This window comes from Halalkalibaculum sp. DA384 (genome assembly GCF_043951955.1).
Lineage (GTDB): Bacteria > Bacteroidota > Rhodothermia > Balneolales > Balneolaceae > JAMQKA01.
This window is the reverse complement of sequence record NZ_JBINJE010000027.1, coordinates 1-56,716: the sequence shown is the minus strand read 5'-3', so window position 1 is coordinate 56,716 and position 56,716 is coordinate 1. Positions and strand designations below refer to the sequence as shown.

At 48.5% G+C, this 56,716-nt stretch carries 47 protein-coding genes, 3 tRNA genes and 1 pseudogene; 29 read left to right on the top strand and 22 right to left on the bottom strand.

Annotation, left to right across the window (positions count from 1 at the left end):
• The 10 genes and pseudogenes from ACG2E4_RS14225 to rpoC form a co-directional block, all read left to right on the top strand.
• Positions 1 to 96: pseudogene (locus ACG2E4_RS14225) on the top strand (elongation factor Tu); the annotation flags it as partial.
• 98 nt (positions 97 to 194) lie between these two features.
• Positions 195 to 267, top strand: a tRNA-Trp gene (locus ACG2E4_RS14220).
• A gap of 28 nt (positions 268 to 295) precedes the next feature.
• Positions 296 to 478 (top strand): preprotein translocase subunit SecE, encoded by a 183-nt coding sequence (gene secE / locus ACG2E4_RS14215; RefSeq protein ID WP_395276946.1) that lies wholly within the window; start codon positions 296 to 298, stop codon positions 476 to 478.
• Positions 475 to 1,041: a transcription termination/antitermination protein NusG gene (nusG, locus tag ACG2E4_RS14210; protein WP_395276945.1), complete on the top strand. Its 567-nt coding sequence runs from the start codon at positions 475 to 477 to the stop codon at positions 1,039 to 1,041. Before secE ends, nusG begins: the two co-directional genes overlap by 4 nt.
• A gap of 81 nt (positions 1,042 to 1,122) precedes the next feature.
• Positions 1,123 to 1,554 (top strand): 50S ribosomal protein L11, encoded by a 432-nt coding sequence (gene rplK / locus ACG2E4_RS14205; protein WP_395261552.1) that lies wholly within the window; start codon positions 1,123 to 1,125, stop codon positions 1,552 to 1,554.
• A 15-nt stretch (positions 1,555 to 1,569) separates the two neighbouring features.
• On the top strand, positions 1,570 to 2,271 hold the full coding sequence (gene rplA, locus ACG2E4_RS14200; protein ID WP_395261553.1) for a 50S ribosomal protein L1: 702 nt from the start codon (positions 1,570 to 1,572) through the stop codon (positions 2,269 to 2,271).
• A gap of 19 nt (positions 2,272 to 2,290) precedes the next feature.
• Positions 2,291 to 2,815 carry a 50S ribosomal protein L10 gene (gene rplJ, locus ACG2E4_RS14195; RefSeq protein WP_395261554.1) on the top strand — a complete coding sequence of 175 codons (525 nt, stop codon included), beginning with the start codon at positions 2,291 to 2,293 and terminating at the stop codon, positions 2,813 to 2,815.
• Between the two features lie 50 nt (positions 2,816 to 2,865).
• Positions 2,866 to 3,240 carry a 50S ribosomal protein L7/L12 gene (rplL, locus tag ACG2E4_RS14190; protein ID WP_395261555.1) on the top strand — a complete coding sequence of 125 codons (375 nt, stop codon included), beginning with the start codon at positions 2,866 to 2,868 and terminating at the stop codon, positions 3,238 to 3,240.
• Between the two features lie 168 nt (positions 3,241 to 3,408).
• Complete coding sequence (gene rpoB / locus ACG2E4_RS14185) at positions 3,409 to 7,242, top strand: DNA-directed RNA polymerase subunit beta (protein WP_395261556.1); 3,834 nt, start codon at positions 3,409 to 3,411, stop codon at positions 7,240 to 7,242.
• A 52-nt stretch (positions 7,243 to 7,294) separates the two neighbouring features.
• A complete protein-coding gene (gene rpoC, locus ACG2E4_RS14180; RefSeq protein WP_395261557.1) occupies positions 7,295 to 11,632 on the top strand; it encodes a DNA-directed RNA polymerase subunit beta' in 4,338 nt (1,445 codons plus the stop codon).
• Between the two features lie 89 nt (positions 11,633 to 11,721).
• On the opposite strand, the gene ACG2E4_RS14175 is transcribed toward rpoC, so the two are convergent.
• A complete protein-coding gene (locus tag ACG2E4_RS14175) occupies positions 11,722 to 12,147 on the bottom strand; it encodes an NUDIX hydrolase (RefSeq protein ID WP_395276944.1) in 426 nt (141 codons plus the stop codon).
• An 11-nt stretch (positions 12,148 to 12,158) separates the two neighbouring features.
• A complete protein-coding gene (locus tag ACG2E4_RS14170) occupies positions 12,159 to 12,494 on the bottom strand; it encodes a DUF1844 domain-containing protein (RefSeq protein WP_395261559.1) in 336 nt (111 codons plus the stop codon).
• A gap of 149 nt (positions 12,495 to 12,643) precedes the next feature.
• Between ACG2E4_RS14170 and ACG2E4_RS14165 the strand changes: the two genes are divergently transcribed.
• Both ACG2E4_RS14165 and serC read left to right on the top strand, forming a co-directional pair.
• Positions 12,644 to 13,855 carry a DUF1015 domain-containing protein gene (locus ACG2E4_RS14165; RefSeq protein WP_395261560.1) on the top strand — a complete coding sequence of 404 codons (1,212 nt, stop codon included), beginning with the start codon at positions 12,644 to 12,646 and terminating at the stop codon, positions 13,853 to 13,855.
• Between the two features lie 23 nt (positions 13,856 to 13,878).
• Complete coding sequence (gene serC, locus ACG2E4_RS14160) at positions 13,879 to 14,958, top strand: 3-phosphoserine/phosphohydroxythreonine transaminase (RefSeq protein ID WP_395276943.1); 1,080 nt, start codon at positions 13,879 to 13,881, stop codon at positions 14,956 to 14,958.
• A gap of 277 nt (positions 14,959 to 15,235) precedes the next feature.
• Here the strand turns inward: serC and ACG2E4_RS14155 are convergent, their stop codons facing one another.
• Positions 15,236 to 15,853, bottom strand: a complete 618-nt coding sequence (locus tag ACG2E4_RS14155) for a rhomboid family intramembrane serine protease (protein ID WP_395261562.1) — start codon at positions 15,851 to 15,853, stop codon at positions 15,236 to 15,238.
• A 130-nt stretch (positions 15,854 to 15,983) separates the two neighbouring features.
• On the opposite strand from ACG2E4_RS14155, the gene ACG2E4_RS14150 reads away from it, so the two are divergent.
• From ACG2E4_RS14150 to ACG2E4_RS14130, 5 genes are all read left to right on the top strand, one after another.
• Positions 15,984 to 16,056 (top strand) — tRNA-Thr (locus ACG2E4_RS14150).
• A 164-nt stretch (positions 16,057 to 16,220) separates the two neighbouring features.
• A complete protein-coding gene (locus ACG2E4_RS14145; RefSeq protein WP_395261577.1) occupies positions 16,221 to 16,529 on the top strand; it encodes a hypothetical protein in 309 nt (102 codons plus the stop codon).
• 360 nt (positions 16,530 to 16,889) lie between these two features.
• Positions 16,890 to 17,330, top strand: coding sequence for a gamma-glutamylcyclotransferase (locus tag ACG2E4_RS14140; protein ID WP_395261578.1), 441 nt, complete (start codon positions 16,890 to 16,892; stop codon positions 17,328 to 17,330).
• 91 nt (positions 17,331 to 17,421) lie between these two features.
• On the top strand, positions 17,422 to 18,096 hold the full coding sequence (locus ACG2E4_RS14135; protein WP_395261579.1) for a septal ring lytic transglycosylase RlpA family protein: 675 nt from the start codon (positions 17,422 to 17,424) through the stop codon (positions 18,094 to 18,096).
• A gap of 280 nt (positions 18,097 to 18,376) precedes the next feature.
• Positions 18,377 to 19,855: a phytoene desaturase gene (locus ACG2E4_RS14130; RefSeq protein ID WP_395261580.1), complete on the top strand. Its 1,479-nt coding sequence runs from the start codon at positions 18,377 to 18,379 to the stop codon at positions 19,853 to 19,855.
• 207 nt (positions 19,856 to 20,062) lie between these two features.
• Here ACG2E4_RS14130 and fsa read toward each other — a convergent pair whose 3' ends face one another.
• The gene (gene fsa / locus ACG2E4_RS14125) at positions 20,063 to 20,725 is read right to left on the bottom strand and encodes a fructose-6-phosphate aldolase (RefSeq protein WP_395261581.1); all 663 of its coding nucleotides are present in this window, start codon (positions 20,723 to 20,725) and stop codon (positions 20,063 to 20,065) included.
• A gap of 190 nt (positions 20,726 to 20,915) precedes the next feature.
• Here fsa and ACG2E4_RS14120 point away from each other — a divergent pair, with 190 nt between their 5' ends.
• Positions 20,916 to 21,233 (top strand): YtxH domain-containing protein, encoded by a 318-nt coding sequence (locus ACG2E4_RS14120; RefSeq protein WP_395261582.1) that lies wholly within the window; start codon positions 20,916 to 20,918, stop codon positions 21,231 to 21,233.
• Between the two features lie 539 nt (positions 21,234 to 21,772).
• Here ACG2E4_RS14120 and ACG2E4_RS14115 read toward each other — a convergent pair.
• The 7 genes from ACG2E4_RS14115 to proS all read right to left on the bottom strand — a co-directional run bounded on the left by ACG2E4_RS14115 (position 21,773) and on the right by proS (position 28,643).
• Positions 21,773 to 22,333 carry an energy transducer TonB gene (locus tag ACG2E4_RS14115; RefSeq protein WP_395276942.1) on the bottom strand — a complete coding sequence of 187 codons (561 nt, stop codon included), beginning with the start codon at positions 22,331 to 22,333 and terminating at the stop codon, positions 21,773 to 21,775.
• Between the two features lie 335 nt (positions 22,334 to 22,668).
• On the bottom strand, positions 22,669 to 23,331 hold the full coding sequence (locus tag ACG2E4_RS14110; RefSeq protein WP_395261584.1) for an energy transducer TonB: 663 nt from the start codon (positions 23,329 to 23,331) through the stop codon (positions 22,669 to 22,671).
• 449 nt (positions 23,332 to 23,780) lie between these two features.
• Entirely contained in the window at positions 23,781 to 24,437 is a 657-nt protein-coding gene (locus ACG2E4_RS14105; RefSeq protein WP_395261585.1) for an energy transducer TonB, read from the bottom strand.
• Positions 24,438 to 24,567: 130 nt separating this feature from the next.
• Positions 24,568 to 24,963 (bottom strand): VanZ family protein, encoded by a 396-nt coding sequence (locus ACG2E4_RS14100; protein ID WP_395261586.1) that lies wholly within the window; start codon positions 24,961 to 24,963, stop codon positions 24,568 to 24,570.
• Complete coding sequence (locus ACG2E4_RS14095) at positions 24,960 to 26,486, bottom strand: NAD(P)H-hydrate dehydratase (protein WP_395276941.1); 1,527 nt, start codon at positions 26,484 to 26,486, stop codon at positions 24,960 to 24,962. The genes ACG2E4_RS14100 and ACG2E4_RS14095 overlap by 4 nt, the downstream gene beginning before the upstream one ends.
• The gene (locus ACG2E4_RS14090) at positions 26,483 to 27,148 is read right to left on the bottom strand and encodes a hypothetical protein (RefSeq protein ID WP_395276940.1); all 666 of its coding nucleotides are present in this window, start codon (positions 27,146 to 27,148) and stop codon (positions 26,483 to 26,485) included. The genes ACG2E4_RS14095 and ACG2E4_RS14090 overlap by 4 nt, the downstream gene beginning before the upstream one ends.
• 28 nt (positions 27,149 to 27,176) lie before the next feature.
• The gene (gene proS / locus ACG2E4_RS14085; protein ID WP_395276939.1) at positions 27,177 to 28,643 is read right to left on the bottom strand and encodes a proline--tRNA ligase; all 1,467 of its coding nucleotides are present in this window, start codon (positions 28,641 to 28,643) and stop codon (positions 27,177 to 27,179) included.
• Between the two features lie 383 nt (positions 28,644 to 29,026).
• Between proS and ACG2E4_RS14080 the strand changes: the two genes are divergently transcribed.
• Positions 29,027 to 29,100, top strand: a tRNA-Met gene (locus ACG2E4_RS14080).
• Between the two features lie 1,035 nt (positions 29,101 to 30,135).
• Here the strand turns inward: ACG2E4_RS14080 and ACG2E4_RS14075 are convergent.
• Positions 30,136 to 30,789 (bottom strand): response regulator, encoded by a 654-nt coding sequence (locus ACG2E4_RS14075; RefSeq protein WP_395261590.1) that lies wholly within the window; start codon positions 30,787 to 30,789, stop codon positions 30,136 to 30,138.
• A gap of 333 nt (positions 30,790 to 31,122) precedes the next feature.
• Between ACG2E4_RS14075 and aspS the strand changes: the two genes are divergently transcribed.
• Complete coding sequence (gene aspS / locus ACG2E4_RS14070; protein WP_395276938.1) at positions 31,123 to 32,907, top strand: aspartate--tRNA ligase; 1,785 nt, start codon at positions 31,123 to 31,125, stop codon at positions 32,905 to 32,907.
• Between the two features lie 9 nt (positions 32,908 to 32,916).
• The gene (locus ACG2E4_RS14065) at positions 32,917 to 33,627 is read left to right on the top strand and encodes a DUF429 domain-containing protein (protein ID WP_395261592.1); all 711 of its coding nucleotides are present in this window, start codon (positions 32,917 to 32,919) and stop codon (positions 33,625 to 33,627) included.
• 143 nt (positions 33,628 to 33,770) lie between these two features.
• Here ACG2E4_RS14065 and ACG2E4_RS14060 read toward each other — a convergent pair whose 3' ends face one another.
• The 3 genes from ACG2E4_RS14060 to sthA form a co-directional block, all read right to left on the bottom strand.
• Positions 33,771 to 34,688 (bottom strand): hypothetical protein, encoded by a 918-nt coding sequence (locus tag ACG2E4_RS14060; protein WP_395261593.1) that lies wholly within the window; start codon positions 34,686 to 34,688, stop codon positions 33,771 to 33,773.
• 10 nt (positions 34,689 to 34,698) lie between these two features.
• Entirely contained in the window at positions 34,699 to 35,154 is a 456-nt protein-coding gene (locus tag ACG2E4_RS14055; protein ID WP_395261594.1) for a hypothetical protein, read from the bottom strand.
• A 724-nt stretch (positions 35,155 to 35,878) separates the two neighbouring features.
• Complete coding sequence (sthA, locus tag ACG2E4_RS14050) at positions 35,879 to 37,333, bottom strand: Si-specific NAD(P)(+) transhydrogenase (RefSeq protein ID WP_395261595.1); 1,455 nt, start codon at positions 37,331 to 37,333, stop codon at positions 35,879 to 35,881.
• 240 nt (positions 37,334 to 37,573) lie between these two features.
• Here sthA and ACG2E4_RS14045 point away from each other — a divergent pair, with 240 nt between their 5' ends.
• The 5 genes from ACG2E4_RS14045 (at position 37,574) to hflC (ending at position 43,737) form a co-directional block, all read left to right on the top strand.
• Positions 37,574 to 38,182, top strand: a complete 609-nt coding sequence (locus ACG2E4_RS14045; RefSeq protein WP_395261596.1) for a superoxide dismutase — start codon at positions 37,574 to 37,576, stop codon at positions 38,180 to 38,182.
• A gap of 122 nt (positions 38,183 to 38,304) precedes the next feature.
• A complete protein-coding gene (locus tag ACG2E4_RS14040; protein ID WP_395261597.1) occupies positions 38,305 to 38,754 on the top strand; it encodes a BrxA/BrxB family bacilliredoxin in 450 nt (149 codons plus the stop codon).
• Between the two features lie 383 nt (positions 38,755 to 39,137).
• Positions 39,138 to 41,666 carry a PP2C family protein-serine/threonine phosphatase gene (locus ACG2E4_RS14035; protein ID WP_395276937.1) on the top strand — a complete coding sequence of 843 codons (2,529 nt, stop codon included), beginning with the start codon at positions 39,138 to 39,140 and terminating at the stop codon, positions 41,664 to 41,666.
• Between the two features lie 64 nt (positions 41,667 to 41,730).
• Complete coding sequence (gene hflK / locus ACG2E4_RS14030; RefSeq protein WP_395276936.1) at positions 41,731 to 42,777, top strand: FtsH protease activity modulator HflK; 1,047 nt, start codon at positions 41,731 to 41,733, stop codon at positions 42,775 to 42,777.
• A 12-nt stretch (positions 42,778 to 42,789) separates the two neighbouring features.
• Positions 42,790 to 43,737 carry a protease modulator HflC gene (hflC, locus tag ACG2E4_RS14025; RefSeq protein ID WP_395276935.1) on the top strand — a complete coding sequence of 316 codons (948 nt, stop codon included), beginning with the start codon at positions 42,790 to 42,792 and terminating at the stop codon, positions 43,735 to 43,737.
• A gap of 462 nt (positions 43,738 to 44,199) precedes the next feature.
• On the opposite strand, the gene ACG2E4_RS14020 is transcribed toward hflC, so the two are convergent.
• Both ACG2E4_RS14020 and ACG2E4_RS14015 read right to left on the bottom strand, forming a co-directional pair.
• On the bottom strand, positions 44,200 to 45,519 hold the full coding sequence (locus ACG2E4_RS14020; RefSeq protein ID WP_395276934.1) for an ABC1 kinase family protein: 1,320 nt from the start codon (positions 45,517 to 45,519) through the stop codon (positions 44,200 to 44,202).
• Positions 45,519 to 46,217 carry a hypothetical protein gene (locus tag ACG2E4_RS14015; RefSeq protein WP_395276933.1) on the bottom strand — a complete coding sequence of 233 codons (699 nt, stop codon included), beginning with the start codon at positions 46,215 to 46,217 and terminating at the stop codon, positions 45,519 to 45,521. The genes ACG2E4_RS14020 and ACG2E4_RS14015 overlap by 1 nt, the downstream gene beginning before the upstream one ends.
• 363 nt (positions 46,218 to 46,580) lie before the next feature.
• Between ACG2E4_RS14015 and ACG2E4_RS14010 the strand changes: the two genes are divergently transcribed.
• Positions 46,581 to 47,039 carry a sterol desaturase family protein gene (locus ACG2E4_RS14010; protein WP_395276932.1) on the top strand — a complete coding sequence of 153 codons (459 nt, stop codon included), beginning with the start codon at positions 46,581 to 46,583 and terminating at the stop codon, positions 47,037 to 47,039.
• Between the two features lie 16 nt (positions 47,040 to 47,055).
• Complete coding sequence (locus tag ACG2E4_RS14005) at positions 47,056 to 48,018, top strand: N(4)-(beta-N-acetylglucosaminyl)-L-asparaginase (RefSeq protein ID WP_395276931.1); 963 nt, start codon at positions 47,056 to 47,058, stop codon at positions 48,016 to 48,018.
• A 63-nt stretch (positions 48,019 to 48,081) separates the two neighbouring features.
• On the opposite strand, the gene ACG2E4_RS14000 is transcribed toward ACG2E4_RS14005, so the two are convergent.
• From ACG2E4_RS14000 to ACG2E4_RS13990, 3 genes are all read right to left on the bottom strand, one after another.
• On the bottom strand, positions 48,082 to 48,666 hold the full coding sequence (locus ACG2E4_RS14000) for a DinB family protein (protein WP_395276930.1): 585 nt from the start codon (positions 48,664 to 48,666) through the stop codon (positions 48,082 to 48,084).
• A 267-nt stretch (positions 48,667 to 48,933) separates the two neighbouring features.
• Entirely contained in the window at positions 48,934 to 50,037 is a 1,104-nt protein-coding gene (locus ACG2E4_RS13995; RefSeq protein ID WP_395276929.1) for a glycoside hydrolase family 3 protein, read from the bottom strand.
• A 54-nt stretch (positions 50,038 to 50,091) separates the two neighbouring features.
• Positions 50,092 to 51,540: a TlpA family protein disulfide reductase gene (locus tag ACG2E4_RS13990; RefSeq protein ID WP_395261607.1), complete on the bottom strand. Its 1,449-nt coding sequence runs from the start codon at positions 51,538 to 51,540 to the stop codon at positions 50,092 to 50,094.
• Between the two features lie 615 nt (positions 51,541 to 52,155).
• Between ACG2E4_RS13990 and ACG2E4_RS13985 the strand changes: the two genes are divergently transcribed.
• Entirely contained in the window at positions 52,156 to 52,893 is a 738-nt protein-coding gene (locus ACG2E4_RS13985) for a tetratricopeptide repeat protein (protein ID WP_395276928.1), read from the top strand.
• Between the two features lie 86 nt (positions 52,894 to 52,979).
• Here ACG2E4_RS13985 and ACG2E4_RS13980 read toward each other — a convergent pair whose 3' ends face one another.
• Both ACG2E4_RS13980 and ACG2E4_RS13975 read right to left on the bottom strand, forming a co-directional pair.
• Positions 52,980 to 55,361: a CHAT domain-containing protein gene (locus ACG2E4_RS13980; protein ID WP_395276927.1), complete on the bottom strand. Its 2,382-nt coding sequence runs from the start codon at positions 55,359 to 55,361 to the stop codon at positions 52,980 to 52,982.
• A gap of 1,169 nt (positions 55,362 to 56,530) precedes the next feature.
• On the bottom strand, positions 56,531 to 56,716 hold a 186-nt coding region (locus ACG2E4_RS13975), incomplete at its 5' end, for a hypothetical protein (protein ID WP_395276926.1).

Here is a 56,716-nt window from a genome sequence, read left to right as displayed (position 1 = left end):
ATCCAGCCGGTGGCGATGGAAGAGGGGCTTCGATTTGCGATCCGCGAGGGCGGGCGCACCGTCGGGGCCGGCGTGGTTAGCAAAATTATTGAATAGGTTGGCAGGGGGTTTCATCTCGTCTGGTGAAACCCCGCTGTAAAGCCTAGACACGTTTGGAGAATAGGTTCAAGTGAATCTATTCTCTTGGTGTATCTACGGGTGTAGCTCAATTGGCAGAGCAGCGGTCTCCAAAACCGCAGGTTGTGGGTTCAAGTCCTTCCACCCGTGCAAGTTTAGAATGAGTAAAGATAGAATCATGGACAATATTAAGGAGTTTTTGGAAGGTGTTCGCAAAGAGATCAAAAAGGTCTCTTGGCCGGACCAGAGGGAGCTGGTGGATAATACCATGGTTGTTATGGTATTCACCGTTCTCATTTCCGTATTTATCTTCGTTGTAGATCAATTATATAGCACCATATTAGGGGCAATTTATCAATGACCGCTGAAAAACAATACGATTGGTATGTAGTTCGATGTTTCTCAGGCCATGAAAAAAAGGTCAAAGAGTATCTGGAGCGGGAAATGGAGCTTCAGGGCCTTGAAGATAAGATTAATGAAGTTCTGATCCCGACTGAAACTGTTGTGGAAATACGATCTGGAAAGAAGCGCACGAGGGAAAAGAACTTTTTCCCGGGCTATCTTCTCCTTCATACGATATATGATGAAGAGGTGAATAACCTGGTTCAGGGGGCCCCTTCTACGCTCGGCTTTTTGAAGAGCGGCAAAAATGATAAAAAGCCCAATCCCCTGCGCAAGCACGAGGTCAAGAGAATACTTGGCCGGGTCAAAGATAGTGAAGAGATGATGGAACAGGGGGGTAAAATTGAAATCCCCTACAATGAAGGCGACCTTGTAAAAGTAATTGATGGCCCGTTCAAGGATTTTGACGGGACCGTACAAGAAGTGAACACCGACAAGCTGAAACTCAGAGTATTGGTAAGTATTTTTGGTCGAAAGACCCCGGTTGAAGTTGATGTGAACCAGGTAGAACCTGCAACTTGACCGAAACCATATCACTGGATGCAAAGTGAGCTATTACGCGGCAAATCGAAAAGCTAATCTATTACGATTTAATTAACAGAAATGGCAAAACAAGTTGATACTGTCTTAAAGCTTCAGATCCGCGGCGGTCAGGCAAACCCTGCACCTCCGGTCGGTCCTGCATTAGGTCAGGCAGGGATCAACATCATGGAGTTTTGTAAAGCGTTTAACGCAGCCACACAAGACAAGGCCGGAACGATTATACCGGTCGAAATTACGGTCTTTGTGGATAAGTCGTTCACGTTCAAGACAAAAACTCCACCTGCAGCTGTACTCCTTAAACAGGCTACCGGCGTCAAAACCGGCTCTGGTGAACCAAACCGAACCAAAGTAGGAGAGGTGACCTGGACGCAATGCAAGGAGATTGCAGAGCAGAAGATGGAAGATCTCAACGCCCACGACATTGAGGCCGGTGCCGAGATGGTAGCGGGTACCGCCCGAAGTATGGGACTGCGAGTTTTAAGAGATAAATAAAGGAACGGTAGTATAATGGCAAAACGAGGAAAAAAGTATCGCGAGGCCGCCGAGCTCATCGATCCGGATTTGGAATACACTCTGGAAGAAGCGTGTGATCTTGTGAAGAAGACCTCGAAAGTGAACTTCGACGCATCTGTCGACATGGATATCAAGCTCGGGGTTGATCCCCGTCATGCCGATCAGATGGTGCGCGGTTCTGTTTCCCTGCCGCATGGTACGGGAAAAGAGGTTCGTGTGCTGGCTCTGGTAAGTGAGGCAAAACAAGCAGAAGCCGAAGATGCCGGGGCAGATCATGTAGGTCTCGACGAATATATAACGAAAATTGAAGAAGAAGGTTGGACCGACGTTGACGTAATTGTTGCAACTCCTGATGTGATGGGGAAGATCGGCCGGCTCGGAAAGGTACTAGGTCCGAGAGGTTTGATGCCCAATCCCAAGAGTGGTACTGTTACTGAAAATGTCGCAGAGGCTATTAAAGAAGTGAAGGCCGGCAAGATTGAATTTCGTGTAGACAAGTATGGTATACTGCACGCTTCAATCGGGAAGGTCAGCTTTGAGCCCAACGAGCTTAGGGAAAATGCGATAGAATTCCTGCGAACGGTGAACAGGCTGCGGCCTGCATCCGCCAAGGGGTTGTATTTCCGTGGTGTGTACATGAGTTCTACCATGGGTCCGAGCATTCAACTAAGTCGTTCATCCGTAATTTCAGTGTAAGAAATTAAAGGAAGATAGAATGCCAACACTAGCACAAAAGAAGGCAGTTGTTGAAGAAATAGCCGAAGACCTGAATAATTCAGATGCAGTGTATGTAACGAATTATGCGGGCATGTCGGTTGCTGAAATCAATGAACTGCGTAGCGAATTCTACAAAGGTGATATCAAGTATAAGGTGTACAAAAATACACTGGTTAAGCGTGCGATGGATGAGGTGGGAGGTTATGATGATCTTTATCCTCATTTGGTCGAACAAAATGCTTTTGCCTTTGTTGAAGAAGAGCTTGCTGCACCTGCAAAAGTTATCAAGAAGTTTCGGGAGGACTACAAAAAGCCCCAGTTTAAAGCAGCCATAATCGATGGCGACTATTACGGGGAGGATAAACTCGAAACTTTGGCGGCAATGAAATCCAGGGAGGAAGTTATCGGAGACATTATCGGTCTTCTGCTGGCTCCTGTTTCCAATGTTGTCAGTGCACTTCAGGCTCCCGGCAAGAAGGTCGCCGGCGCTGTTGAAACGATCGCCGAAGAAGGCGAAAATTAATCACAAATACCAAGAATTTTAATTCACAAAGATCAATTCGGAGAAAGAAAATGGCTGACGTTAAAGAATTAGCTGAACAATTAGTTAACCTAACTGTTAAAGAAGCAAACGAACTTTCACAGGTTCTGGAAGAAGAGTACGACATTAAACCTGCACAAGCTGCTGTAGCCGTAGCCGGTGGTGCCGGTGGAGAAGGCGGCGGTGAAGAAGAACAAACAGAATTCGATGTTATTCTCAAATCTGCCGGGCAGAAGAAGATTGCTGTCATCAAGGAAGTTCGCGGAATTACCGGGCTTGGCCTGAAAGAAGCGAAAGAGCTTGTCGACAATGCGCCCAACGCTGTTAAAGAGGGTATCGACAAGGCAGAAGCTGAAGATATCAAGTCCAAACTTGAGGATGCAGGCGCTGAAGTCGAGCTTAAGTAAGGGTTAAATACTTGTACAATTTAGCCGTAGCCAATATCGTTATTAACGGTATTGGCTATTGGCGTCTCAATCATGTGTACACTTCAATTCCTTATTTCCAATTCCCGCTGGCAATTGCTGCGTTATAAAAGCTCGTCACTATCACATTAATTTAAAGGAGAGGTTCCTTTGAGTACGAAGAACAATTTGAAGAAGGTCCCATTTACCGATCGTCTTTCTTTTGCGGAAACTGAACACGTACTGGATTATCCTGATTTTCTGGACATTCAGCTCAAATCTTTTAACAGTTTTACTCAGCTTGATGTTGCCCCGGAAGATCGGAAAAATCAGGGACTCCAGAAGATATTTAACGAGAATTTTCCGATTCAGGATTCACGAGAAACCCATATTCTTGAATTCCTCCATTATTCGGTAGATACGCCCAAGTACAATATCAAGGAGTGCCAGGAGCGTGGTCTTTCCTATGCAGTTCCGTTGAAGGCGAAAATGCGCCTTTCAGCTGTTGATGATGACGATGAAGCCACAGAAACAATCGAACAGGAAGTCTTCCTGGGTGACCTCCCGTGGATGACTGAACGGGGTACGTTTATCATTAATGGTGCGGAGCGGGTTATTGTAAGCCAGCTGCACCGTTCTCCGGGGGTGTTTTTTGGACAGAATGTACATCCAAACGGAACTCAGTTATATAATGCAAGAGTCATCCCGTTCAAGGGATCCTGGATCGAGTTTTCCACCGATATCCGGGATGTCCTGTGGGCCTATATCGATCGGAAGAAAAAAGTACCGGCCACCACGTTGTTACGTGCCCTCGGTTACTCTGACGATGATGAGATATTTAGCCTTTTTGAACTTTCGGAACGGGTGGATTGCAGTTCCGAGAAAAAGTTCATGGAAAACTGCGTCGGTAAGCGCCTGGCTTCGGAAATCTCCATTGAAGTAATGGAAGAGGTCGTAGATGAGGAGACCGGAGAGGTAACCGAGGCGACAAATCGAAAAGTGCTGCTGGAGCGGGATCATGAACTGACTGAAGAGGATTATGCAACGCTCGAAGAAGCGGATGTCGAGAGCGTGCGGGTGCAGAACCTCGCGCCCGAAGATTCTGAGCGTAATGTGATCATGAATACGCTGCGTAAAGACCCTGCTCATGACGATGTGACGGCGCTCGGTGAAATTTACAAGCAGATCCGTACCGGTGAAATGCCGGATGCCGAGACCGCAAGACAAATTCTCGAGCGACTGTTCTTCAGCGACAAGAAGTATGACCTGGGAGAAGTGGGACGTTACAGGCTCAATAAGCGCCTGAAACTGGATGTGGATATGGATATCCGCTATCTGGTTAAAGAGGATATTGTGGCGATTGTAAAAGAGGTAATTCGCCTCAAAAATATGAAGTCTCAGGTCGATGATATTGACCATCTCAGCAACCGCCGGGTGCGTACCGTGGGAGAACAGCTTGGACAGCAGTTCTCTATCGGGCTCGCCAGAATGTCTCGAACTATCAAGGAGCGGATGAACTCGCGCGATGCTGAGCAGCTTACTCCCCAGGATCTTGTGAATGCGCGTACGATCTCCAGCGTTATAAATACCTTTTTCGGTACGAACCAGCTTTCGCAGTTTATGGATCAAACCAACCCGATCGCCGAACTGACGCACAAGCGTCGTATGTCGGCACTGGGTCCGGGCGGGCTTACACGAGAGCGAGCCGGCTTCGAGGTTCGTGATGTCCACTACACGCACTACGGTCGGCTCTGCCCGATTGAAACTCCGGAGGGGCCGAACATCGGTCTGATCTCCTCCCTGTGTGTGCATGCCAAAGTCAATGATTTCGGATTTATCGAAACGCCTTACCGCAAGGTGGAAGAGAAACAGGTTACCGACGAAATCGAATACCTCTCTGCTGAGCAGGAAGATGAAACGATTATTGCACAGGCAAACGCTCCTCTTGACGAGGAGGGAATCTTTGCCAACGAAAATGTCTTTTCCCGTTTCCGGGACGGCAACTACCAGCTTGCCAAACCGGATCAGATCGGGTATATGGACGTATCCACGAACCAGATTACTTCGGTGGCAGCGGCCTTGATTCCGTTTATAGAACACAACGACGCCAACCGCGCGCTCATGGGCTCCAACATGCAGCGGCAGGCTGTGCCTCTGTTGCGTCCCGAATCGCCCATTGTGGGAACCGGGCTGGAGCATCGTGCCGCAAAAGACTCACGCGCAATTATAGCTGCCGAAGCGGATGGAGAGGTCGTATATGTCAGTGCGGAAGAGATCCGCGTTAAGTATGACCGCACCGAGATGGAGCAAACCTGCCATTTCGATGAAGGTATAAAAAAATATGAGCTCAAAAAATTTGAGCGTACAAACCAGGACACCACCATTAACCAGCGTCCCATCGTAAGTGTGGGCGACAAGGTTAAAAAAGGGGAAACACTGGCTGACGGCTGCGCCACCGATGGTGGTGAACTTGCACTCGGTCGCAACCTGTTGGTAGCTTTTATGCCATGGAGAGGTTACAACTTTGAGGATGCTATCGTCGTTAGTGAGCGTATTGTTCAAGACGATATCTATACCTCTCTGCACATACAGGAGTTTGAGCAGCAGGTCCGTGACACCAAGCGGGGTGAAGAGGAGCTGACCCGTGAGATTCCGAATGTGAGTGAAGATGCAACGAAAGATCTTGACGAGCAGGGAATAATCCGGGTCGGGGCAAAAGTGAATCCGGGCGATATCCTGGTCGGTAAAATTACGCCGAAGGGAGAAACCGATCCGACGCCGGAAGAAAAGCTGTTGCGCGCTATTTTCGGTGACAAGGCCGGCGATGTAAAAGACGCTTCATTGAAGACGCCTCCCGGAGTTTCCGGCACGGTTATCGACACAAAACTGTTCAGCCGTAAGCGCGACGAGCAGATCTCCCGCAAGGAGGAAAAGAAAATGGTGGAGCAGGAAAATGAGCGTCATGCTGAAAAAGTGGAAGAGCTGAACAGCAAGATGTACGACAAGCTCTACACCTTGCTCCGGGATAAAACCTCTCCCGGGGTATATGACCTTAACGGGCAGCTGCTCATACCAAAGGGGGAAAAGTACAGAAAATCTGACTTTGAAGAGATAGATCCCGTCGTTATCAATGAAAATATTGACTGGGCGACCGACGATGAGCTGGTGGAGCACGTCCGACTGCTTTTCAAAAACTATCGAGCCCTGCGCAAGGAGATTGATACGGAAGCCAAGCGGCGCAAGTACCAGATTCAGGTCGGGGATGATCTGCCTCCCGGAATTATTCAGAATGCCAAGGTCTATGTCGCCAAAAAGCGAAAAATGCAGGTTGGTGACAAGATGGCCGGCCGGCACGGTAACAAAGGCGTGGTTGCGAAAGTAGTACCCGTCGAAGATATGCCGTACATGAAAGATGGTACTCCTGTTGACATTTTGTTGAACCCGCTGGGTGTACCTTCCCGAATGAACCTCGGTCAAATTTATGAGACGATCCTGGGATGGGCCGGCAAAAAGCTGGGGGTCAAGTTCGCTTCCCCCATCTTTGACGGCGCGTCTTACGACCAGGTCCAGGAGAAGCTGGAGGAGGCCGGACTGCCGAAAGATGGCCGCGTACGGCTTTATGACGGTCGTACAGGGGAAGCCTTCGACCAGGATACAACGGTAGGTTATATTTACATGCTGAAGCTCAATCACCTGATTGAAGACAAGATGCACGCCCGTTCGATCGGACCCTATTCCCTTATTACGCAGCAGCCGCTGGGTGGAAAGGCCCAGTTCGGCGGTCAACGACTTGGTGAGATGGAGGTATGGGCCCTGTACGCCTATGGTGCTTCCAACATCCTGAAGGAGATGCTCACGGTGAAAAGCGATGACGTGAAAGGCCGATCCAGAGTGTATGAGGCGATCGTGAAAGGTGAAAACCTCCCCGATGGCGACGTACCGGAATCCTTCAAGGTACTGTTGCGAGAACTGATGGGGCTCGGCCTGGAAATACATATAGACTAAATTGAATCAAAGAATTTGTACTGTTAATCAAAGTTAATCCGGAGGTACATCCTTGCCGACTACAAACACATTAACGGTCACGAAAGACTTCAACAATATTGGAATCTCGCTGGCTTCGCCCGAGACTATCCTGTCCCGTTCGCACGGGGAAGTCTTGACTCCCGAAACAATCAACTACCGTACCTTTAAACCGGAGATGGATGGTCTTTTCTGTGAAAAGATCTTTGGTCCGGTCAAAGACTACGAATGCCACTGCGGCAAGTACAAGCGTATCCGATACAAGGGTATTATTTGTGACCGCTGTGGCGTGGAAGTAACCCGAAAAGCGGTTCGCCGCGAGCGTATGGGACACATATCCCTTACCGTTCCGGTGGTCCATATCTGGTACTTCAAATCACTGCCGAACAAACTGGCGTATCTTCTGGGTTATTCCTCCAAGAATCTGGAGAAGATCGTTTACTACGAAACGCACGTAATCATGAATCCCGGCGTAGCACGTGACCTGGGGTACAAGCGTGGCGATCTGATCACCGAGGAGGAGTACTATGACATACTGGATCAGCTTCCGGATGATCAATATGAACTGGACGACGAGGACGAAGACAAGTTCAGGGTAAAAGAGGGTGCAGATGCTATTGAGGATCTGCTTGCCGGACTGGACCTGGACAGCCTCGCCTATCGCCTTCGGGATGAGGTTCGCAATGAAACCTCGCAGATGCGGAAGAAGAAAAAGCTGAAGCGCCTGCAGGTTATCGAATCGTTCCGTTCTGCCAACCAGCACACTGAAAACCGTCCGGAATGGATGGTACAGCGGGTGATTCCGGTTATTCCCCCGGAACTCCGACCACTGGTACCGCTGGAAGGTGGACGCTTTGCGACTTCCGACCTTAATGACCTGTATCGTCGTGTTATAATCCGCAACAACCGGCTGAAACGCCTGATCGATATCAAGGCACCGGATGTAATACTGCGCAACGAGAAGCGGATGCTGCAGGAGGCGGTGGACTCGCTTTATGACAATTCGAGAAAATCCAACGCTGTCCGCAATAACAACCGGCCGCTGAAATCACTCAGTGATATGCTGAAAGGCAAGAGCGGTCGATTCCGGCAAAACCTGCTGGGTAAGCGGGTTGACTATTCCGGCCGCTCGGTAATTGTGGTTGGGCCCGAGTTGAAGATGCATGAATGCGGGCTGCCCAAGGAGATGGCTGTTGAGCTTTATAAACCGTTTATCATCCGCCGCCTGATTGAGCGCGGGTATGTGAAAACGGTGAAAAGTGCGAAGAAGGTTGTAGATCGCCGTGACCAGGTGGTTTGGGAAGTGCTGGAAAATGTGATCGACGGTCACCCGGTAATGCTGAACCGTGCTCCGACGTTGCACCGCCTCGGTATACAGGCATACCAGCCGGTACTTATCGAGGAGAAGGCGATCAGACTGCATCCGCTCTCCTGTACCGCTTTCAACGCTGATTTTGACGGTGACCAGATGGCCGTGCACGTACCGCTGAGTCACGATTCTATTCTCGAGGCTTCGGTGCTGATGCTTGGCTCTCATAATATTTTGAGCCCGGCCAACGGCGGGCCTATTGCCGTGCCTTCGCAGGATATGGTACTTGGGATTTACTATCTCACAAAGATGGCCAACGATCAGCGCGGGGAAGGCAAAACATTCGCCAATCCCGGGGAAGTGCTGGTAGCCTGGGACCAGGACAAGATCGACATGCACGCAAAAATTAATGTGCGCGTTCCTGTTTCAGGGGATGAGGAAGAGACCGAGTACGAGATCATCAAGACCACGACCGGCCGGGTGTTGTTTAATGTGATTCTTCCTTCGGAAATCAAATTCATTAACAAGACTCTTGGCAAGAAGGAGCTTAGAAAACTGATCGGCGACATCCACAGCGAGGTGGGAACGGCCCGTACAGCTGCTTTTCTTGACAAGATGAAACAGATGGGTTTTGAGAAGGCAACTACCGGTGGACTCTCATTCAATCTCGAGGATATAGTCATTCCCGATGAAAAAATGAAGCTCATCGAAAAAGCTCAGAGCGAGGTTTCTGATATTACCGATCGCTACGAGATGGGCTTTATTACCGATAACGAACGGTATAACCAGGTTATTGACAAGTGGACGAGTACCACCAACCGGGTGTCTGAAACACTCTTTACCGAGCTGACCAACGACCGGGAAGGGTTTAACCCGGTATTTATGATGGCTGATTCCGGGGCCCGTGGTTCGAAAGAGCAGATCCGTCAGCTTGGCGGTATGCGCGGACTGATGGCAAAACCCCAAAAGAGTTCACAGCAATCCGGTAACGAGGTGATCGAGAATCCAATTCTCTCCAGTTTTAAAGAGGGACTCACCGTTCTCGAATACTTTATCTCTACACACGGTGCGCGTAAAGGACTTGCTGATACGGCGCTTAAAACGGCGGATGCCGGCTACCTTACACGGCGTCTCGTTGATGTATCGCAGGATATTATCATCAACGAGGTAGATTGTGGAACACTCCGTGGTCTCAAGATGAAGGCGCTCAAGGACAACGAGGATGTGATCGAAAGTCTCGAAGATCGTATTCTCGGCCGTGTTTCGCTGCACGACATCTATGATCCTATATCGGATGAATTGATCTGCGAGGCCAATCAGCTGATCGATGAAAAAGTGGCAAAGAGTATTGCCGAAACCTCGATCGAAGAGGTGGAAATTCGTTCGGTTCTGACCTGTGAGAGCGAACGCGGCGTGTGTGCAAAGTGCTACGGACGCGATCTCTCAAGAGGAACGATGGTCCAGGTTGGTGAAGCTGTGGGCGTTATCGCCGCACAGTCGATCGGTGAGCCGGGTACCCAGCTTACGTTGCGTACATTCCACGTTGGAGGTACGGCCTCCCGCATGGAATCTGAGTCGCAGCACAAGACCAAGTTCGAAGGCAAGGTTGAATTCGAAAATGTACGCATTGTAGAATACGATGACGGAGAAGAGGTTCAGAACATCGTATTAAGCCGGGCCGGGGAGATAAAAATCGTTGATGAAGAGGGCAAAGTCCTGACCACCTACAATGTGCCTTACGGTTCGGAACTCCTTGTTGAGGAGGGAGATACCGTGCCGAAAGGGGTGCCACTCTGTAAGTGGGATCCGTACAACGCCAACATCTACTCGGAAATTGATGGTGTCGTTGAGTACAAGGACATCATGGAGGATATCACGTACTCCGAGGAGACAGACTCTCAAACGGGTCACCGCGAAAAGGTTATTATCGACTCGAAGGACCGCTCGCTTGTACCAACCATTATGGTGAAAGGCGACGGAGACCGGGTGATCGAAAAAACGCTGCCTGTTGATACCCACATTACGGTAGATGACGGGGAGGAAGTACAGGCTGGTAAAGTTCTCGCCAAGATTCCACGGGCCACTGCAAAGTCGAAAGATATTACAGCGGGTCTGCCAAGGGTAACGGAGCTGTTCGAGGCGCGTTCCCCGAGCGAGCCGGCGGCCGTTTCTGAGATCGACGGTATCGTCCGCATGGGAGGCCGCAAGCGCGGCAAGCAGGAGGTTATCGTGGAAAGTAAAGATGGCACCGACGAAAAAACATACCTTATTTCCCTGTCCAAGCATATTTTGGTCCAGGAGAACGATTATGTTGAGGCGGGCCAGCAGCTTTCCGATGGAACCGTTCCGGCCGAGGAGATTCTCAATATTCTCGGACCCTACGCGGTGCAGTCTTACCTGGTAAATGAAATCCAGGAGGTCTACCGCCTGCAGGGGGTACGCATCAATGACAAGCACATCGAGGTTATTGTGCGGACCATGATGCAGAAGGTGGAAGTTACCGATCCCGGTGACACTATGTACCTGGAGGGCGACAAAGTGGATCGTTTTGAGTTGAACAACCGAAACGACGAACTGATCGGCAAATATGTTGTTACCAATCCGGGAGGAAGCGATCTCAAACAGGGAAAAATCCTGGATCGACGGGAAGTCCGTGATATTAACAACGAGCTGATTAAGGAAGGACTGGAAGAACTTGAAACCCGTGAAGCCGAGCCGGCTATTTCCAAGCCGATACTCCTTGGCATTACGCGGGCAGCACTCTCCACCGAAAGCTGGCTCTCGGCTGCTTCATTCCAGGAGACCACCAAGGTACTTACTCAAGCTTCTATTGAAGCCAAGAAAGATCACCTTATGGGACTCAAGGAAAATGTGGTGGTTGGCCACAAAGTACCAGCCGGTACAGGTCTTCGCAAGTATGAAGACCTTATTGTCGGCTCCAGAAAAGAGCTGGATGAAGGAGAGGAAGAGGTGGCACGCGTCTTTGAAGAACTCGGTGCCGAAGCCGAAAGCAATGGAGAAGAGGCCACTGCTGCAGCCAACGTGGAAGAGGAGGAGTCATAAACTTCCAAATGATGTAAACGTAAAAAGCCCGGATGTTAAATCCGGGCTTTTTTTATGGGGTACAGTCAACGTGACAGTGAGCCGGCGTTTTACTGCAGCCACTGCTCTAACTTGATTAGTACCATGCGGAGGTTCTCAAATCCCACCGTTTCTTTTGCCTCTTCCAGGGGAAACCAAGCAACCTCCGTAATATCTTCTTCCTGCTCAGGGGTGAAGTCTCCGCCGAATTCTGAACCAAGCTGCATGGCATACCAGTGTGTCGTTTTACCGAAATTCTCTCCCTGCTCTTCGTACTCATGGTACGTGGTGCCCAGCTTGTGAAGGATCTCCGGAAGTGCGGATCCCACCTCTTCGGAGACTTCCCGCCGGGCACACTCTCTGATAGACTCTTCAACCTCTAATTTCCCTTTGGGGAGATCCCATATCCCTCGCCTGAAAATTAGCAGTACTTCGGGGTCTTGCCCATTCATCTTGTACAGAACTCCTCCCGCCGCAGTTACTGGAATAGTATCCATGACTTATATTTTTACTCTTCTTCGGTGTCAGCGGCTGAATCACTGCCCTCTTTTTCTTTCTCCTCGGCATAATTCATGCGCAGGTTATTGAGGGTCTGGTCGAGGTAGTTCTTCAGCTCTTTCGGCAGATTGCCGTTGGTAAACTCTTTCAGCATTAACAGCGTATCGATGGCAAATTTGGCCGACTTCATTTCCCGTTCAACCTTGTCGGTGGCGGGATTTTTAATTTTGCCCATTCCCATCATGGCAATTTGCTGATGCTGCTGAACAAGCATCATAAAGAGTAACTGGTTTTGCTGATCTTCAGATAAATTCTCGTTCTCAAAGTCTAGATTTTGCAGGTCCATGAATCGTTATTTTGATTGATATTTGCCCTGAAAATAACGGCTTTTGCCCTCTTTTGTAAGGGGTTAATATTTAATGGATTTTGTTCTTTATTTATTGGAATGTCCGGCGTAAGTTTACGCCTTTATTTCTCAGCATAACAAAAAGTATAATGGCCATAATTCACCCGTTTAAAGCCTGGCGTCCACGCCCGGAAAAGTTAAATGAAGTTGCATGTGTTCCCTACGATGTGATCAATACTGAAGAAGCCCGATCGTTGGCTGAAGGCAAACCAGACAGTTTTTTGCACGTCATACGTCCTGAAATAGACCTGCCGGAAGGTACTTCCTACAACGATGAGGAGGTTTATGAGAAGGGAGCTGAAAACCTGGCTCGCATATTGGAGTCCGATCTGATGACCCAGGAAAAGGATGAAACCCTATATATCTATCGGTTAATTCGTGAAGGGCGCTCTCAAACCGGTATTTTTACCTGCGTTTCAGTTGAGGATTACGATAACGAAGTGATCTTGAAACACGAGCTAACACGGCCCGCCAAGGAGGATGACCGCACGCGCCACATCCTGACGCAGTCGGCTCATGCGGAACCTGTGATGATGACCTTCAAAGATACCGAAGGCATAGCGTCGGAGAGCGAGGAGATCATGGACTCGAGTGAGCCGATCTATGATTTTACAGCAGACGACGGCGTGCAGCACACCATCTGGAAGGTACCTGATCCGGAGGCGTTTGTCGATTCTTTTGGTGCGATTCCGCATCTTTATATTGCGGATGGTCACCACCGCTGTAAAAGTGCCTCCCGGGCGGCAGAGCAGATGAAAAAACTAAATTCTCATCACACCGGGAAAGAGGAATACAACTTTTTCCCCGCCGTGCTGTTTCCGATGGACCAGATGAAAATTCTGGCTTACAACCGAATTATATATACTGTTCCGGATTCATTTTTAGCCGCTTTGAAAAAAAGGTTTGAGCTCGTCGAAGAAGCGGACCCGACTCCAGCTGAAAAAGGTGCCATTTCAATCTACCATGGCGGTACCTGGTACGGGATGCGTCTTCCGGAAGTGCCCGAGGCAAACAGCGTGGAACAACTGGATGTACACCGGCTGCAGGCGTTTATCCTGGAACCGATGCTTGATATTAGCGACCAGCGAAGAGATGAAAATATTTCGTTCGTCGGCGGAATCCGGGGCACGGAAGAGCTTGAACGGCTGGTGGATTCCGGCAAGGCAGATTTAGCAATTAGCATGTATCCTACCGATATTGAAGAATTGGTAGAGGTGTCGGACGAAGGACTGCTGATGCCGCCAAAATCAACTTGGTTTGAACCCAAGCTGAGATCTGGTTTACTTATTCACACTTTCTAATATTATAATTGACTACAAACACAATGAAAAGAGTACACAACTTTAGTGCAGGACCTGCTACACTTCCCCTGGAAGTGCTTGAGCAGGCCCAGGAGGAGCTAACGGAGTATCAGGATACCGGACGTTCCATAATGGAATTGAGCCACCGCAGTGCTCATTATGAGGAGATCGATAAGCAGGCAAAGGATCGGCTGCGTAGCCTTCTGGGACTGGGTGACAAGTTTGAAATAATGTTTCTCCAAGGGGGCGCCAGCAGTCAGTTTATGATGGCACCGTACAACTTCCTGAGCAAGGATCAGACAGCCGACTATATCGATACCGGCCGCTGGTCGGACAAGGCGATCAAGGAGGCAAAAATATTTGGAAATGTACATGTTCCGTTCAGCAGTTCGGAGGGAAATTATGATCGTGTTCCCACCCAGGAGGAGCTGAACTTCAGCGACAATCCCCGCTACGTGCATTTTACTTCCAATAATACCGTTGCCGGGACGCAGTTCCCTACAGAGCCCGAAACAAACGGGGTGCCCCTTGTTTGCGACGCTTCTTCCGATTTTCTTTCCCGTCCCATTGATGTGGATAAATACGGCATCATCTATGCAGGGGCACAAAAGAATGTTGGACCGGCAGGCGTCACGGTCGTCATAATAAGGAAGGATTTCCTTGAACAGGCAGATACGGAAAATGTGCCGACGATTCTGCGATACAGTACTCACGTGGAGAAAATCTTTAATACACCACCCACGTTTAATGTCTACATGGTGAACCTTGTACTGAAGTGGATTGAAGACAAAGGTGGACTTTCCTGGTTCAAATCCTTCAATGAAGAGAAGGCCCAAAAAGTCTATGACGAAATCGATGCAGATGATTTCTACCGGGGTGCGGTCGAAAAAGAGTCCCGTTCACTGATGAATGCCACGTTCCGGCTGCCGACGGAAGAGCTGGAGGCCCGGTTCCTGGAAGAGGCGGTTGAACATGACCTGTATTCGCTGAAAGGGCATCGCAGTGTTGGAGGCATACGCGCCAGCATCTACAACGCCTGCAGCATGGAGAGCGTTGATGCACTCGTCGATTTTATGAGTGATTTTAGGAAACGTAACGGCTAGGAGGTCCTTTGCCGGTTAACCTGTTGAAAAATGTAGCCCGTTGTATACCGGGCTACACTTTTTTTATACAAGGGCTTTGCAAAATCATAACCAATGGCCATCCCGGTATTGCCATCGATTCGTTATTCCAGTTTGAAGGGTGGAAAGAGCGGTTGTTGAATTGGGTTCGGGGGTGGACTTGGAAAATATCCCTGGCTGTTCAGTTCCCTCGGATGCTGGTACGTAAGCTGGAAAATTATAAATGCTGCGATTAAAGAGCCATTTCACCGTTATCAATTCAGGTTAATCCGATTACCGTCATAAAATGGTCAATAGAATTCGGCACAAAAATAATAAGGTATAATATTCCCCATATGGATCCGGCGGTGTGCGCTTCGTGATTGATCTTCCCCACATCCTTTTTGCTCTCGTACATGCTGTATATGAGGTATAAAATGCCAAACACAAATGCCGGTATCGGGATCGGAATCAGGAACAGGTAGATACTTTCCATCGGGAAGAGAAAGATGAATGCAAAAAGCACGCTGCCCACGGCCCCTGAAGCACCAAGCGTGGCGTAATTGGCGTTGTCCCGGTACTTTAGTACAGAAGGAAGGCCCGATACGATCAGCCCGGAAAGGAAAAGCCCGGTAAAATAATAGGGGCCGATAACCCGCTCCATCACCTGTCCAAAAAAGTAGAGGGTAAACATATTTACAAACAGATGAGTGAAATTGGCATGCAGAAATCCGGAAGTCAACAGCTCATACCAGGTATTTTCCCGTATTACGCGGTACGGTTTAAGAAATCCCTTGTCGATCAGGCGGGGATTCCAGTACAGGGCCGCCAGTGAAACGGCCGTGTTTACTGCGATAAGGATAAATGTTACGGATCCGAAAAAGTCGTAGTTGTGCATTCTTACCTGCTTTTTAGGTTATGAGCGAAAATAGAGAACTGCGGAATACTAAGCTAATTTTGATTTAAATCGGTTTAATTACTTGCTTGCAGTCTCAGACAATGCTTATATTTGCTCACCTCAAAACCAAGCCGAAGTAGCTCAGCTGGTAGAGCAACGCTCTCGTAAAGCGTAGGTCGTCGGTTCGAATCCGATCTTCGGCTCTCACCTCCTCCCATTGTAACTTTTGCTTACCCCACAGAACGTTGATCCCACGAAAAAATGTTTGAAAAAGTAATATTGCGATAGTTTTAAACACAGTGAGGCTTTGGCCGCGGACAACATCCGGGTTGGCAAAGTCTCTGCATAACACGAGGGAGGTCACAATATGTATGAAGATTTAGCAGAAGCCGTAGAGGATGTACAGGAGAAAGGGTATACTCATCTGTTTGAAGTGGAGGAAGATGTGCTATGCTGCGAGGAAAAAGAAAAAGAGCAGCGTTATCCTGTGGATCAGCTTACAATTGTTGCAACCTACCAGTTTGACCAGGGAACGGACCCGGGAGACGATTCTGCGCTGTACCTGATCGAGACCGATTCGGGCGTGAAGGGCTACCTGGTGGGAGGTTCTACGATCTACAAGGATCGGGAAAAAGCGGAATTCCTGGATCAATTGTTGTGGAAAAATAATTTTTAAAAAAGGAGCCTTTCCTGTTGCATGGAATTGGAAAAAGGTTGTAATATAGCAGGTAATCATCCGACAGGATGAGGGTCCAATGCTGTTCGCTACGGGCAGCGTCTGGGACCATAACCTGACAACTGCATGGTGCTTAAAATGGATAAAAAGCCGAATAAACCATCCAAAAAAGAAGCCAAGGCATCTTCGGAAAGACCGAAGGCCGAAAGCAAACCGAAAAGCAACAAGAAGTAATTCTTGAATCCAACTTGTTCCGCATGGTTGAATGGGAATCAAGTTAATGGGTAAATTGAGAGCTGGCCCCGGGCAGGCGGATGTATCGAAGCCCGGAGGCCGGCTTTTTTATTAATGTAGTTTACGATGTCTATATCAGAAGAGCGAGAGTACCTGTTTGTGTACGGTTCACTGCAGCGTGGTGCCAGCCATCCCGCCCATCGCATATTATCAGCGTTTGCTGATTATATATGCAAGGCTGAATTCCATGGGCATCTTTTTTTGGTGGAAGATTATCCCGGTGCGGTTTCGGCATGTGGAGATGCCAGCCGGATACGGGGCGAACTGTACCTGCTCAGTGACGCCCAAAAAGCGTTTGAGCGGCTGGATCGGTATGAGGGTTATGACGCCTTTGATCCGGATAATAGCCTGTATGTACGGAAAAAGGAGAGTGTGTGGGTTGCTTCATCAGAATATGTCAATCCTGTTACAGCCTGGATATATCTTTATAATCGTTCAACGGATGGATTAACGGAGATACGGTCGGGTGACTACCTTTCATACATTCGACAGCAGGATCTTTGTTGAAGGGGATGTGATTTTTAGCTGTTTCTTTGCCTGTATATTATTATCATTTCCAAAAATATATTATCTGCAACGTTAAATAAATCAACCTGGTTTGTTACAACGACCTACTTTTGTTCTGCTGGCCCTGTCTCTGCTGGTAATATTAAGCTCATGTGGTATAACTTCCCGGGTGACGGAACCGTCCCGGCCTGCTCCCGGCCGGATGAACAAGGCTATCGAAACCGGAGTTGCCAGCTGGTACGGGCCCAACTTTCACGGGAAGATGACAGCAAACGGAGAGATCTACAATATGAATGCAATGACTGCGGCTCACCGCACGCTTCCGTTCAATACGTTTGTTCGGGTACAAAATGTCGACAATGACAAGTCGGTTGTGGTAAGAATAAATGACCGGGGACCGTTTAAAGACAACCGTATCATTGATCTCTCACGGAAGGCCGCCCGGGAAATTGAAATGATCGGTCCGGGTACGGCCAACGTCCGGCTCTATGTAGTTGAAGGAGACAGGCAGCAGATCATGAACCGGGATCTCAAAGTTTCAACATACACGGTACAGGTCGGATCGTATGAGGATGAGAGTCGCGCAGTCGATGTGTCAAATGAGATTGAAGGGACCAGGATAGAACAGTTTACTTTGAATGACGGAACAAGCGTGTATCGCGTTTACTACGGTATTTTTACCGATAAGGCAAAGGCTGAGAAAGAGCAGCAAAGGCTCGAACGCCGGGGATATAATGGGTATGTAAAACAACTGGAGAACTCGTAGGTTTCTGGCATTTTATATGTAAGGAAACCTGGTAAGGGATTGTGTACGGGCAAGATAATGACGTGGCTTTCCCCGTGATGCCTGATTGACCATTTGCTACAATAGTGCATATGCCAATAAATATTGCTTCTCTCGGATGGAATCGACCTGGTTTAGCCTGGAAAATAGGGTGATCTTTGAAATCCATATAAAGGTGGAGATCTTAGCAGACTATTATCCGGAATGTTGGGCGCCCGTTTATAGTTATTTCCTTCGGTTATCAACCTAAAAGAGAGCATTTATGCGTAAAAAAATAATAGTTATTGGCAGCGGCTTTGGAGGATTGGCAACAGCGTCCCGACTGCTTTCCCGCGGACATGAAGTAGAACTGTTTGAAAAAAGGGATAAGATCGGCGGCCGGGCGTACGTCTATCAGCTAAATGGGTTCACGTTTGATGGCGGTCCCACCGTGATTACTGCTCCATTCCTGTTTGACGAGATCTTTGAGGCGGCGGGTAAAAGAAGGGAAGATTATATCGAGTTTGTTCCCTGCGATCCTTTTTATCGTATTTTTAATCATGAGGGCAGGAAGTTTGATTACAACGGAGATCACGCTTTCGTGCTGAGCGAAATTGAAAAATGGAATCCCGGAGACAAGCAGGGATACACCGAATTTCTTAACAGCACCAAGGCTATTTTTAATAAGGGATTTACAGAACTTGCCGATCAGCCGTTCCACAATATTTGGGAGATGGTAAAAGTCATTCCCGACCTGCTTAAGCTGGAATCTTATAAAACAGTATATCGCTACGTGTCTCAGTATATTGAAAATGAGTTTCTGCGGAGGGTGTTTTCCTTTCATCCGCTGCTGGTGGGTGGCAACCCGTTTGATACGACCTCGATATACGCGATGATTCATTACCTGGAACGCGAATGGGGTGTCCATTATGCCACGGGGGGAACCGGATCGATCGTAAACGGGCTGGGTCGATTGATTGAAGAGCAGGGCGGGACGATACACCTCAATGCAGAGGTGGATGAAATACTGGTTGAAGAGGGTCGCGCCCGGGGGGTACGGTTGGCAGGTGGAGAGGTGCACCAGGCCGATCAGGTTGTTTCTAATGCGGATGTTGCCTATACGTACCGGCACATGCTGCCGGAATCCGTTCGGTCGACTTATACAAATCAGAAAATTGACAAGATGAGGTACAGCATGTCCCTGTTTGTTATTTATTTTGGGACCGACCGCCGGTACCTGGATTCGGGACTTGCTCACCACAATATTATTCTGGGTGAACGGTACAGGGGACTGCTTGAGGATATTTTTCACCACCATAAGCTGGCAGATGATTTTTCGTTGTACCTGCATATGCCAACCAAAACGGATCCCTCACTGGCGCCGGAGGGATGTGAAGCTTTTTATGTACTCTCACCCGTACCCAATCTTGGAAGCAACACGGATTGGGAGGAGAAGGCACCGGAATATCGTGATGCTATCATGGACTTTCTGGAGGAGAACTATCTGCCGGATCTGCAGGAGCATATTATTGCCGAACACTACATCGATCCTATTCACTTTAAAAAGACCCTGAACAGTTACAGGGGTTCAGCGTTTTCTGTTGAACCGATTTTGACTCAATCGGCCTGGTTCCGGCCGCACAACAAGTCGGAGGATGTTGAAGATCTGTTTTTTGTGGGGGCGGGTACGCATCCGGGGGCCGGACTGCCGGGGGTGCTCTCGTCCGCAAAAATTGCAGAAAAGCTAATCGGACCGGCATAAAATGAAAAGGCCGGACCTATAAAAGCCCGGCTTCTCACATATGCTTCTGGTTATAGGGAGGACTTTGCAAGAGTCATTTTGGCCAATAGCGGCATTTTCGCGGATTCGAAATCCTCATTTATGAGAGATAAACTGCGGTTCCGAATTCGTTCAGGGGTTGATCTTGACCAAAACTCCTGGCTTTTTCAAAGCTCTCTAATATTTGAATTATCTGGCTTTCACTTCTTCCTGGAGGGCATCCCAGTCGGCCAGGAACTTTTCAAGGCCCCGATCTGTCAGCGGATGCTCGAGCAGCTGTTCTATGACGTTGAGAGGCATGGTGGCTACATCGGCTCCCAGGCGCATACACTCCAGCACGTGCATCGGGTGCCTGATGCTGGCTGCGAGTACTTCTGTCTCGAGCCCGTAGTTGTCATAAATGGTAACCACATCCTCAATAAGCTGGATTCCGTCAGTCGTAATATCATCCAGCCGACCGATGAAAGGGGAGATATAGGTAGCACCTGCTTTGGCAGCTATCAGTGCCTGGGGAGCGGAAAAGCAGAGCGTGCAGTTGATTTTGATGCCTTCCCCGGAAAGTGTCTTAATCGCCTTGATACCATCTTTAATCAAGGGCACTTTAACAACAACATTATCGGCAATGGCGGCCAGGTGCCGTCCTTCAGCCACAATGTCTTCATACGTAGTTGAAACAACCTCGGCCGAAACATCACCCGTGACGATATTGCATATTTTGGCAATATGCCCTTCAAAATCCTCGACTCCAATTTTAGCGCAGAGACTGGGATTTGTTGTTACACCATCTAACACACCTAGGTCGTTCGCTTCCTGTATTTCATCCAGGTCAGCGGTGTCAATAAAAAATTTCATAACGGAATATTGATTTTATGGTTGGTTCTTCACTTAATCCACGTTTAAGATAAAAAAATATTGCTGAAACTTTAATATGTATCTATCATGTTGCATATTAACAGAGGGCAGCAAAATAGTTGTCCGGTTTTTTAATAAATAGTTGGTATCTATCTACAAAAGCTTAACAAAATAAAGGATTTTAAGCAGTATGAGCCGTTCTAAAGATTTTACCCTTGGAGTACTGTCCGGCGCACTGGTGGGGTCGGTAATTGCCCTTCTGTACGCGCCAGACAAAGGAAGTAATACTCGTAATGTGATCTCTTATCGCCTGAGCAACTACCTGGATGAACTTACCCACGTGATTGACAAATTGTCTGATGAAAAGCACGCCATCTCTGAAGCCAAACGAAAAGGCGATGAGGTCGTGGAAGATGCACGCAAGCGAGCGGAAGACTTGATCCGAGAGGCGGAGGACCTGTTGCACACTATTGAAGAAACAAAAAACGAGGAAGAAGTGGACTCGTAGGGTACAATAAAGAGAGCGTCGGGTCCATATAAGAGATCCGTAATCCAGGGTTGTAGGAAATCAAAATAATTGTTCCATAAGCCACTCCTGTATATTGTCGGTACGAAAATGACTAACCTGCATTTTTCACCAGGAAATTTGTTCTTCTGCAAGTCGAAGGGAAAGTGGCCGCGCAGACGTACCTTTGTACTTGGGCAGGCGATTTCCCCATTTAAGAGGGCTTTGCAAAACCCTCAAGTTCTCGTTCTGAGGGAGTTGTACTCTCGTTAAAAGGGCACCAAGGTCGGTAGTACATACTACCTCCCAACAAAATGGCAGGTTCTGCAAAGGCCCCCTTTAACGTAGCTGGAGGGCAAATTTCGCGGCACGTTACTCCCCCCTGTTACATACAATGGTCTGCAAAATATGATGTAAGATACTGCCTGCCATCAGGGTACATAATTTCATTAAGAAATTATCGTGAGAAATGCAGGCTAAATGAAAAAGGCGTGGGCTCCTGCTGGAGCCACGCCTTTTGAAAAGAAATAAGTTGTTAACGGTCAGTTCTGAAGTTTAAAGACAACCGGCAAGCTGTACTGAACGCGCACGGGGTTTCCACGCTGTCGACCCGGTTCAAATTCAGCCTGTTTTACACAACGGACCGCTTCTTCGTCAGCACCCCCGCCAATGCCTCTCGTTACTTGAGGATTTTCAACCTGTCCCTGTTCATTTACTATGAACTGAACAATAACACGGCCTTCAATTCCGGCCTTGCGTGCCATTTCTGGATAATTAACACAGCTTTGCAGTGCAGCCAGCCCCCCTTTGAGTTGAGGCATGTTTTCAACTACTACAAAGAAGTCTTCCTCTTCTTCCTCCTCTTGACCTTCGTCGGGTGGCGGAGGCATTTCAAGCTTGTCCTGCAGGTTCAGGTCGGCGCTAATGTCAAAGTTTTGATCTTCCACTATTTCGTCATTCGGAACTTCCACGGGTACGGGAGGTCGCGGGGGAGGTGGGGGCTTCTCCTGGTGCTCGGTTTGGGTGATTTCCTCCATTTCAACCACTTCTTGTTCCTCGGTTAGATCCACATTCTTTTGTTCGCTGCGGAAATCCAGCTTCATGGCTACAATAAAAAGGATCAGTACTACAATTAAGCCACCTTGAAGGAAGACCGTATAATATTTTCTTAAGTCTGATTTTGGTTTTTTGCGTTCGGTACGCATGAGAACCTCCGTTTTCAGGCAATTAAATTATCATTACTTATTAAAGTATTTTATATCGATCCCAATATATACATTAAGATACATTATATAAACTATGCTGGCAGCGGTGTAGTTCCATCGGTTTTTTTACATAAAAAAAGGTGTGACCGGTTTCAGCGGCCACACCTTAGGGATTTAAACTCAACTAGGGAATGTTGAGTCAGGGGAAAAATAATGGGAAAGAATTTATTTCATTAAAGGTTGCTTGAAAGACTATAGATAACTGGCACCGTAAACTGCACACGAACGGGGTTACCACGCTGTTGACCCGGAACGAACTCCGCGTTCTTAACACAGCGAATAGCTTCCTCGTCGGCTCCGGCTCCGATTCCCCTTACAATCTGGGGATTGTCGACTTTGCCGTTCTCATTAACGATAAACTGCACGATTACCCGGCCTTCAACACCCGCCTGCCGTGCCATGTCGGGATAATTGACACACTGCTGGATGGAGGCCAGTCCCCCTTTGAGTTCGGGCATCTGTTCAACTACGACAAAGAAGTCTTCGGCATCCTCCTCCTGGTTTTCAGGGGGGGGAGGAACCTCCAGTTTATCGTGGAAATTGAGATCAGCGTTAATATCGATAGCCTGGTCCTCAACAATTTCGTCGTTGGGGACTTCCACCGGAACAGGAGGACGGGGGGGGGGAGGTGGTTTTTCAATGTGCTCTGTTTGCACAATTTCCTCCATTTGAACGACCTCTTGTTCTTCTGTGAAGTCAGCCTGTGCCTGTTTGCCACGAAAATCGATTTTGGTAGCTGCGAGGAACAGGAGCAGTACGATTATAAGTCCGCCCTGGAAAAAGAGCGTGTAATACGTGCGCAGATCAGCTTTGGGATTTTTACGATCAAGTCGCATGGGATGATAACGTTTGTTGGGATTGAGATTGAATGATTGTGATTCTGGTTGTTATTTAGCAGTTCTGCCTTAACAGAACTGGAACTAATTTATTTTAGTTAAAACAGAAAGTCAACTAATAATATTAATTTAATATTAATATTTGGTTAATTGTTTAATTCGAAAAGTTAATATTGGCTTATTTGTAATAAAAGTCTAATAGCTATTTGGTATCCGGTTCATAAAGATCTTCTATCAACCATTGTCAGTTATTATGAGTCTGATTCATTAGGTCCTCAAATGAATTGCCAAAGAAAAGCATTGAATATAAATTTCTTGTGAAGAGCGGCAGGGAGAGAAGTTTCTTAATCTTTAGTTAATATTGGGAGGGAAAAAACGAAATTAAGAAAGGGGAAAGGAGAAAAAGGAGAGTGCAGCAGTCGATACTGCTGCACTCTTTGTAGGTCGAACTAGTTTTGAAGCTTGAAAACGATCGGCAGGCTGTACTGAACGCGTACAGGATTTCCCCGCTGTCTTCCGGGCTGGAAGCGTGCTTCTTTTACCGCTCGCAAAGCCTCTTCGTCGCATCCACCGCCAATACCGCGTACAACACGGGGATCTTCCACTCGGCCCTCTTCATTCACGATAAACTGAATGATAACACGGCCTTCAATTCCGGCCTTACGTGCCATTTCCGGGTAACGTACTTTCTGTTGGAGTCCTGCAAGTCCACCGATAAGCTCGGGCATGTTCTCAACCACAACGAAGAAATCTTCTTCCTCTTCTTCCTCTTGGTCGGGTGGCGGAGGAGGCATGTCAAGGGGAGCATCCAGGTCCAGCTCCGCATTCAGGTCAATAACCTGATCCTCAAGCACCTCGTCATTGGGAACCTCAACGGGCACCGGCGGGCGGGGAGGGGGTGGTGGCTTTTCAATTTGTTTGGTTTGTATCACTTCTTCCATCTCTACAATTTCCTGTTCCTCGGTTAAGTCAACGTCTTTAACTTCTGAACGGAAATCGATCTTGACGGCCGCAATACTTGCGACAAGTGTTATTATAAGGCCAATTTCAAGAAATACGGTATAGTACTTCTTCAAATCAGCATTCGGGTTTTTTCTGTTAGACATGGTAATTCAAACGTTAGGGTTACTGCTGACTAGTAAAAGTCCTTCAAGATATCAAAATTTGAATTCCATGCAAGTTGAATTGCAATAAATTTTAATTCCGGTCAACTTTTGTGCAGAAACTGAGGTATGGTCAGCTACCTGACGAGGGACCCCAAATTTTAAGTAGCAAGACAGCCCCGATGGCGCCGAGCGCGTCAAAACAGAAATCAAGAATATTGCCGTGACGGTTGACGGGCAGGAGGTATTGCAAAATCTCGATAACCCCACCGAAGAGGACACCGACTGAAAAAATTTTCCACAGATTTACATTTTGCGGGTACTTTACCATGCTGTAGAGACCTATCAGGAAGGTCCACGAACCGAAAAGCAGCAAGTGACCGATTTTGTCGTATGACCAGATGGTGCTTTTTGAAAGGTAGTCAGCAGGAATTAAGGTAAGAAGGAGAGCTGCAATGGTCATTCCGGTGATACAGAAAAGCAGCAGCGTGGGGTGCTTGCTGAAATAGCGAGTTAGAAATTTAATCATATCAGATCATTGGGCTCGAGGAATCGATTCTTTTTATTGGATAATTTCGTTTTTTCATAGCCGTGCAGAAGTCCCAAAGCAGCACTTTTAGCGGGTGGATTTCCCAGGGACCAGTAAGCTCCGATCTTGCCAGCAAGAACGTCGCCAAAACCGGCGCGGGCAAATACACGGGTATCGTAACGGGTTAAAAGGCATTTGCCGGATGGTGTTCCAATAACAGAAGGAAAACCTTTAGAAACAACCGTAATATTTTTTGTTGAGCTGATTTCTCGTACGGTCTCAAGCCGCTCGCCTCCGTCATCAAATGATGAGGACGACAGCTTGGCGAGCTCCCCGGGATGAGGCGTTAAAATCCACGAAGCCTGGTCGGGCTTCTGCCAGTTTTGTTGCTGCCCCAGGCACCACAAGCCGTCGGCATCGATCAGCAGGCGCCCTGTAAACTGTTCAAAAAAAGCGGTGGAAAATTGCAGCGTGGACGGCGCTCTCCCGATGCCGGGTCCGAATAGCACATTTCCGGGTTTCTCATCGATTATATGAATCACGCTGTCCAGTTGCTCGATGCTCAACGAAGTGTCGTCGGGAGTGCCTACCGGCTTTTTGATGATTTGCGGAAGCGTATGCTCAAAAACCGGAAGGATGCCCCGGGGACAGATAATAATGACCGCGCCCACTCCTGCCGCCCACGCACTTCGGGCGGAGAGGATGGCTGCCCCGGTCAGCCCCTCGGATCCGGCAATCAGGTAGAGTACCCCGGCGTCATATTTATGCTTTGCAGGCGGGTACTCAGGCTCGTTAACCCACGAACGGTCCAGCAAAAAATTGTTGCAGGTTTTTAAATAATTGGGAAAGGGAAGCTCGCAAAGAACGATCTCCCCGGTGCAACTGTATCCATCCTCGAGATAAAATCCCAGCTTTTGGCTGCCAAAGGTGTAAGTTGTGCTGGCCTGTATAGCCGTTCCCATTATCTGTCCGGTGTTGGCATGCAGCCCGGTGGGAATGTCGATACTGTATATGGGGCGATCTACCTCATTTGCCCACGCCACGGCTTTGGCGTAGTCGCCCCGCAGTTCACTGTTGAGTCCCGTTCCCAGCATGCCGTCAACAATGAAATCCAGTTCAGCAAGCCCGGATTTTTTGAATTGTGGCCAGCCATTAATGATGGTTACCGGTGCGGCGGTGGAATCATGTTCTGCAATTTTCCGCAGGAGCGCGAGGTTTTGTTCGGTGTCGTCAGAAAGCCCTTCGGTTCCGCTTATAAAAAGTAGAGTGGCTGCATGCCCGTGTTGAATCAGGTAGCGTGCAACGACCAGGGCATCGCCTGCATTGTTGCCTTTGCCGCATAGATATAGGCCGTGAGCATTGGCTGGCAGTTCGTCAAGTAGACGCTTGGCCGCAGAACTGCCGGCAACCTCCATCAGGGTAAATCCATCGATACCGAACTGCTCAATCGTAGCCCTGTCCATCTGTTGAGACTGCTCAGCCGTTGACAGGTAAAAGGGATGGGGAGGGAGCGTTGCCTTCATAACGGTTGCCAAAAATAAAAGATTAAAAGAATTTCAATGGAGGTAAAGATGATACCCGCGGCAGCACCGCCGATGAGTTCGGGGATGGTATGGATTTCCAGGTGGAAGCGAGACCACATCATCACCGGTAAAAGTATTAAAAGCATACTTAAGGAAAAAACAACTGCCATGGATTCCGAAACGCCCATCTTCCAAAAATAGAAGAACAGCAGGATGATGCCTCCACTGGCGATCGAGGCGGCATGGATACTCACCTTCCACCTGCGGTTCAGCAGATAACCAATAATGGGATTGATGAGAAATACCCCCGAAATAAGCGTAAGAAACGGCCTGTGAAGGTAGAAATAGATTCCGAGGGTCAGGCTCCCGACCGATGAACTGGCAATACCGAGCAGGTAGAGCTGGTTTCTTGACTCCCGGCGCGGCAGATCCAGAGATTCTATTTTGCCCACCTTCAGCATTGAGAGGGCTGCGAGCAGGGGGACGACCGTATAAAAAAGCAGTGACAGGCCGGTGAGCCAGCCCAGTTCAACAGGCGAAATCCCGTTGTACACTCCCACCAGGATAAAAACAAACGGTGGAATAAAAAGCGGGTTTGCCAAGTCGGAAATCCACCGTGCAAATTTTTTAACATGGGGAGAATACACTCCTTGAGGTGGCATCACGTTCTGTCGGATAATTTATGAGAAATCAGTAGGCGCGGGCAAAAAGGACCCGTTGTTCGGAGGGGGCCCCGGTTACCATGCATGTACCGGACTCACCCTCTTCCAAGGGAATACAACGGATTGTGGCCTTGGTTTCTTCTTTAATTTTTTCTTCGGTCTCAGCCGTTCCATCCCAGTGGGCATAGATAAATCCGCCTTGCTCATCCAGCACCTCTTTGAACTTATCGTAGGAGTCGACTGTGGTCGTTTTGTTATCTCGCCGTTCTTTGGCGGCGTCGTAGAGATCTTGCTGGATCTGGTCGAGCAGGTTGTCAATGCGTTCTCCCAGTCCTTCCCGCTCGACGATATTTTTATCCAGGGTATCGCGGCGGGCCAGTTCCACATTCTTGTTCTTAAGATCTCTGGGACCCACGGCAATGCGCAACGGAATGCCTGCTGTCTCATGCTCATTGAATTTCCAGCCGGGGTTGTAGTTCTCCCGGTCATCGAGCTTTACACTAATGTCGAGATCGTCAAGTTCATTCCGGATGGAATCGGCATACTCCAGCACCTCCGCTTTTTGCTCGTCATTTCTCCAAATAGGTACAATCACCACCTGGGTAGGAGCAAGCCTGGGCGGGATAACAAGCCCCTGGTCATCAGAGTGGGTCATGATAAGCCCCCCGATCAGTCGTGTTGAGACGCCCCAGCTGGTAGCCCAAACGTATTTGTGCTCACCATCCTGGTCCTGGAACTTTACATCAAATGCTTTGGCAAAATTTTGCCCCAGAAAGTGAGAGGTCCCCGCCTGCAGGGCCTTGTCATCCTGCATCAGGGCCTCAATACAATAGGTCTCCACCGCACCGGCGAACCGTTCGGATTCGGTTTTTACCCCTTTAATGACCGGCATCGCCATAAAATCTTCGGCAAAGGTGCGGTATACTTCCAGCATCCGTTCGGTTTCTTCGATCGCCTCTTGTTGAGTGGCGTGCGCGGTATGCCCCTCCTGCCACAGAAATTCCATCGTGCGCAGGAACAGCCGCGTGCGCATCTCCCACCGAACAACATTGGCCCACTGGTTGATGAGGATTGGCAGATCGCGATAGGATTGAATCCAGTTCCTGTAGGAATCCCAAATAATGGTTTCGGAGGTGGGGCGCACGATCAGTTCCTCTTCAAGTTTGGAGTCAGGATCCACTTCCACCCCGCCGTTGGTGCTTTGGAGACGGCTATGCGTCACCACAGCGCACTCTTTGGCAAAACCCTCAACATGCTGGGCTTCTTTGGAAAGAAACGATTTTGGAATAAAAAGGGGGAAGTAGGCGTTCTCATGACCGGTATCTTTGAACATGGTATCCAGGGCCTGCTTCATGTTTTCCCACAATGCAAAACCGTTGGGGCGGATCACCATCGATCCACGCACAGGAGAATGATCGGCGAGCCTGGCTTCCCGGATTACATCTTGATACCATTGTGAATAATCTTCATCTCTGTTTGTGATCTTCTTAGCCATGAGTGACGCTGTCAAATACTATGTTAAATTTGCTGTTCTCGTAAGAGCGCTAAAATAACGCGAAAAACAAGAGGGGGCAATGGGTTATTGGATACTTGTTGCTGGTTATGTGTGAGAAGCGGGTAACATCCATTTGCAGTTTCGAATTGGCTGAGACATTATTAAATGAACACCCCCAAATTTCATGTTCCATAATAAGGAAGTATGAAAAAGTAATATTATGGATTTAAAATTGTTTCTATAAATCGTATATTTGGCAACTCTTGATCGGTACGGCTCTTAGGCCGCAGGAATTTGAGAGAATAACAGTTGAAGATATAGGAGGTTATTGGCAGCCGGTACCTGGCACAACCCAAAGAACCAATAACCGCGAAGCCAGATTTGGCGTGGTAGCTCAGTTGGTGAGAGCGTCGGATTCATAACCCGGAGGTCGGCGGTTCGATTCCGCCCCACGCTACTACTTTTATGCACTTCGCTTTATTCGTCCCGCTTCAGCAGGACATTCCAGCTAAATGCAGTATCTGGACTTTCAGGTGAGTTTGAAATGGGAATATCTGCTACTTGCCATTTATTTGCGGGAATCACGGGGCAAGATGGTTTTTCTCATTTGACCGGTTTCCCGGGAAGTGGAATAGGCAGTTGTCCTAACGATAGCAAGTTGATTTGTTCCGGGAGACATAAAAAAAATTAGCAGCCCTCCAATCAAGGACGACTGCTAAATATCATCTACAGACGGCTATTACCCCATTTGCACTCCTAACATAATCGGCAGATGGGGACCCATCAATAGATAAAAAATCGTAAATTTATATACGTAAAACTATGTATGTAAAAAGAGTTTTATAAATAAATGAAGTAATAATTTTAGATATCCAAAAGGAATTAATAGTATAAGTTATTATGATTAAATATCTGTTTTTTAATTAATTACTTATAATCATTTTACTTTGTTGAAGGGGCCGATACTTCTACTATGGATATCCACGATGGGATGGGTGAGGAGTTTTGCAGGGCGTGCATAGAATTAGCAGCCCCCCGGTCAAGAGTGGCTGCTAAATGTCATCTACAGGCGATCAGTATCCTAGTTGTGTATACGAACATACATGCAATTGGAAAGGTCATCAATCGAAAAAAAGGCGTAATTTGGTACGTGAAAGTTTGTACTCCGACACCGGAATTAGGTTGAAAGAGATGGCAGCCGCGATGCGTTCACTCAAGTTGTTGTGGCTGGATATCGAACAGCCCTAACTATTGAATCGAGAACCAAGCCCTGCGAGTGGAGCAAATTGAAAGCTTGTATTCCTCGTTTTAAGGCAGGTACAAAAAAATTAGCAGCCCTCCAATCAAGGATGGACTGCTAAATATCATCTACAGACGGCTATTACCCCATTTGCACTACTAACATAATCTACACAGCGACACGCATCAATAGATAAAAGGCCGTATTTTGGATACGTAAAATTACGTATTTATGTAAAAAAACAGTTCTCTGCTACTCAGAGGGAACAAGATTGTTCTGCAGGGCGAAGCGAACCAGGCCGGCGGTGTTTTTAATTTCCAACTTCTGCATCAGGTTAAATCGATGGGTGTCAACGGTTCGTGGACTGATATACAACTGATCTGCGATCTCCTGGCTGGTATACCCCTCGACGATCAATGTCAAAATTTCGTGCTCCCGTTTCGTAATGTTGATATCCAGCTCCTGCGGCTGTTCATTCGGTTTGTTGAGGTACGAGTTGGTAATCAATTTGGAGATGGGGTCGCTGAACACTTGCTGCCCTTTCATTACCGAACGAATCGCCTGCAGCAGGTCCGACTTTTCGGCATTTTTCAGCAGGTAGCCGTTGATATCGGCCTCAAGCACCTTGTCAAGGATATCTTTGTCAATATGCATGGAGAGAATCAGGATTTTTACCTCGGAATCAATATTGCGTAGTTCTTTTGCTGTTTCAATTCCATCCTTTTCAGGCATGCTTATATCCAGCACGCATACATCCGCAGAGTGCTCTCTAAAAAGTTTAATGCATTCATCTCCCGTAGAAGCCTCACCGACGATATTGATATCTTCTGCTGAGGCTAGATATTTTGTCACTCCAAATCGAAGAATTTCGTGGTCATCAGCAACCACAACATCTATCTGTTGCATGTAGTACACCCCGCCTGGTTTGTCGACCCTCTAGTTCATCACTTAAAAAAAAGAGATGATGAATCATCTATATAATTCAAGGTAATTATTTCACTCACTTAAGCAAATGGAAAAGCGCTAGTTCTGCAAATTAAATGATTATAACATAACCAAACGTTGATGGGGCAACGATCATTCTTTTGCTGCCTGAAACCGATGAAGAGGGTCTTCCCCCGACGGTTCTTCCTGTGTTGCCCGGCCTCCGATATTCTTTGTATAATCGTTAGGCGATTGGTTGCCATATTACTTATTTTCAGCCTTTTAACTGGAAAAAGAAACATTGAACAATAGTTTATGAGTTTGAAACGTACGCACACCTGCGGTGAACTTTCCGAGCAGAACATCGGAGACCAGGTAATATTGAACGGTTGGGTTTCTGCGCGGCGCGACCTGGGCGGGGTTATTTTCATTGACCTGCGCGATCGCTATGGGATTACCCAAATCGTGTTCAAGGAAGAGGCCGGAGATGTCCATGCCATTGCAGAAGAGATCCGGAATGAGTATGTGCTGGGAATCAAGGGGCGCGTGGAAAAACGCTCGGAAGAGACGGTGAATCCCGATATAGGCACCGGCAATATTGAAGTGTTTGTGGATGAGGTCAGGATCTATTCTGAATCGGAAACTCCACCTTTTGAGATTAAAGATAACCTGGAGACCGGGGAAGAGCTGCGCTTGAAATACCGTTACCTGGATCTGCGCCGCAATGAGGTGCAACAAAATATGATGCTGCGTTCGGATGCGTATCATTCGATTCGCACCTATTTCCACAACCGGGATTTCGCGGAGGTGGAGACCCCCTTCTTAATGAAAAGTACTCCCGAAGGCGCCCGCGACTACCTGGTGCCCAGCCGGGTGAACCCGGGAAAGTTTTTTGCCCTGCCGCAGAGTCCCCAGACGTACAAGCAGCTCCTGATGGTATCGGGATATGACCGCTATTTCCAGATTGTGAAATGTTTCCGGGATGAAGACCTGCGGGCCGATCGCCAGCCCGAGTTTACACAGATTGACGTGGAGATGTCGTTTGTGGATGAAGATGAGATCATGCATACCACCGAGGGGCTGATGCAGAAGTTGATGAAGGATACGGTGGAACAAGATATTTCCGCCCCGTTTCCCCGTATGACCTATGAAGAGGCGATTAAAACCTACGGAACTGACAAGCCGGACACCCGGTTCGGGATGGAGTTTGTGGATTATTCGGAACTGGTGAGAGAGTCGGAATTCAGGGTATTCTCCAAAACAGTTGAGAGCGGTGGCGGCGTGCTGGGCATCAAGGTGCCGGGCCAGGGTACGATGGGCCGTGGAGCCCTCGACCGCCTGACCGAGCGCGTGCAGGACGAGGTCGGCTCCAAGGGACTCGTCTATATCAAGCAGAACGAGGAGGAAGGCACAAAATGCAGTGTCGGGAAATTCCTGAAGGATGAGACGATACAGACGATGATTGACCAGGCGCATGCCGAGATGGGCGATCTGATCCTCATACTTGCCGGACCCAAACCTACGGTCTACGAGCAGCTGGGCGAACTTCGCCTTATGATGGGCCGGGAACACGGCATGATTGATGAATCGCAGTATAACTTTCTCTGGGTGACTGACTTTCCGCTGGTGGCGTGGGATGAAGATTCGCAGCGTTATCATGCCCTGCATCACCCCTTTACCTCACCCAAGACTGCGGATATCGAGAAGATGGATTCGGACCCCTCCGAGGTGAGCTCGCGGGCGTACGATCTCGTACTGAACGGATATGAGATCGGCGGCGGGTCGATCCGTATTCACAACCGGGAGCTCCAGCAGAAGATGTTTGCTCTGCTGGGCATTGACGATAAAGAAGCTGAAAAACGGTTTGGCTTCCTGTTGGAAGCTTTCAAATATGGCGCCCCGCCCCACGGCGGTATCGCGCTTGGGGTCGACCGGATCGTGATGCTGCTTTCCGGTGGCAAAAGCCTGCGCGATGTGATCGCGTTTCCCAAAAACCAGAAGGCTCAAAACCTGATGGACGGAAGTCCCGATTATGTGGACCCGGAACAGCTGGACGATTTACACATTCGGCTGCAGGAAGATATTAAAGAACAAAACTAGGATTACAAGTTGAAAACAGTAGGAATTGACGGTTGCAAAGTGGGCTGGATCGCTATTAGTCTGGATGAGGAGCACGCCGGCTATTGGCTGTTGGAGTCGGACAGTGAGCTTGAAGAGACGTTTCGGGAATACGATCGCATCTTCATCGATGTCCCGATCGGGCTAAATGATGTAAGTTATACCCGAAAATGCGATGAGATGCTGCGCGAGGTGCTTGGTCCCGACTACCAGGCCAGCGTATTTGATCCTCCAATCCGGCCGGCGCTCCACTCGCCCACTTATGCGGAGGCTTCGATGGAGAGCTACGAGACCACGGGCAAGAAAATTTCCATCCAGGCATGGAATATCACCCCCAATATCCGTTCCGTTGATCGCCTGCTGCAGGAACATGAGGATTTCCGGGGAAAAGTATTTGAGAGTCACCCCGAGCTGCTGTTTCAGAAGTTAAACGGCGGCAATTCGATTCTGCAAAAAAAACAGACCAAAAAAGGGCTGCGTCATCGACTCGGGCTGTTGAAGGAGCAGAGCAAATTTGCCGACGACTTTTTCCGGGATATCAAGGAGGAATACCGGCGAAACCAGGTGGAGGAGGACGACATCGTGGATGCCATGGCGCTGGCGCTGTTTGCGCTCCGTTCGCTTGAAGAGCCGATAAAGACGCTGCCGGAAGATCCGCCCACCGATTCCACCGGCCTTCCGATGGCTATCCATTACGTATAAGGGCCCTTTGCAGAACCTGCCATTTGTTTGGAGGTGGTTGTACCATTGGCCTTATTGACTTTTAAACGGGAATACAACTCCCTCGGAACGAGGAATTGAGGCTTTGATTTTGCAAAGTCCTCTACAAATATAAATACGCATTGCTAATACCGGGAGCGATATTCGCTTTGAACAGAACGCTGTTTCATTTTTCCAAAATATTTTAAACCCTGGTCAATGACACGGTGCCAGGGCAGCCCGATGATGCAGAGCCCGATCGTGTAGGAGAGAAACAGGATATTCATCGTTATATAGATACCCATGTGCAAGCCGATAATGCCGATAAACATAAGCGTTCGGTATCGTTTCCACCAGACCAGGAAAGCGAAAAATTCTGTCAAAAGTCCTGCCGTGAGAAACAGGGTGGCCACGGTGCGACTTTGAAGCGCTGCCTCCTGTACCCAGTTCAACTGAAATGTTCCTTTATCTGAAAGCACATCGGTTCCCTTTTCGGCAATCCACAGCCAAAGGTGATGGCCGTCGACCCACGTAACTCCGGTTGCAACCAGTTTGGAAAAGGCTGCGGTGGTATAGCCGAGTCCCAGGAAAAAGACGACAAAACCGAGCCCGAAATGTAATGAGTGCTCCCTGTCTTTGAAGAAAACACTTCCGATTCCCAGGCCCAGAAGACAGAACCCGACCATGTTTTGGCTGTGGGGAATCTCGCCCTGGCTGTACCGGGTCACATACTGCAAATGAAGCAATATAAAGGCAACCCCGTACAGCCATTTGGCCTTGTCAAAAAACAGGGCGCTGATCACAAAGATGGTGAGAAGCCCGGCGTTGACCAGGGGAAAGTAGGTCCCCAAAAACAGTTCCACATCGATGTACTGGGCAAGGCCCAGCGGTAAAACCACATCGCTCAGGCGCTGGGTATAAAGTCCCCACTTCCATACGTAGATAATGGAGTAGACCACTGTGAACAGTTCGAAAAGACGGTAATAAACCTTGGTCCCCAGGGAATCGGGGTGCTCAGGTTCAAAAAGATTTCTGCTAATAGAATTGGTGAAAGTCCGTAACATGGGTCCTCTTCTATTTGAATAGATTTGGATTCTTATATGTGGTGTCTTTTGTAACCAGCAGCAACGGGATGGCGTTAACGACAACCGAATCATCTTCCGTCATGTAGCCGGTAACCCGGGTGGCCAGCCACTTCATATCCCCCATCCGTTCAGCCCGGAACAGGTCTCGAAGCGCTTGTATACGCTCGTTATCCCACTTCTCCGTCTTGGATATAAAGTTGGCAAAATCGATATCATCAATACCATGCTCGCTGAGAGGCACTACACGATCGCTTACATCAGCAAGGGGTTTGGTATCCCACAAATCTGCCCTGGCGGGATCATCCACCTCCTCAACAATCGCACGCGACCACGGGTTGCCCGCTTGCGAAAACATGGGAAATATACTGAATGGCCAGAACTCTCCCTTGTGGGTGCTTACCAAGACCGCATTTACCAGGAAACAAACGAGTAAAACGTTCTTCATTTTAGATAATATTCCTCTCTCCATAGTCAACTTTGATTTATTAAGAATGAATGTTTTACATCAATTCAAGATAACATTTAGCATCATTAATTATCTTGAATAAGTGTAAATGTTAACAATTATTTAATTTTTGAATACTATATCAAAACCAGCGATCATTCCCGGGGACAGCAAAGTCACCTCCTGGTCTATGCCTCCAAAAGGAGATTGCATTGTATGTTTGCAGGAGGCTCGTCAAAGATACAGTTTTGCAGGATCCTGTATTTGAGTCCGGTGGAGTGCTTTACAAACGCACAGTTGAAACAAACCACATATCGCGGTGAGGTGACTGAGCTTAACCTGTCGCCTTGCTTGGGAATAAATCTCCTGACGAGGTTCAGGGTCGAAATCTTACAGATTACAGGCCGTGAAAGGTTCGTCTTCTAAACGTTCGGGGATCGGGATCTGCCCCCCCCCCATCAATCGGGTCACTGGAATAACGCGGAGTATCTCAACACGCCCGTGGTATGCAGGTGTGAACGCCAGCTCAAAATATTATGGCACAGCGACCAACCGAGGAGAGAAGTGGGGCGGCCGGCACGGTCCCGATACGGTGGCCTGCCGCCCCAAAATTTCAAAGGACTGAGCGGAAAATGGGAGTATTCCCGTAGTCTCAATACCAGTATCAATAAACCGCCGGCTCACACTATTTATCAATCTGTTTTTGACCGATTTATCACCGGTCTTAGCCACCGTTTTCGAGTATCTTCTTATATTTCACTCCCGCTTTGTACACGCGGTTGACTCCGTTGAAGGCGGCCCGCCGGTAGGCTTCACTCAGGGTGGGATAATTCATGACGTTGCGGATGAAGTAGCGGATATCACCGTCAAAAGCCATCACGGACTGCCCCAGGTGGATAAGGTTGCAGGCCTGGTCTCCGAGTATGTGCACGCCCAGTAGTTTAAAAGAATCAGTGCTGAAGACAAGTTTGAGAATGCCCCTGGGGTCGCCCATCATATCCGCTTTGGCAATATTTTTAAAATAGGCGCGTCCCACGGTCACATCTATTCCCTCATCGATAGCTTGCTGCTCGGTCAGCCCGATATGCGACATTTCGGGCAGGGTGTAGATGCCAAAGGGAATCTGCTGGGGGATGTCTTTGGCCGGTATGTCGAACATGTTGCAGGCGGCGAGACGTCCCTGGGTGAAAGAAGCCGAGGCCAGCCGGGGAAACCCGATGATATCTCCGGCGGCGTAGATACTGTCAATTTTTGTTTTGTAGGTATCATCCACCGGAATATACCCTTCATCGTCGATTTCGATCTGGACCTTGTCCAGCCCGATATCAGCGGTGTTGGGTTTGCTTCCCCCCATGTAGAGTGCGTGCTCGGTTTCTATAACCTGCAATCGGTCATCGCCCTGCAGTTTTCTAAAACGGACCTCTACACAGGTTCGTATGGAGTTATACTCGATACTTTCAACCTGTACCCCCTTTTTAATGGTAATACTCTGATCGGCCAGCGCCTGGTCCAGGTGGTCCTGGATCTCCTCATCCAAAAACGTCAGGTGCTCCTGGTCCTCGCTTAGCATGGTCACCCGCGTCCCCAGCGCGGCGAACGTGGTCGCATATTCCAGGGCGTTCACGCCGATGCCGATGATCGCCAGGCGCTTGGGAATATGGGTAAGGCCGAAAATGGACTTGTAGTCCAGCACTTTATCGTGATCGATCTCAAAACTTGTTGGATAGACAGGGCTGCTTCCGGTACAGAGCAAAATCCGGTCTGCGCTGTACCGTTCGGTGGTTCCGATGGGCGTTTCGACCTCTACGGTGTGCTCCCCGGCAATACGGCCGAATCCGCGGGCCACATCAACCTCATTTTTGATGAGGTCATTCTTTACCTTTTTATTCTCCTGTTCCAATACTGCATTTTTGTATTGCAGCAGGTCCTCCATGCGGAAGCGCTCATACGGTTTTCGGGTTTCCCTGGTTCCGAACTGCGTGTCAAATTTTTTGATTGTGTTGGCCGATTCCCGGAGAGCCTTGCTGGGCACGGTTCCCAGGTTGATCCAGGTTCCCCCCAGGTTGCTGTCATGGGCTTCAACGACCAGCACCTTTTTGTCAAATTTGGAGCTCTGCATGGCACAGGAATAACCTGCAGGTCCACTTCCAACTATAATTACATCGTATTCGTGAGACATACCTTTGTGTTTTTAACTGAAAACAACATTCAAAATTCATGTTAAAATACCAGAAATGAGCAAGCAATGCTGCATCGGTTTCATTAAAACATTGTTAAGACTTTCGGGAACGATTTTTACAGAAAAAATGATTATATACACGCTCCTGCAATAGCACAATAGTGCGTTGCAAGCCAAAGAGTTAAGTCTGTTTGGAATTTATTTTAAACAAACCGTTAAATAAAATTTTTATACATTATTATGGCTTTTGAACTTCCAGATCTTCCGTATGATTATGATGCCTTGGAGCCTCACATTGATGAACGCACGATGAAAATTCATCACACCAAGCATCACCAGGGATACACCAACAAGGTGAATGCAGCACTTGAGGGACATAAATTTGCCGATCTCCCGATAGAAGAAGTGCTCGAACGCATTGACGAGGTACCAGAAGAAAAACGCCAGGCTGTTATCAACAACGGTGGCGGATTTGCCAATCACAAGCTGTTCTGGACGATTCTTTCTCCCAATGGGGGAGGCGACCCGACCGGTGACATTGCAGATGCCATCGATGATGAATTCGGTAGTTTTGACGACTTCAAAGAGGAATTCAACAATGCGGCTACCGGCCAGTTTGGTTCCGGATGGGGCTGGCTGTGCGTCGATGAAGACGGCGGGCTGCAGGTACTGTCAACGGCCAACCAGAACAGCCCGTACATGGATGGGCTAACCCCTATCCTGGGTGTTGACGTATGGGAGCACGCCTACTATCTGCACTACCAAAACGAGCGTGGCAAGTATGTCAACAATTTCTGGAATCTTGTCAACTGGGATCAGGTGAACGAATATTACAACGACGCCACCTGATCAGATCAACTGCAAAAGGGTAAGGATTTGTGCGGCGTATCTGAAGATGCGTCGCACATTCTTTATATATTTGTTATATTTGAAATGAATCAGACACCCCTTTAATAAAAGTACACACTGTTATGCAATTCGGATTTGGAGTAGGTCCCGACACCTCATGGATGCGCGAAGAGCTCACGGAACTGGGAATTGAAGAACTGAAGACCCCGGATGATGTGGATCGCGCAATGAAGGAATATGACAAAGGTACCATGTTGATGGTTATCAACTCGGTTTGTGGATGTGCCGCAGGTAATGCGCGGCCCGGAGTAAAAATTGCGCTTGACGAAAGCGATGTAAAACCGGATCACATGGTCACCGTATTTGCCGGTCAAGACAAGGAGGCCACGGCTCGGGCGCGCGAATATTTCAGCGAATACCCGCCGTCATCCCCGGCATTCGCCTATTTTAAAGATGGCGACATCAAGGCGATGATACCCCGTCACAGGATTGAAGGCCGCACAAAAGAAGAAATTTCTAAAGACCTGAAAATGGTATTTGAATCTTTTGCCGAGGAGGCCAAAGAGGGCTGACGGCCACCGCTGATTTTTATTCTGTTTATATGTAAGGGCACTGGTAGCAACCGGGTGCCCTTACTTTTTTAAAATGGGCTACAAAACCGTTGCTGTTTCAAAGCCGTAAGCCTGTTTGTCTCACAGAGAAATGTGGGCAAGAAGTACCTGTTGTTATGTCGAAATATTCGTCAACTGGCAGCCCTTTCTCAAAAATAAAGTAACAAAATGAATTAAAAGTCGTAGTCTCTATTCGCACAGGTCAAATCACGTCATCAGGTTCTTATTCATGAAGGGTGATTTGCAAAGACCTTTTGCATTCAGTCACTTTTCGTTTTTATAAAAAATTTTGCTTGTAGTTTCTAAGAATCAACTATTACTCGTACGAACAGATGGGGCAACGTTTGGCATATTGGATCTTCCTCGGTGCTGTTGGCTATGCACTGTTTTTTCTTTTGCGTCCATCCGTCGATTTTAATGCCGGGAACCCTATTCACGAAAGCCGGGCGACGGTTGAGAGCCGAACTTCTGAGCTTGCCCGCGAACTGGGATTTTCCACCGATAGTTTGCATATGCTCAGCACCCGGACGCAGCACCTGGGGTATTATGAAATACTTGCTGACTCGCTGGGCGACAGCCTGTCCCGCCCCGGCGAGCTTCATGAGCGGGATGCCTTCCTGAGTAGCTGGCTCGTTACCGTGGCCACAAGCCTGGACGAGTTGGAAACTTCGCTTTCCCTTTCACAGTCTGACCTGTTTGAACGGGCCGGACACCTGCAGCTGCGTTATGATGATGAAGGAAAAGTGCGCCGTGCTGCAACCAATTCTGTCACTGATAATCCCACATTTGTACCAGGAGACTCCCTGCTCGGGGTGGCACAAAAGATTGTGTCTGATATTTTTGCCTATGATCTCAGCGAGTACCGGCTGTCAAGCGTGGATATCCGGGATACCTCCTTGTCGGACGTAACACCGACATTCGATAACAACTCGGCAAACGTTTCGGAAACCGATGTGGGCAGCAATACCACATTTCACTGGCAGATAATAGAAAAGGCAAATGCTGGTCCGGAGCGGCTGATACTGGAGATACAGCCCAAAATAAGGGAAGTGAACGGGCAATACGGAACGCAGATCAGGTATGGGGCTTCCTTGATCTCCTTTGCCGCCACCGATCAAAACGAACCGGAACAGTTCGCAAGACCGTTTGCACCGGACAGTCAATATTATATTGTGCTCTACCTGACGGTCGGCTTGCTGGTAGTGCTGGTATTTTTCAAGGGGATCAAGCATATCAATAAAGGGCAAGTAGAGTGGAAACGCGCCCTGTTTGTATTTGTAACTATTACATTGGCTATCTTTTTGTGGCGTATTCTCTTCCTTATTTATACCCACAGGCCGTTTTTGACGGATGATATGTTTACCATCCTGTTTTTCAATTTCCTTTTATTTGGAGCTGTATGCGGACTGTATGGAGCCCTCGCGTATATCGGGTGGGAGGCCACTGCTCGTGAAAACGGGGATGAACAACTCCACGTGATCGATGCGTTCTGGCGATACCGGTTTTTCTTCAGGGAAACCGGCGATGGACTGCTCCGGGGTTTCGCCCTGGGAGGCGTGTTGCTGGGCGGACTGTCCCTTGCGCTCTACCTAATGGGATTGGTTTTTTATCAGCATGACAGCCAGTTTGGATTTACAGAACCAAGTATTTCGCCCAAGCTGCTTACGATCAACATGTCGGGTTGGGTCAACGCCTGGCTGGTCGCCCTGGGACACATCGGGGTTGTTGTCGGATTTCTGAGGAAGCGGCTTCCGAATAAAAAGATTTTTTATCCTGTGGCTGCCATTCTTCTCGGATTTTTGTGTGCCGGCTCTGCCGCTCTTTTTGGTACAAATGGTACCATCTGGCATGAGGTAATCCTGTTTACGGGACTGGCCCCTGTCCTGATTTATGCGTTTGACCGGGCGGGAATATTGACCGTTTCCACGGGGTGGTGGATTTTTGCCGTTACGATATTCACGCTCCCGTATGTTGGGTCCCGGAGCATGGATATCGGTTATGTTGCCTGGGTCCAGTTTTTTATACTCGGCTTCCCTTTCCTGTACGGGCTGGCATCCTTCAGGTATGGGAATTCTGTTTCCGAGATGGGGGGCTACATCCCGCAATACCAGGAACGTATTGCCAACCACCTGCGCGTAGAAAAAGAGATTGAGATAGCGCGGGAAAGCCAGTTTAAGCTGATGCCGCTGCGTCCCCCGTCAATACCGGGGGTGGATGTATATGGTTTTTTCCTTCCCTCTTTTGAGGTCGGCGGCGATTATTTTGACTATGTCGTGGGTCGCAATAGCAGGCCCGAAGCCGAGATTCTTACGATGACGATCGCGGATGTGTCAGGTAAAGCGATGAAGGCAGCCATGCATGCCGTATTTACCAGCGGGTTGCTGCTCTCTCGCTTGTCCAATGATCATCCGGCTTCCATCCTGCGTGAAGTGGCGCCAACGCTTTATCATCGTACTGATCCACAGACATTTATTACCTGTATTATTGCGCAGTATGACCCGGAGATGAGGAAGCTGACTATTGCAAATGCCGGGCATTGTCTCCCGATGATCAAGCGGGAGGGCAGGGCGGAGTTCATCACCACTCCGGCCCCGAAATACCCGCTGGGCCTGTTCGACAGGGTAGATTACCAGGCACTTGAAACAAACTTGCAGCCGGGTGATTTTCTTCTTTTTTATTCCGACGGCCTGCCGGAAGCCGTTGATCCGGAGGGCAACCGGTTTGGCTATGAGAATCTCGCAGGACTGCTGGAGTCCCTGGATACAGACCAGAAAACCTGCAATGAAATTGCACTGGACATCAAACGCAGGATTCAGAAATTCAGTGATTACCAGCTGGCCGACGATACGACAATTATCTGTCTTAAAGTTTGAGGCAGACCAACTGAGGCCGTACGTTGAGTCAGCAAATGATAAATCAAAATTTAACTACTAACCGATGGCAGAAAAAACATATTCGGGGCCCGAATTGCCCGAGCAAATAAAAAATCTAGGCGGTCATCTGAGGCTAATTGTCCTCGGGGCGGTCGCATTTGTCCTTGCATTCACTTCCTTTTTTACGGTTGACCCAGAAGAGGTGGGGCTGGTAATGCGGTTCGGAGAGTTCACCCGCACGGCCGATCCGGGACTCAATTTCAAAATACCGCTTGCTGAAGAGGTCCAGATTGTACCGGTGGAACGCCAGCTCAAGCTCGAGTTTGGGTATCGCACCACCAGCTCTGGAGTGCGGTCTACATACCAGAAAGAGGGATACCGGGATGAATCGCTGATGTTGACCGGAGATCTGAACCTGGCGGATGTGGAATGGGTCGTACAGTACCGCGTGGAAGACCCGTACAAGTTTTTGTTCAAGGTCAGGAATCCGGATCAGACGTTGCGCGATATTTCGGAAGCAGCCATACGCCAGATTGTGGGCGACCGCACCGTGAATGAAGTGCTGACGGTAGGACGCGCCGAGGTTGCCAACCAGGGCCAAATGTTGATCCAGGCGATTTGTGACGAGTACGAAACCGGCATTAAAGTGGAGCAGCTGGTGCTGCAGGATGTCAACCCTCCTGAACGCGTGAAGCCCTCATTCAATGAAGTGAACGAGGCCCAGCAGCAGCGCGAAACGCTTATTAATGAGGCGAAATCGGCTTATAATCGAGTGATTCCCCGCGCACGCGGACAAGCCGAGGAGACGATCCAGAAAGCCGAGGGATACGCGGTGAACCGTGTGAACCGGGCTCTGGGAGAGGTGGCACGGTTTAACGACCTGTACGGAGAATACATGAAGGCACCGGAGGTCACCAAGCAGCGCCTCTACCTGGAAACGCTGGAGGAAATCCTGCCCAAAATCGGGAATAAAGTTGTTACCGACCAGGAGGGGAACAGCGTGTTGCCGCTGCTTCAAATGCAGATGAACGGCTCCGGCACTCCGGGTCGGCCCTTGCAACAGGCGGGTAGTGGATCCGAATCTAATACAAATAATTCAGGAAATAACTAAGATTTCAGGTCAATGAAAAATATCACAAAAATATCCATTATAGTTATCCTGGCTGTCCTTGTGCTGGTAGCCATGGATGGCTTCTATATTGTAGATGAGACAGAACAAGTGGTTATCACGCAGTTTGGGGCACCAGTGGGAGAGGTGAAAATGGAACCCGGTATGAAAATGAAGATCCCGTTTATCCACGAGGCACACTATTTTGACAAGCGCTACCTGGAGTGGGACGGAGATCGGAATCAGATACCGACCAAGGACAAGAAATTTATCTTTGTGGATACATACGCCCGCTGGCAGATCACCGATCCACTCCAGTTTTTCAAACGGCTTCGGGATGAGCGCGGTGCTCAATCTCGTCTGGATGATATCCTGGATGGGGAAACCCGCAACGCCATCGCCTCTCACGATCTCGTGGAGCTGGTCCGATCCACCAACCGCGAGCCGATCCGGGAGGGAATCATTTCTGAGGTGGTGGAAGACTCCCTGGCAGATATTTCGGTCGGGCGTGATTCTATTCAGACCACCATTCAGCAGCTGGCAAATGAGCGGGCCGGCGACCTGGGACTGGCCGTACTCGATTTTCGGTTTAAACGGATCAATTACGTAGAGGATGTGCGCCAGACCGTCTATGACCGTATGATCAGCGAGCGGCAGCGCATAGCCGAAAAGTTCCGTTCTGAGGGACAGGGAGAAGCATCGCGTATTAACGGAGAAAAAGAGCGGGAACTGAAGCAGATCCAGTCAGAAGCGTTTCGGAGAGCGGAGGAGATTCGGGGTCAGGCGGATGCCGAAGCTGCGGCCGTTTATGCCAATGCATACGACAAGAGTACGCAGGCACGGGAGCTATACAGGTTCGTCCGCTCGATGGAAGCGTATCGCAATACGTTCGATGAGAAGACCTCGGTCGTGATCTCGACAAACAGCGACTTTTACCAATATCTGCAGAATATGGGCAATTAGCCCGGATTTCTCACCAAGAAATTTGTTTTTCAGCAAGGCGAAGGGCAAATGACCGCGCAGACGTACCTCTCTGTATGTTGAGTAGGCGATTTGTCCTTCAACGCAGCTGAAGGGCAAATTTCGCAGCCTTTTGCAGACTGTAATGATAATTTGGCAGTAAAAACTGGCATAAGTTATTGTAACCCATAAAATTGCAGGAATTCATCCAAAATACTTGTGAGAATGCGGGTTAGAACTTGCTTTAAAAGTCACGGCTGTCCCTTTATAAGTATACAGGAAGGTCGAAAACGTATTGTGAAGGGCTTTGCAAAACCCTCAATTCCTTGTTCTGAGGGAGTTGTACTCCCGTTTAAAGGTCAACAAGGTCGGTGGTATAACCACTTACCAACAAAATAGCAGGTTCTGCAAAGGTCCTTGCAACAACTGATAAGCTCTGAACATGTGTATACCCGGTAACCGTGTTCAGGCTGTCATTTCTTCCAGGACGGCAAGAGCCTTTTCGCGGCTTTTCCGGGTGTTGACCCGGGCCCCCAGTTTCATGAGCAGATTGTAAAGCCCCAGATGTACGCGCGTGCTATAGATAAAGTGTTTTGAGCCGCGTGGTTCGTTCATGATGGGAGGTTCCTTGGCAAAACGGTTGATGCGCTCCCGGAACTCTTGATCCCCGAAATCGAATTCGTCGGTTTTGTAGGGCTCTGCGAACGCCCGCCCGTAATTCATGCAGAACTGGAAAAACTGTTCCTCTTTCCGGGGGTTGTCCGGGTTTTCCCTGATGATGTCGAGTTCGAGGAAGAGGTCACGAATTTTGTCGATATCGTCCGCCATGTGGATCGGCAGCAGCCGCAGGTATTTATTTGAGAAATCGATGGGAAATTTCTTTACGCACCCAAAATCGATAATCCCCAGCTGGTCGTCATCCGTAAAAAAGAAGTTGCCGGGATGCGTATCGGCATGAACCGTATCGCGCTGCACCACCTGGTCGTGGAAAAAGTCCCACAACAGCTGGCCAAAATGGTCGCGTTTCTCCTGGGATGGCGAGGTGTCGAGAAACTCCTTGAGGTGTTTACCTTCAATAAATGTCATCGTCAGCACCTTTTGTGTGGAATACTCCCTGATCCATCTCGGCGTGATGTACCGGTCGCCCGAGAACCGCCTGTGGAAGGCTTCGATCTGTTCTCCTTCATGAATGTAATCGGTCTCTTCCATAAGGGTGGACTGTACTTCCTCAAAATAATCGTCGAGGTCGGCCCCGTTTTTAACAAACCGTTTAATTAAGAGCTTGGCCATCCCCAGGTCCGACTGGATGGTCTCCCGCACATTCGGGTATTGAATCTTCACCGCTACGGGTCGCCCATCCCTGAGTGTTGCCTTGTGCACCTGCCCGATAGAGGCCGCTGCCAGCGCCTCCGGGTTGAAAAACCGGAACAGCTGCTCGGGATAGGCGCCAAGCTGTTTTTTGATAATCGATCGCGCCAGCGCTTTGTTGATGGGTGGGACGCTGTACTGGGCTTCTCCCATCACTTCTGTAAACTCTTCCGGCAACAGGCCCTGGTCCATGCTCAGCGACTGCGCAATCTTGAGGGCCGTACCGCGAAGCTTGCTGAATTCATTAAATACCTGACGGGCGTTTTCGGTATGGAACCGGCTGCTTTCTTCACGGCTTTCTTTCCGGCCGGCGGCTTTCTTCAGATGGCGCCTGGCATAGTTGGTGCCCAGCTTTAACCCGGTTTTGGCAAATATTTTTCCGCGCTCAAATTTTGAAGAGGGAAAATCGTCACTCATTAGTCTCGTATTTCAATTTCTGGGAACAGGTTTTTAATCGATTGGAATCCGCTGCTGAAAACAGCATTGGAAAACAGGAACTTAGCCAGGTCAAATCCTTTGTCGACGGCCGCGCTGTACATAAGCTCCTGCAGGAATGCAGTGTATTTATCGGTTAGCTCCATGCTTACCTCCTGCTCTTCACTGGTATCTTTAAGCCAGAAGCGGATCAGCACCGTATATTTCCGGTAAAGCACCTGGTAAAAGTAACGGTTCATCAGCAGGGCACTGCTCGACGATATCCGGGGATCACCGGAAAAAAAACGCTCCAGCAGTTCCCGTGTTTGCTGTTCGAACCCGGTACCGGAATAGGAACAGAATATCAACGGGGTAAACGTTTCCCGGACAAACGACTTGTGTTCATCCAAAAGATCAAATGAGGTATATACAAAATTTGATAGTTTTTCAGCCAGCAGGTAATCGTCAAATCCCTCGATATCCTCCAACATCAGCCGGTAGCGGACAAGCAGGCCCGTGTAGTAAAATTGAAGGATCGCTTTTTTACCAGGAAAATATTCAAGAATGTCGGCCACTGTGCAATCTGCCTGACGGCTCACCTGCTTAAGAGTAAAGTTTTTTCCCTCTTTCTCGTACTGCTCTACTGCAGCTTCAGATATCCTGTACTTGAATTCAAATTTTCCGGGATCGGTTTTATTCATCGGGCTAAGGGGTATTTAAACATTCAACATGTCTGCTCGTCTTCTGGAAACGTAACTCTGTCTTTTTTATCATCCATTTCCGCAAACAATTTTTGCAGGTAATTAAATCCGAAGGTAGTGGAATAGGAGTAAGTTTTCTGGGAGGTTGTCTCATTCCCCTGATCACACGTTTAATTACTGAAGTAGATCTGCCCGCTTTTAAACTGGTTTCGCTCAACATAGCGCTGTATTTGATCTTCCTCCAGCGGTAGTTGGTTTTACAACGCCCGTTCTTTATAATTAGTTGCACATGTTTTAACATCGGCGTTCTACTCAGCCAGGGTTAACATATTGATCCAAGATTAATAACAGGAAAAAGATATCATGAACGAGATTCTGGGATTTGCCGGATTGCTACTGTTGGGTTTTTGCGGGATGGAGATCATATCCTACCTTGTACACCGGTACCTGTTTCACGGGTTCCTCTGGAATATTCACGAGTCGCATCACACACCCACGCACGGCTGGTTTGAGTTGAACGACCTGTTTTCGCTCTTCTTTGCATTGGTATCGGTGGGATTGATGTTCTGGGGGGCGGGAGATCCGCTGGGTTCGGTCGCCTTTGCCATCGGAACCGGCATTGCAGTGTACGGGGTCCTGTATTTTATCATTCACGACCTGTTTGCTCACAAACGATTTATGCCCTTTAAAAGTGACAACAAGATCATGCGCTTAATTCGTCACGCGCACCAGCGTCATCACCAGTCGGCGGATAAAAAGGGGCATGAACCGTACGGGCTGTTTCTTTTTCCCTACGACAAGTACAACCAAGAAAACCGATAACAGGAGAAATTGTCATATGGATCGCGAAATTTTTTTAAAGACATCCCTGCTGGGCGCATTATTGCCTGCGGGAAGAAAGTTTTCATTCTCTGGACAAGCTGAAGCTGAGGGACCGGTTGTAATCTCAACCTGGGACAACCGCAAGGCGAACAGTGCCGCGTGGGAGATCCTTTCTGGAGGCGGGCCGGCCCTGGATGCAGTAGAGGCGGGGGCAAGGGTACCGGAGGCCGATCCGGGAGATCGCTCCGTGGGATATGGGGGCTATCCGGACCGTACCGGGAAGGTAACTCTGGATGCCTGTATCATGAACCATGAATCGCGATGCGGATCGGTGGCGTTTTTGCAGGATATCAAGCACGCTGTTTCGGTGGCACGGAAAGTACTGGAAAATTCACCACACGTCATGATGGTCGGTGAGGGTGCGCAGCAGTTTGCCCTCGACAACGGTTTTAAAAAGGAAAATTTGCTCACCGAAGAAGCCCGCCAGGTATGGTTAAACTGGAAAAAGAATCCGGAGTACCCGGTGACAAGCTGGGATCAATATATGAATCACGACACGATCGGGATACTGGCACTGGACCGGCAGGGAAATCTTTCAGGGGCGTGCACGACCAGCGGAATCGGCATGAAGATGCACGGCCGCGTGGGAGATTCGCCCCTGATCGGCGCGGGTCTGTTTGCTGACAACGATATAGGGGCTGCCGCGGCCACCGGGGTAGGGGAAGAGGTGATCAGGGTTGCCGGGAGTCACCTTGTGGTAGAGCTGATGCGGCATGGAGCGTCGCCCACAGACGCCTGCCGTCAGGCCGTAGAACGGATTGTCAATAACCACGGGGGGGGAATGGATGGACAGGTCGGATTTCTTGCGTTAAACAAGAAAGGCGCCTATGGTGGATACGCGATTCAGCCGGGATACTCCTACGCTGTTCGGACCTTGCAACAGGAAGAGCTCATCTCCAGTGAGAGCTGGTTTGGTTAGGGTTCGTTTTTGATCACACGAAAAGGAATACCTCTGGCTGTCGTAAAGAGTTACTAAAGTAAGCTATGTAAGCTGTTTCCAAACCTGTTGTGCCTGCCAGATGTGACGGCGTTGGTGAACCTCGGCCACGGCAAAACTCTCCGAAAGGGTCATTCGGACAAATTTGAGAAGGGGATTGGAGACTTTGATTTTGTTTAGGTCTACCGAGTTGACCCAGGCAGTTGTCAGCTCATCGATAAAGGCATCCTGCAGGTGTACAAAACGATCCAGTACCGGTTGTTTTTTTAGTCGCGCTTTGGATGCCGGAGAGAAAGGTTTTACGGTTTTCATCTTCAGCCGGTATGGTGGGGCGAACAGTTTGATAACCCCTTTCCAGAGCAGCCGGGGCGGAAAAGGCCGCTCTTCATTTTCTACGGAAGAGGTCGGCGCGGTAGCCAGCCCGTCGCGAATATTTTCCAAATATATCTCCCCGAATTCATTAAGGTGGCTGTAACACTCGGCGATGCTCCATCGGTCTTCAGCCGGCCGCTGTATAAAGAGCGGCTCGCTTATCGGCTGACAAAATGAAATGGCCCGGTCCCGCGCATCGGAAAACCGGGTTATATACCATTGAATCGTATATTCTTTTACGCCGGGAAGATTCGCCATACCTGAATAATTTTATATCCTGTCTTTTTGCCTAAAACCAAAGAGAGCCTTCAATAAACAGATTCTTGTTGAGGATCAATCTTTGAAAAAAATCAAAATAGTAGTTTATATCTCATAAAAGAGGATTTCAAATTCGTAAAACCCGAAGGGGTAAAAAGCCAAGTCAGCCCATCTGCATCCTTGCTGAGTGTCTGATAAATTCAACTGAAGATCGCAAAAAGAATATGGGTACAGATCAGTGCACCATGTTGTATATTGAGTTTTTTATCACTCAAAGGTGCTTTTTATTCTCATAATCCGTTTGTACGAGTCTTCAATAGTTGTCCTGGAAATTTCTCCCCGTTCCACCATGCGACTGATGACAGAGATTGCCCGTTCGGCAATATCTTCCTCAAAAACGGAATTGTTGGCAAACACCAAGATATCTACACCGGCGTTGATGGCCTGTTTCAAAGCGGTTTCAAGTCCGTATTGAGAACGTATCGCCTGCATCTGCATGTCATCGGAGAAGATCAATCCCTCGAAACTGAGGCGATCTCTCAGCAGCTCGTCAAGTACCGGGCTGGAAAGAGTGGCCGGGTAGGTGGAGTCGAGTTTGGCATTAAATACATGAGCAGTCATTACCGCCGGTATGGAGTCGCTGGCGATCAGGTTCGCATACGGCTCGAGCTCCACTTGTTGCCAGGTCTCCGTGACATCCGCGATCCCTTTGTGGGAATCGTTCCAGGCGCTGCCGTGCCCCGGAAAATGTTTTAGTACCGGAATGACGCCAGCCTTGAGGTGCTCTCTTGCGACAATGCGTGCGTGCGTTGTCACGACTTCAGGGTCGGCAGAGTAGCTGCGATCGAGCTTGCCGATGACGGGATTTTCGGGATTGGTGTTCAGGTCTACAACCGGTGCAAAATTGACGTTGAACCCCAGCTGATCCAGCAGCCGGGCCTGTTGGGTTGCATGGAGTTGGGTGGTATCTGGGTTGTTAACCGTACCCAAATAGTGAGCCGATACTGTTTGGGGGAACCCGAACCTGGGCTTCAGGCGGATCACTTGTCCGCCTTCCTGGTCAATACCGATAAAGAGGGGAGTCGAGGCCAAATGTTGGAGCTGCTCGGTCAGTCTTTTCACCTGGTCGGCTGACTGAATATTGCGCAGGGGGTGCTGGGAGGGGACGTCGTAATCAAAGAGGATGACACCCCCAATGTTACGGTCGCGGATGTCTTCGACAATCGGGTTTCCGGCATCGATTTCGGTTCCGCGGAATCCAACCATCAGCATCTGCCCGATTTTGTTCTCGAGGGAGACTTCGCCTGCGGGCTGGGCGCAGCCGGAAGCAGAAAACGATATAACCAGCAACATTCCAAAAAGTATTCTCATCAGCAGGTATTTATCGATTGTGATTTCAGGGTTTCCTCCCGTAGCAAAAGAGTCTCAGGTTTCGTCCTCCCTCGTAATCAGGCTGTCCAGTACCTGTTCGAGATTAAAAGAGGGACGGACATCATTGTATCGTTCAATATTTCCCTCCCGGTCCACGAGTATATAGAACGGGATGCCACCACCGCGGTATTTTTTAAAAGTCTCTTGCTCAAATCCATTACCTCCGTAAAGCTGAACCCAGGGATTCTGAAACCGTTGCAGGGCCCGCCGCCAGGTGAGGCTGTCTTCTTCAATGGAGATCGCCACAATTTCAAAATCATCACGCGAATATTTTTGATAGAGTTCCCGCATGTGGGGGAACTCATCCAGGCACGGGATGCACCAGGCGGCCCAGAAATCCAGCAACAGGTATCTTCCTTTGAAATCTTCCAGTTCTATAATGTTGCCTTCCTGGCTGGGCAGGGCGAAGGGAACGGCCGGCTGACCAGGGGAGACGCTTTTTACCTGGTTATAGAACTCCGTGAGGAACGACACGTATGCAGGGAAATCCTGGTATTCCTGCAGGAACTGGTTGTAGCTGGGTTCAGCCACTTCGGGAGAGATCTCCCCGATCCGTTCCGCTATGAGGTGCATCCTGGCGTACGCTTTTGCCCTTCGTCCATCGATATGCTTGAGAACCGAGGTCCGGGCAGAGTCCATTGTTTCATACCCGAGCCGCTTTACGTCATACTGCATCAGGTCCTGTCCATACTTCTCCTCCAGGCGTTCCTCGACTCCAAATGTATTTGCATAGGCGTTGGTAAAGTCCCTGATTCCCGCCCGTTGATTTTTTAATACCTTGTAGCTGAAAAAATTAAGTTTTTCAGCCTTTTCCATCACCTCTTTGCGATGTTGCCGGGGATTGAGACCGGGCTGGCCCCACCGGTGGGTGATCGACTCCAGACTTTTAACCAGGTATTCCCCGATGGTTTTATGGTAGTAAATTTCGAGGGGAGTATCGCCCAGGTGTCGTTTAGCTACCGATATTCTGTTTTTATAGAGCTCAATGACATCGGTTTGTTCTCCATTTCGGAAGGCGGGCAGCTCTTCTTCAATAGAGTTCATGATTTTAGTATCCTCAGATCGATACTGGCTGTACATTTCGTCCCATTCCCTGGGATAACCTTCCACGGTTACGGAGTCGGGAAACCAGGCGCGCCGTATCGTCAAATGCACCTGTTGGCCCGGCTGCACCACCACCGGGTATCGGGTGTCATCAATTACGAAAAAAGCGATCTCCGTGGAATCGGCAGGAATGGAGGTGCCGAATGTTCCATCCTCGTCCGGAGTTACGGGAAAGATCTTTTTGGGTGCATACTTGTAGTGGAGGGGAGGCTTTTCAATATAAATTTCGGATGATCCGACATAGTCCAGCGTACCCGTGACCGAAGCCTGGTCTGCTTTGGAACAATAGATACATAAGGAGAGCACTGCTGTTAAAAACCAAACTCCAAGAGGCTTCATAGGCTAAAAATGGTTTAGTTGACTATATGCGAGGATTTACCATGTCGCGAGTTTATCCTGCTGCAGTTCGCGGGATTCATATCCCCCTGCTGAGAGACAAACCCTTCCATTCAGACGGTTGTACTGGCGGAGCCCAGATTTTTAAAGTCTGCTGTTGTAAAGAAATAAAAATATTGATAAGGGATACAATAGTTAACAAATATTTACCACCGGAGTGATAATATCGGGTTACCGGGGCGGGGAGATTGTATATTCGGCAGGTATCACGCGTCCTTGGCATGCTCTCCAGAAATGTTTCAATCTGAAAGGTACGGGATTGCTGACCAGAAGCTTCCATAGTGGGAATAAATGAGGGGAGATCAAAGATTTTTTTGTAACACTTTGCGGGGTAGGTACTCTTATAGTTGGAAATGGGAGAAAAAAGATATTCATCTAGATAAGAGCTTGATTGTCTATAGCCTTAAATAAATTTGCTATAGTATTTAATCTCAAAGAGCATATATTTTTTCTTCTGGCATTTCAATCTTAATATTAAATATCTTTAATATTAAAGTATTGAAACGAGAGTTTGTTATTTTATTTAAAAGCTAATGGTAAACTTTAACAGCAAGGCAGATGATTGAGAGTCATAAAAATAGAGATCTTGAAGAGAAAATTGATCAGTATGTAAATGGTCAGCTTTCTTCTGATGAGATTGACGAGTTATGGGCAGAACTAATACAGAATGGTGATCAGCTTGATTACCTTAAAACGGTAGCCAATACCAAGGCCGTGATTGAATCTGAACGGGAAGGTGCTGCCACCATCCTTGGCATGGACAGGGCGTGGTCGTATGCTGCAGCAGCCGTGGTTGTACTGCTGGTAAGCGTCTTGGCCGTTATCAATATGCCGGAATTCCAGTCCGCGGAAACTGTAGAACCGATCACAAGCATAGAGCTGGACTACTACCGGTCTGAAGATGGCGTAATGGAGCCCAATTCTGAGCAGGGCGTATTGAAGGATGCGCTGGCCCTGGCCAACAGGGGGAATACGGCAGATGCAATACAGATGCTGGAACAGGAATTGGAATCGGCAGATGATCCCGCATGGTCCGCGAAACTGCATCTGAATATTGGGTCTCTTTATTATAACGATGGCAGCTACGATCAGGCGATCCGAAATTTTCAGCACGTTGTTGAAAAGCAGGCCGTTGATGCACTAACCCGCGAAAAGGGCTACTGGTACCTGGGTAACGCGTATTTTCAGCTCAACCAGCTGGACAAAGCCCGGCAAGCAATTCAGAACGCGTATGAACTGAATGGCGCATACCGCCGCGTGGCCAAGCATTATCTGAGTGCACTGGCGACCGAATAGCAGTATTCTTGATCATATAAGATACACGTACAAACATATTGGAAAAGGCCCGGTAACAGATTTGCTGCCGGGCTTTTTTATGGAGGTTATTCCCGTTTATTTCCGGTTGGTATGTTTTGCTGTTGTGCCATATATGACAAACTGACCATAACAATCAGGTAGAGCATAAAACCGGAGGCCACATAGATGTTTGAGCTCTGCATTGGCTTCACTACCGCCTGGCTGCTGCCAATAAGCATGTAGGGCCCCCAGTAATGGGGGTTGGCATTCTTTTGTTTCAGGAAATACACTTTGGCTTTTCTCAGTGCTTCCGATTTGGAGTCCCCATCGTTCAACGCCCTGTAAAACCGGGTGGCAAAATCGGAAGCCATCATGTCATTGACTGACCAGAGGTTCAGTACGAGACTCTCCGCCCCGGCGTACCGAAGCGCGCGACTAATACCCACAATGCCGGACCCTTGCAGGTAGGAACCTGAACCGGATTCACAGGAGTTCAGCATAATAAGGTCATTGGTGAGGTTCATCTCAAAAAGTTCATAGGCAAAAATTTGGCTGTTAAACTGTTCCGTTTCCGTTTGACCGGCGGGACTGCTCATGTAAATGCGCGAAAAAAGCGGGTCCTGCTCCGAGACTGTACTGTGCGTTGCCAGGTGAAGAATGCGCGCTTTGGGTGCGGCTGCCCGGAAGGCCTCTTCGGTAGACTGCTCCTCCAGGATCGTTCTGTGGTCCTCCAGGTTGGTCAGCTCCCGGGATATCTGGAGAATCTCGCGGCGTGCGTAGGGCAGGGGCATCAGTTCTGATCCCGCATTGTTGAATTCGCTTATTCCGAATCCCACGTAGTCCCAGTTGAATGATTTATCGGGCTGCGCTCCATGTACAAATTCATTGAGGGAGGTCAGGTATTCAGTGCGATATTGTTCAATGAAATATGTGGGTTCCCCGTAACTGTAATGTGATGACGGGGGAGTCAGGGGAAGAATATCCATCGGAAGCTGAAAGAGGTAGCTGTCGGGTATCAGGATGACATTTTCTATGGATGAGGCCAGTTCCGAAATATTCAGCTTTTTCCCGAGTCGGTACAGCTTGTTCAGGTCCGTTTCTCCGGTCGAAAGCGCTTGGATCGACTGGTCAAAAAGGGCCCGGGTCTGTTCATCCAGATCAACCTTGTGGAAATCAATGTTTCGTTTTGTGATGCTGGCCAGATAGTAGGTCTCCTTGAGTTCGGTGATATGCAGGATCAGGTCGTTGGAGGAGAGCTGCCGCTGAACCTGGTGCATATTTATGGTCGGCTTGTCGGCATATTGCGTGATTTTTCGATCGAGGGCCCGCTTTTGTGCATTCAAGCGGTCAATTTTATTTTGAATCTGCACGCGCTCCCTGGAGGAGGCGCTCAGTTTCTGTTTTCGCAGTTGATCCAGGTTGTTGGCAAGCTGCCGGTACTGCGTCAATTCGGACTCATTGAGTTGTTGGGCTTTAACCATGGGATCCTGGTAAAAGGCGGCATCGTTGATCGTTTTCAACTGGTCCAGTGCCAGGGCCGCTTCACCAGGACGGTCCGTTTCAATAAGCAGATCGACAAACAGTTTAAAAGCATCCAGATACTCCTGCTCAATACTCCAAAACCCCGACTGCAGATCCGTGCTGCTCTGTGCCCGCTCTACCACCTGCCGAATGGTCGGTTTCAATATTTCATAGGCGCTGTTCGGCTCGCCGGTGGTGATTAAATAGTTCGCTTCGAGCGTTTTTGCTTTTACAATCTGTGCAAAATCGAGCAGTGAGAGGTCTGAGTTGTTGAGTATGGCTATGACTTCTCCTACTTCAGAAATTTTGTCCAGCTTCAGCAGTATTCTGGCTTCATCGACAAGGGCATGAAGATACGTTTGAGTATTTTTTTGCGATCTAACAGTCTGTTTGGTACTCCGGTAGATATTTAGTGCCTGCTGAAACTTATTTTGTGTTTCATACAGTCTCGCTTTTTCGGTTAAAAGCTTAAAATAGAGGTTAAAGTTCTGTTGCCTGTTTATGACCGAATCTGCTTTTTGAAAATAGGTGGCGGCAGAGTCCGGATTCGATTTTAAATCCCGGTAGAAAACCCCGAGCGACACAAAGATGGATCCCAGATCTTCAATATTACCATGCCTTTTGGATAGTTTTAGTGCCTCATTAATATATCTTAGAGATGAACTTATATCTCCATTTCTGCGATAAAAAATGTGGAGGTTCTGTAATATTTTGAATTGATGTTCATAGTTTTGTTCTTTTTGAGCGAGCTCTAGTGCCTGAAACTGGATCTCGAGATATTTGTCGAAATTGCCACTTTTAAAGTGGGTGATACTCAGGTTGTGATATAAGCTCGTTTTATTTACAGGGATGTTTTCTTCGGTAGCCCTTTTCAAGACTTCCTGAAAAATATCCTGGGCCTGTTGAATTTTCCCTATCTGGTACAGGTACACTCCCTGAGTTTGCATAATAGAAAGAAGTTCTTTTTGGGAATTCAAAAAATTGGCCAGTGGAAGGGAGTGATTACGCGATACTTCCAGACTTAGATCGTAACGTCCAATCTGGTACATGGCAAAATCCAAATTACGAAATACCCGCAGCCTGTCATTTGATAAAGGAAAGAGCTTTTCACGGGTTAAGTCCGAGTAAATAGTATGAATTTTTGAATAGTCATTGGTCAAGTATAAAACTCGGAACAGTGTAACAAGATAAAGGGAGCTTTTAAGGGAGTGGGGGTTGAAATTTAGATTTTGTTGATACCAATGATTGGCAAGCTTTTTGAGATAGTCATCAGTTATCACTTGATTGTCCAGGGCCTCGGTGTTGAAAAGCAATAAAAAATGGACAAAGTGGAATTGCTCTACAGGGAGAGTGGAAGAATCTATCGAGCTGTTATTAATGATGTGGGTAATAAGTTTCTCGTAGTTAAGCCCCTCTCTTTCAGAGAGTTTGTGCATAGTTCGGTACCTGCTATAAAGTGTTTCCCTTGACGTAGAGTCACTTTTCTGAAGCATAGCAGCAATTAAGAAGTCCGGATGCCCATAGGAGAGCGCTAGTTTTTCCAAGAGGCGGTATTTAGGTTGTTCTTCACAAAGAACTCCATTCAGGTCCCTAAAATATTTAGTTCGATTCGCTTCAGATTTGATGTAATTTATCAACTCCTCCTGCCCTTTATTTTGGCATAACTCCGCCAGCGCCCATAAGTTGATATTCAATTCTTCATGGGTTTTTATTCCTTCCAAATAAATAGCCGCCTGTTCCTTCGCCTGATTTGGCAAAGAATTGGTAGGTGTGTCAGTTGGCTGAAATCCCAGTAATACAGCAAATACAAGTATCAGGGATACCATGGGGAAAGTTGAATTAAAATTAAGTACTATTGCGCCACCGCTGCGAGTGGCGCAAGATACTTAACATTTGGAATAGTTGTTTTCTAATATAAAATGACCAGACGTAGATGTTAAATAACCCCTTATGCCTTGTATCTACCAACAGCATAGTTGGATTTGTGTGATACCGGCGGCGGTCCCGAGGATGAGGATGAACGCGAATGTTTTGGCGGCAAATGTTTTGATGGTCTTCATGGCTGGTAAATTTTGTGTGGTTAAAAAATGGTGTTGAAAAAAAGTTGAACGGGTGATTAATCGGGTTTGTCGAGGATTGGTTCCATGTCGTCGCCGTTGCCGAAGGTCTCAGGGGTGGGCTCGACGGGCTGCTCGACGGTGGCCGGGCGGTCGGGCCCGTCAAGGGTGGCATCGGTGACGGATCCGCACGCGGCGGCGGTCCCGAGGATGAGGATGAACGCGAATGTTTTGGCGGCAAATGT

Excerpts from the sequence above, each read along its gene's own strand:
- secE (WP_395276946.1), top strand. The coding sequence starts at position 296 with ATGGACAATATTAAGGAGTTTTTGGAAGGTGTTCGCAAAGAGATCAAA.
- nusG (WP_395276945.1), top strand. The coding sequence starts at position 475 with ATGACCGCTGAAAAACAATACGATTGGTATGTAGTTCGATGTTTCTCA.
- rplK (WP_395261552.1), top strand. The coding sequence starts at position 1,123 with ATGGCAAAACAAGTTGATACTGTCTTAAAGCTTCAGATCCGCGGCGGT.
- rplA (WP_395261553.1), top strand. The coding sequence starts at position 1,570 with ATGGCAAAACGAGGAAAAAAGTATCGCGAGGCCGCCGAGCTCATCGAT.
- rplJ (WP_395261554.1), top strand. The coding sequence starts at position 2,291 with ATGCCAACACTAGCACAAAAGAAGGCAGTTGTTGAAGAAATAGCCGAA.
- rplL (WP_395261555.1), top strand. The coding sequence starts at position 2,866 with ATGGCTGACGTTAAAGAATTAGCTGAACAATTAGTTAACCTAACTGTT.
- ACG2E4_RS14175 (WP_395276944.1), bottom strand. The coding sequence starts at position 12,147 with ATGGATACTATTCCAGTAACTGCGGCGGGAGGAGTTCTGTACAAGATG.
- ACG2E4_RS14170 (WP_395261559.1), bottom strand. The coding sequence starts at position 12,494 with ATGGACCTGCAAAATCTAGACTTTGAGAACGAGAATTTATCTGAAGAT.
- ACG2E4_RS14165 (WP_395261560.1), top strand. The coding sequence starts at position 12,644 with ATGGCCATAATTCACCCGTTTAAAGCCTGGCGTCCACGCCCGGAAAAG.
- serC (WP_395276943.1), top strand. The coding sequence starts at position 13,879 with ATGAAAAGAGTACACAACTTTAGTGCAGGACCTGCTACACTTCCCCTG.
- ACG2E4_RS14155 (WP_395261562.1), bottom strand. The coding sequence starts at position 15,853 with ATGCACAACTACGACTTTTTCGGATCCGTAACATTTATCCTTATCGCA.
- ACG2E4_RS14145 (WP_395261577.1), top strand. The coding sequence starts at position 16,221 with ATGTATGAAGATTTAGCAGAAGCCGTAGAGGATGTACAGGAGAAAGGG.
- ACG2E4_RS14140 (WP_395261578.1), top strand. The coding sequence starts at position 16,890 with ATGTCTATATCAGAAGAGCGAGAGTACCTGTTTGTGTACGGTTCACTG.
- ACG2E4_RS14130 (WP_395261580.1), top strand. The coding sequence starts at position 18,377 with ATGCGTAAAAAAATAATAGTTATTGGCAGCGGCTTTGGAGGATTGGCA.
- fsa (WP_395261581.1), bottom strand. The coding sequence starts at position 20,725 with ATGAAATTTTTTATTGACACCGCTGACCTGGATGAAATACAGGAAGCG.
- ACG2E4_RS14120 (WP_395261582.1), top strand. The coding sequence starts at position 20,916 with ATGAGCCGTTCTAAAGATTTTACCCTTGGAGTACTGTCCGGCGCACTG.
- ACG2E4_RS14115 (WP_395276942.1), bottom strand. The coding sequence starts at position 22,333 with ATGAAGCTGGATTTCCGCAGCGAACAAAAGAATGTGGATCTAACCGAG.
- ACG2E4_RS14110 (WP_395261584.1), bottom strand. The coding sequence starts at position 23,331 with ATGCGACTTGATCGTAAAAATCCCAAAGCTGATCTGCGCACGTATTAC.
- ACG2E4_RS14105 (WP_395261585.1), bottom strand. The coding sequence starts at position 24,437 with ATGTCTAACAGAAAAAACCCGAATGCTGATTTGAAGAAGTACTATACC.
- ACG2E4_RS14100 (WP_395261586.1), bottom strand. The coding sequence starts at position 24,963 with ATGATTAAATTTCTAACTCGCTATTTCAGCAAGCACCCCACGCTGCTG.
- ACG2E4_RS14095 (WP_395276941.1), bottom strand. The coding sequence starts at position 26,486 with ATGAAGGCAACGCTCCCTCCCCATCCCTTTTACCTGTCAACGGCTGAG.
- ACG2E4_RS14090 (WP_395276940.1), bottom strand. The coding sequence starts at position 27,148 with ATGCCACCTCAAGGAGTGTATTCTCCCCATGTTAAAAAATTTGCACGG.
- proS (WP_395276939.1), bottom strand. The coding sequence starts at position 28,643 with ATGGCTAAGAAGATCACAAACAGAGATGAAGATTATTCACAATGGTAT.
- ACG2E4_RS14075 (WP_395261590.1), bottom strand. The coding sequence starts at position 30,789 with ATGCAACAGATAGATGTTGTGGTTGCTGATGACCACGAAATTCTTCGA.
- aspS (WP_395276938.1), top strand. The coding sequence starts at position 31,123 with ATGAGTTTGAAACGTACGCACACCTGCGGTGAACTTTCCGAGCAGAAC.
- ACG2E4_RS14060 (WP_395261593.1), bottom strand. The coding sequence starts at position 34,688 with ATGTTACGGACTTTCACCAATTCTATTAGCAGAAATCTTTTTGAACCT.
- ACG2E4_RS14055 (WP_395261594.1), bottom strand. The coding sequence starts at position 35,154 with ATGAAGAACGTTTTACTCGTTTGTTTCCTGGTAAATGCGGTCTTGGTA.
- sthA (WP_395261595.1), bottom strand. The coding sequence starts at position 37,333 with ATGTCTCACGAATACGATGTAATTATAGTTGGAAGTGGACCTGCAGGT.
- ACG2E4_RS14045 (WP_395261596.1), top strand. The coding sequence starts at position 37,574 with ATGGCTTTTGAACTTCCAGATCTTCCGTATGATTATGATGCCTTGGAG.
- ACG2E4_RS14040 (WP_395261597.1), top strand. The coding sequence starts at position 38,305 with ATGCAATTCGGATTTGGAGTAGGTCCCGACACCTCATGGATGCGCGAA.
- hflK (WP_395276936.1), top strand. The coding sequence starts at position 41,731 with ATGGCAGAAAAAACATATTCGGGGCCCGAATTGCCCGAGCAAATAAAA.
- hflC (WP_395276935.1), top strand. The coding sequence starts at position 42,790 with ATGAAAAATATCACAAAAATATCCATTATAGTTATCCTGGCTGTCCTT.
- ACG2E4_RS14020 (WP_395276934.1), bottom strand. The coding sequence starts at position 45,519 with ATGAGTGACGATTTTCCCTCTTCAAAATTTGAGCGCGGAAAAATATTT.
- ACG2E4_RS14015 (WP_395276933.1), bottom strand. The coding sequence starts at position 46,217 with ATGAATAAAACCGATCCCGGAAAATTTGAATTCAAGTACAGGATATCT.
- ACG2E4_RS14010 (WP_395276932.1), top strand. The coding sequence starts at position 46,581 with ATGAACGAGATTCTGGGATTTGCCGGATTGCTACTGTTGGGTTTTTGC.
- ACG2E4_RS14005 (WP_395276931.1), top strand. The coding sequence starts at position 47,056 with ATGGATCGCGAAATTTTTTTAAAGACATCCCTGCTGGGCGCATTATTG.
- ACG2E4_RS14000 (WP_395276930.1), bottom strand. The coding sequence starts at position 48,666 with ATGGCGAATCTTCCCGGCGTAAAAGAATATACGATTCAATGGTATATA.
- ACG2E4_RS13995 (WP_395276929.1), bottom strand. The coding sequence starts at position 50,037 with ATGAGAATACTTTTTGGAATGTTGCTGGTTATATCGTTTTCTGCTTCC.
- ACG2E4_RS13990 (WP_395261607.1), bottom strand. The coding sequence starts at position 51,540 with ATGAAGCCTCTTGGAGTTTGGTTTTTAACAGCAGTGCTCTCCTTATGT.
- ACG2E4_RS13985 (WP_395276928.1), top strand. The coding sequence starts at position 52,156 with ATGATTGAGAGTCATAAAAATAGAGATCTTGAAGAGAAAATTGATCAG.
- ACG2E4_RS13980 (WP_395276927.1), bottom strand. The coding sequence starts at position 55,361 with ATGCAAACTCAGGGAGTGTACCTGTACCAGATAGGGAAAATTCAACAG.